The following is a 57671-nucleotide window of genomic DNA, read 5'->3' on the forward strand; positions in this document are numbered from 1 at the left end:
AATTCACCTTCAGTTGGGGTAATGGTGATTTCACTTAACAACAAAGGCAGCAAAGAACTAGTTTCACCTTTAACGCTGATGTTATCTATTCCCATAGGCTCTGAACCGCTTGGTGAACCGCTCCAGCTTAATCGAATGCTAACAGAAGCAGCTGATAATCCATCGAATAGGGAAGAAGTATAAGTATCAAAAGCTCCCGTTATTGGATCAGATTTATCCAAAAAACCTGCAGAATTTGAACTACCATCTATAAATAATTCTAAAGGATCGTTTAAGTCTGGCACAAAACCTCCATCCAATGCACGGTATGTTTTTGAAGTGCTCTCGTTGGTCACCGCTTTAAAAATCTCCTGAAATGCTCCTCCATCAACAGCGGCTTCAATTAAAAAACCATCGCTAGAACTAGCTTCAAAATCACCAATTGCTGCTAAGTCTATTTCTATAGAACTAAGCGTTGCGGCACCCCAACCAGAAAAGGTCCAAGTGGCATTGTTAGGTGGACCTTCTACACCATTCGCATCGTTTAGGGCAAAAAAGCCAGTTGAATTTTTTCCTACAAGACCAAGGATGTCGTCCGGAAAATTATCTTCTGTTCTTGCTCCACTTACATTTGCTTCGGTATCGTCTGCAACATCAAATGGCATTCCATTGCCATCAACTTGGCCATCTACTCGACCAAAAACATCACCTACACTTCCTCCTCCCATTCCGTAGTCGGCTACGTTGGCAGAATTGCTAAGGTTTAATGGGTTGTTATCAAAATCTTCAAACCCTAAGGTCGTTTGAGCATAATTTGCTGTGACACAAAGAAAAAGGGCTAATACATAATAAAAGGGTAATTTTCTTTTCATTTTTAATCTTTTAATTTTAGTTAGTTTATTAGGCTAGAGCAACTTACTGATATTACTGCAAACACTGTGATTACTGTCAAAACTATACTTAATTTATAAAAAATACTCTTAGGTTTTAGAAGGTTAACCTAGTGATAATGTTAAGGTGTTTAGGAGCACTGTTAAAGCAAGATGAGATAACTTTAAAATATATTTTATCCATGATTATCTTTTGAAAAGAAAGTAGCACCAAAAACAGGTGATATTGTATTTGGGGCATCTTACGCAATGCATTTATTGAAAGTAAGAATAATACCAATTTAAACCTATAATGTCGCCATAAATTGTTTTACCGAAATGAATTCGGCACAGGCTTTTTTTGGCTGCTTTTTATCAAAAATAATTACCGTAGCTAATGCTATGCTAATTATTTTAACTTCAATCAATCAAAAAACCTGTACTGAGCTACATCGTAGTGTAATTAAATTTATTCACACGACATTATAAATTTAAATTGGTATTATATAAGCTTTAGTTTGTTTCCATTTTCCTAGTATCAAAGATTCGTCTGCAATTATTGATTCATCATTATTACAGCTTGAAAAAAAACAACTACTAGAATCCTTTTTCTTGCGCCTAAGTTTAAATTTGAAGATAAGAGAGAAATAGCTCAAATTTTTATAAAACTTAAATATTGTGCACGCAAGCATTTTTCTTACTTTTGCCTTTAAAATTTTAGAAAAAAATGAAACTCCTATTTAGTTTTTACCTAGTTTTCATTTGCTTAGTTTTTACTGCAAATGCACAAGATTCAAATGAGGTCTTATTTGAGTTGGATGATGAATCTTATGAAGTTGGCCCTTTTGTAGAATCTTTTCAAAAGAATTCTGAATTAGTGGCTTCCACGAAAGAAGATTTAGAAGATTACCTCCGACTTTACATTAACTTCCGATTAAAAATAAAATCAGCTTACGACCAAGAATTGGACACCTTAAACTCTTACCAAAAAGAGTTTAGCAAGTATTATAAACAAATCGCAGACAGTTATATTTCTAATGGAGAAGTGACTGAAGCGATGGTGAAAGAAGCCTACGGCAGAACTAGGACTGAGGTGAGGGCAAGTCATATTTTACTCAATCTTTCTAAGTATGAGGAAGACACTGCTAAGGTTTACAATAGGGCACTAGTGCTAATGAAAAGGGCAGAGAACGGTGAGGATTTTGGGATGCTTGCAAAGCAAAATTCGGAAGACCCATCAGCTCAACGAAATGAAGGTAATCTTAATTGGTTCAACACCTTTAAAATGGTTTATGAATTTGAGGATGTAGCTTATAAATTGGATGTTGGTGAAATTTCAAAACCAGTACGGTCAGACTTTGGTTACCATATTATAAAGAAAACAGGAGAGCGGGCTTCAAAAGGTAAACTCAAGACCGCTCACATTATGGTGGTTAATAAAGATTCTCTAAGAGACCCTAAAGAGCAAATTGATAAAATATATGTGAAAGTGAAGAGTGGAGATGACTTTCATGACCTTGCAAAGCAATATAGCGACGATACTGATACTGCCAGTAAAGGGGGTTATGTGGCTGCATTTGGGATTGGAGGACTTAACTCTAAAACTTATGAGAATGAAGCCTTTCAATTGGAAAATATCGGTGATTATACAGAGCCCTTCCAAACTAAATTCGGTTGGCATATTGTAAAATTAATCGAAGTTGAGCCTATACAATCCTTCCAAGACATAAAAGAAGACTTGAAGAAAAGGCTTAAAAGTTCATCAAGGTCAAAATTATTGGTCAGTAAGATTAAAGAAGATCTAGAAGCGCGTTATGAAGTAACTATAAATGAAGTTGCCAGCTCTTATTTCTTGAAAGCATTAGATAGTACATTTGACAAAATGAAGTGGAGGTTCTCACCTGGCGAAAATTTACCTGAAACTTATGTGATTAAAGTTGAAGACAAGGAGGTTGATTTCAAAACCTTTGGAGAATACTTAGAAAGACAACAAAGAAAACTGTCTAAATTACCAAAACACAAAATAGTTATTGAGAATGCGCTAAATGATATGGTTTATAATGAGCTTTTAGCCCATCATAAAACTCAATTGGTTGAAATAGATCAGGATTTTGCTAACAGAATAGAGGAATATAAAAATGGAATTCTGATTTTTGATTATATGTCTACCAATGTTTGGGAACCCATCTCAAAAGATACACTCTTACAACGCGACTATTATACATCAAATCAAGATGAATTTGTGGCGGACTCTAAAATAGAAGGTCAACTGTACACGTCTGCTTCCAAATCCTCAATTAAAGATGTAAGATCCAGACTAAAGGAAAAAATGACATTAGATACTATTTCTATACAATTGCCTGATGATGTAATTTTAGAACAGGTCTCTATCCCTAAGTCTTCATCCAAAATACCTAAAGCTTTAAAATTTAAAGAAGGTGTGAGTAAGATTTACAAACACTTGGACCAATATTTGATTATGAATGCTATAGAAGTAAAGCCTTCTTTTGTACCTGAATTTAATAAAGTGAGTGGCAAAATAATAAGTAGTCTTCAAGAAAAACGTGAAGAACAACTCATATCAAATTTGAGGGATCAATATACGATGAAGATCAACAAAGACATTTTAGAAAAACTAAAGCTAAAGTTTGAAAAGTAAACTATTTTTTTATCTGATTATTAGTTTTGTTATAACTAGTTCATGCACTTTCCTTGGCAAGGAAGAAAATACAACTAATGTGGCGAGAGTAAATAATCATTATCTATCTCGAGAAGCACTTTCAGAGCATATATCAAGTAATCTTTCTAAAATAGATAGTAATGTAGCTGCTAGGAATTATATTCAAAATTGGGCTAGGGATAAATTGTTTTTAGATAGAGCCAAATTGAATTTACCCCAAGAGCAACAATTTTATTTTAGGGATTTGTCCAAAAGGTATGAAGAGCAGTTGTTCAAAAAGGCATATAAAGACGCGCTTATTGAAAAACAGTTGAAAATTCAAATTGATTCATCAGAAATTGCTTCATACTATCAGGATAACATATCCAATTTCAAATTAAATGAAGATTTAGTTCATTTAAGATACCTTCAATTGGATAAAAAAATGAAATCTTCGCGTGACATAAAACGTAAATTTGTACGTTTTAATGCTGAAGATATGCTATCATTGCAGGAAAAGTCTTTGGAATTCAAATCTTTATCTTTAAATGATTCCATTTGGGTTCGAGTCTCCGACGTAGTGAAAGAATTTGAAGAAAACAAAGGCATACAGCTGGAAAAGTCTGAAATATCAAAAGTCAATAGTTTTTTGGAATTTGAAAATGAAAGCGATGTGTTTTACTTTTATACCAAAGACTTTTTAAAGCGTAATGACCAAGCCCCTTTAAGCTATGTAAGACCAACTATTGAGCAGATTTTGCTCAACAAGAAAAAAATAAATATTTCAAAAATAATTGACAAAGAGATTACAAAAGATGCCACAAAAAATAATGAATTTGAAGTCTATTAATTTAAAAGCTATTGCATTTTTAGGACTGTTGTTCTTTAGTTTTATCACTATAGCTCAAGTAACTATAGATGATGAAGACAACTTGCTAAAAGAGTCAGATTTTAGCCCTGAAGTATTGAAAGCGACTACAATGACTAAAGACGGTCGTTTAAAAATTGACGGGGTTGCTGCTGTTGTTGGAGATTATTTGGTTTTAGAAAGTGATATTTCTAAAGCGTATATAGATATGAAAAACCAACAAGTTGGTGAAATCACCTATTGTGATGTCGCTGAAACTATTCTTGAGAATAAGCTTTTTGCTCATCATGCTGTCCAAGACAGTTTGCCCTTCAACCCTTCTCGTGTAGAAAGTTTTACAGATCAGCAAATAGATCAATTTGTCCGACAAGTTGGAAGTATGGATAAGTTATTAGAATTCTATAAAATCGATTCTGAAAGTGAGCTAAGAGATCAACTTAACGAAATCAACACCCAAAGAATGCTTGCTGAAGAAATGCAAGGATCGATTGTAGACGAGGTTGAAATAACCCCTGAAGAGACAAGAGATTTTTTCGAGGCTATTCCAAAAGATGAAATTCCATTGATAAATGATGAGGTAGAGCTTGCTCAAATTATTGTAAGACCAGAAGTAGGTGAGAAAGAGCAACAAGCTGTCATCGACAAATTGAATTTTTATAGAGATGATGTAGTTGCCGGCGGAAGTTTTGCGACCAAGGCTGTTTTGTATTCCGAAGATAGAGGATCAAGAAGCCAAGGAGGTAAAATTACACTTACCAGAGAAGACAATTTCGTAAAAGAATTTAAAGATGCTGCATTCAGTTTACAAGAAGGTGAGGTGAGTAGACCTTTTGAAACCGAATTTGGATGGCACATTCTTACTGTAGAAAAAATTAGAGGTCAGCAAGTCGATGTAAGGCACATTTTATTATATCCTGAAATTAGTTCTGAAGCTATTCAAAAAGCTAAAGACGAAATTGAATTGGTTAGAAAAAAAATAGTTAATGGAGAGGTTGACTTTAAAGAGGCTGCAAGAGAAGTATCTGATGAAATGGAGACTAGAGAAAGTGGAGGGCAATTGATTAACAATGCTACTGGGGATAGGCGTTTTGAATTGACTAAGATAGACCCTACACTTTACGACCAAGTTATAAACCTGAAAGAAAATGAAGTGTCCCTAGTTATTAAAGATTCTGAACCTAGAACAGCCAAAATCTTTTTCAAGGTCATTACACTCACAAAAAAGATTCCAGAGCACATAGCTGAATTCAGTAAAGATTACACAAAAATTCGAGAGCTTGCTTTACAGCAAAAAAAGTTGACAGAAATAAAAGAGTGGAAAGCTGAAAAGGTTACAGATACCTACGTTAAAATAAATGGAGATTACAAAGTTTGTAAATTTGCAAAATCTTGGATAAAACAATAATATGTCTGATGTTCAGGAATTAGATGACTTTGTAAAAAAGTATGTGGCGTTAAAGTCTGAAATTGCCAAGGTAATTGTAGGGCAAGATAAAGTTGTAGACACTTTATTAATATCCATTTTTTCTGGAGGACACTCTCTTTTGGTGGGAGTGCCTGGCCTAGCGAAAACACTTATTGTCAATACCATCTCTCAAGCATTGGGCTTAGATTTTAAGAGAGTTCAATTCACACCAGATTTAATGCCAAGTGATATAATTGGTTCTGAAATTCTAGACGAAAATAGAAAGTTCAAATTTTTGAAAGGACCTGTTTTTACAAATATGTTACTTGCAGATGAAATTAACAGGACTCCACCAAAAACCCAAGCCGCCTTACTAGAAGCGATGCAAGAAAAAGCGGTAACCGTGGGTGGAAAGAATTATAAGCTCTCTAAACCTTATTTTGTACTTGCCACCCAAAATCCTATTGAACAGGAAGGGACTTATCCACTTCCAGAAGCCCAATTGGATAGGTTTATGTTCGAGGTTAATCTTACTTATCCTAGTTACCAAGAAGAAGTGGATGTCGTCAAGGCGACAACTCAAAATTACAATGCTCAGGTCGATCCAGTTTTTAGTGCAACAGAAATTATTGAGATTCAACACTTAATTAGAAAAATGCCAATTGCAGATAATGTGATTGAGTATGCAGTAACTTTAGTTGGTAAAACTAGACCCAATACAGAGTTGTCATCAGAGTTTATCAATACGTATGTAGATTGGGGGGCAGGACCAAGAGCTTCTCAAAACCTCGTGCTTGCCGGAAAAACTCATGCGGCGTCCAAAGGTAAGTATTCACCTGATATTGAAGATATACAAGCTGTTGCAACATCAATATTAAGGCATAGGGTCGTAAGGAATTACAAAGCAGAAGCAGAAAATATATCGATTGAAGCTATTATAGATCGATTGCTCTAAATTTTATTTATAATCAACCTAAATTATTGAGGTTTTATTTCTTATTGAGATTTTATTTATTTTAGATCTACATCAAATTATCATTTTATTATTTATTATTTGAAAAAATTGTAAATACTATAATTATGATTACTATAATTGATGTAGATATAAATTATAGTTAGAAATTTTGCTATTATCTTACATATTTTCTAAAGTCAATTGAAATCACTATTTTTGCAATTCTAAATAAAATATATACCATGGCTTTTGATATCGATATGATTAAGAAAGTGTATAACCAAATGCCTGAAAGAGTGGAAAAAGCTCGAAAAGTAGTTGGTAAACCACTTACACTTTCAGAAAAAATTCTTTATTCCCATTTATGGGAAACCACACCAAGTAAAAAACTTAATAGAGGTAAAGATTACGTAAATTTTACTCCAGACCGCATCGCTTGTCAGGATGCAACGGCACAGATGGCCTTGTTACAATTTATGCAAGCTGGAAAAGAAAATGTTGCCGTTCCTACAACGGTACACTGCGATCACTTGATCCAAGCAAAACAAGGCGCTGTAAAAGATTTGAAAAGAGCCAATGATGCTAGTAGCGAGGTTTTTGATTTTTTGGAATCTGTATCAAGTAAATACGGTATTGGATTTTGGAAACCAGGAGCAGGAATTATACACCAAGTTGTTTTAGAAAATTATGCTTTTCCAGGAGGAATGATGATAGGAACCGATTCACACACAGTAAATGCTGGTGGTCTTGGAATGGTAGCCATAGGAGTAGGTGGAGCAGATGCTGTAGACGTTATGGCAGGAATGCCTTGGGAGCTTAAATTTCCTAAGTTAATCGGTGTTAAGTTAACTGGTGCACCAAAAGGGTGGACTGCTGCTAAAGATGTAATATTGAAAGTGGCACAAATATTAACTGTAAAAGGAGGTACAGGTTGTATCGTTGAATACTTCGGCGAAGGGGCCAAAAACCTTTCTTGTACAGGAAAAGGAACTATTTGTAATATGGGAGCAGAAATAGGAGCGACCACATCTACATTTGGTTACGATGATTCTATGGAACGTTTTTTAAGAGCGACAGATAGAAATGAAATTGCAGATGAAGCCAATAAAATAAGAGAACACCTTACAGGAGATGCTGAGGTTTATGACAATCCAGAAGAGTATTTTGATCAAGTTATTGAAATTGATTTAAATACCTTAATGCCACACTTAAATGGTCCTTTTACTCCAGATTTAGCTACTCCCGTTGGAGAGCTAGGGGCAAAAGCTAGAGAAAATGGCTGGCCAATAAAAGTGGATTGGGGATTAATTGGGTCTTGTACTAACTCTTCTTACGAAGATTTAACAAGAGCGGCCTCTATCGCTAAGCAGGCTGTGGATAAAAAACTAATACCGAAATCTGATTTTGGTATTAATCCAGGTTCAGAGCAAATTCGATTTACTGCAGAACGTGACGGACTTCTTAAAGTTTTTGAAGATTTGGGAGCGACTATATTTACTAACGCCTGTGGGCCTTGTATAGGGCAATGGGATAGAAGTGACAGAAAAGGGGATGAGAAGAATACAATTGTTCATTCTTTTAATAGAAACTTTTCGAAACGAGCTGATGGTAATCCAAATACGCACGCTTTTGTAGGGTCTCCAGAAATGGTAGCTGCCATAGCGATTTCTGGTCGTTTGGATTTTGACCCCATGAACGACACCCTTATCAATGAAGATGGTGAAGAAGTGAAATTGGATCCGCCTCAAGGAATAGAATTACCTGAACTGGGTTTTGCTGTTCTTAACAATGGGTATTTGAAGCCAAAAGAGGATGGAAGTTCTATCGATGTAACAGTTGATCCTAACTCCAATAGAATTCAATTATTAGATCCGTTTGATGCTTGGGATGGTAAAAATCTTATAGGAGCTAAATTGCTAATAAAAGCACATGGTAAGTGTACAACAGACCATATTTCTATGGCTGGTCCTTGGTTGAAGTTTAGAGGGCACTTAGATAATATTTCAGACAACTGTTTAATAGGTGCAGTGAATGCTTTCAATATGAAGACTAACTTTGTGAAAAGTCAGTTGGATGGAAAACAGGATGCTGTTCCCAAAACACAAAGAGCTTATAAAGTTGAGGGTATACAAACGGTAGTTGTGGGAGACCATAACTATGGTGAAGGGTCTTCACGTGAACACGCAGCTATGGAGCCAAGACATCTTGGTGTAAGAGTCGTTTTGGTGAAATCTTTTGCAAGAATTCATGAGACGAATCTGAAAAAGCAAGGTATGCTAGGAATTACTTTTGATAACGAAAGTGACTATGACTTGATTCAAGAAGACGATACGTTTAATTTTGTAGATCTTAAAGACTTTGCAGAAAGCAAACCTTTAACTATTGAAATTGTTCATGCTGATGGGTTGAAAGACACTATCAAAGCAAATCACACTTATAATGAAACTCAAATTGGATGGTTTAAAGAGGGTTCTGCTCTTAATATGATTAAGAAGCATAATAACGCTTAAAGCTTATTTCATAATGTTATGTTTAAAGAAGCCATCTCTTGGAGATGGCTTCTTAATTTTAAAATTTGTTAGTCGTAGTAGTTAAATATAGATTATGAAATTTTTTAAAAAACAGTGGAGTAGTCTTCTTTTCGTAGTTGTTGTTGTATTGCTGATACTTCCACCCACCAGACTTCCAATTCAGATTTTTATTAATAAAATTATAGCTTTCAGCCCTTCTGAAATCAGTCAAGATGATAGGGAGTCTATAAATGATTACGAGTGGTACATCAAAAATGCTAATGGTAAAACAGTAAACTTTGAAAATTCTGAAGGTAAAATTATACTTTTGAATTACTGGGCAACTTGGTGCGCACCTTGTATCGCGGAGATGCCAGATTTACAAAAATTATATGGCGATTATAAAGATAAAATGGACTTCTACTTTGTGACCTCAGATTCAGAGGACCTTGTAAGCCCTTTTTTGAAAAAGAGAAATTTAGATATTCCCATATATTACTTGTTATCGGAGCCTCCTAAAGGTTTACAAACTCAAAAATTACCAACAACATTCCTTATAAATCGGGAAGGGGAAATCGTTATAAAAAAAACAGGAGCTGCCAATTGGAATAGCGCCTCTGTAAGAAATACAATTGATAAAATATATTCAAAAAATCTATAAACAAAGGTCTAAGTCAAATAGACTGCAATACATTTAAAATAAAAAATATGAACTCTAGTATACACCAATTTCTAGCCACAGATATAAAAGGCGATACCTTTGAATTTTCAAATCTTAAAGGAAAAAAAGTAATGATTGTAAACACAGCTTCTCAATGTGGACTTACTCCTCAATATGAAAAGTTGCAAGAACTTTATGATACTTATAAAGATTCTAATTTCACTATCATAGGCTTTCCAAGCAATGATTTTATGGGACAAGAGCCCGGAAGTGATTCTGAAATATCAAAATTTTGCCTTGAAAATTATGGTGTGAAATTCAAAATGATGGGAAAGATTAAAATTAAAGGGGATGATAAACATGATGTTTATCAATTTCTAACGGATAAGGAATGGAATAATAGACAAGATAGTTCTGTAGAGTGGAATTTTCAAAAATATCTTTTAAATGGGAACGGTGAGCTTGAAAAAGTAATTTCTCCAAAAACATCTCCAATGGATGAAGAAATTGTGAATTGGATAAAACAAGATTAGAGCTTAAATGGCTTCTTCAATTCCTTTGTAGAAGCCATTTTCATCTGGGGTGAATGCTATTTTACTCTTAATTAGCTATCTTTTGTTGGAAGAGTAAAAATTGGGTTCCTACACCAGCAGCCTATTTAAGTCCTTTAGTATTAAGTAAATCCCCTTGTCTAATACGTCGATTAAACTTCCAAAACGGTAGATTCAAGTCATTTTGAAAACCCGAGTTTATGAGGTGACGCTCTTCATTCTACCTGTGCTGCTATTTGATTCCTACATCAAGTACCAATTTAAACCTATAATATCACAATAAATAGTTTTATCGAAATGAATTTGGCACAGGCTTTTTTAGCCTGCTTTTTATCAAAAATAATTACCGTAACCATAGCTATGCTAATTATTTTTTTAATTCCAATCCATCAAAAAACCTGTGCTAAGCTATGTCTTAGTATAATTCAACTTATTTATACAACATTATAAATTAAATTTGGTATTAGATTTTTTCACGGATAAATTTTAAGCGAACAAACTTATACTCTTAGAAATATTTTCTAAAGGCTATAGGATTCACTTTGCAGATTTGAGCTGAAATCCAATATATAATTTAAGTTTTAGTGCAGATTTATTTTTTTAAGAAGGTTAGGTAACTAAATGAATATTTGTGTTTTTCATCTTTGTCATGAAATTCAGAATTGACCAAATCCCATTTTTTTTCATCAATTTCAGGAAAAAAGGTGTCAGCTTCAAATTCGCCATGAACACGAGTTAATTCAATTTTATCAGTAAACGGAAGGGCTTGCTTATAAATCTCACCTCCACCAATTATAAAAATTTCTTCTTCAGTAGAACTAAATTGGATGGCTTCTTCTAGACTGTGCACAACTTCTATAGTCTCATTTTTATAATTTTCCTGTCTGGTAATTACCACATGTTTTCTATTTGGAAGAGGCTTAGGGAAGGATTCAAAGGTTTTTCTTCCCATAATTATGTGGTGATAAGACGTAAGAGCTTTAAACCTCTTAAAGTCATCTGGGAGACGCCAAATTAAATCGTTATCTTTTCCGAGAGCATTATTTTCTGCAGCCGCAGCAACTAGTGTAATCTTCATGATTGTTAAGAATTTTTGTTATCTTGAGTTAGTTCATCAATAGGATGCTTTTTATCTACTTTTTTTTGGAGTCCTCGAAGTCGTTCTAGCTGTTTTTCCACAAGTTTGTTCATTTGTTTTTCTTCCCATTCTTTACCCATTAGGTTGTTGACTATAAATACGTTGATAGCATGTATGATTAAAAAAAACAGCCAAATTAATATGGCGGTAACAAACCAATAATTATTAAAAGGCTTGAAATCGGACATATAGCCTAATCCGATATTTACAAATATAAAAATGACAGACCCAGCTACAAATACAACAAGATGAGTTACCAATCGTTTCTTTTGTTTTAAACGCTGATGAGCATTTTCATAGAGCTCTCTTGCTTCAGAGTCAATTTTCTTATTTGAATCCATTTTTAGTATATTTGAGTTCCAAAATTACTAATAGTTTCACAGACTTGAACATGATAGATTTAAAAAAAGAATTTCCCGTTACCTCTGCCTATACTTACTTAAACACACCTTTTACAGGAGTGCTTTCTTCTGAAGTTTCCAAAAAGATACAAGATATGGAGGAAGATTATAGGCTAAGAGGAAGTGCATTTACCAATGAAAACGAGCACCAAATTATTGAAGATACCAAATCTTTAATCGCTGAGATTTATAATGCTAAAGTTGAGAATATTGGTCTTCTCAATAATTTTTCAACGGGATTTAACCTGATTTTGAATGATTTGCCAGATTCATCCAAAGTTGTTTTGCTAACACAAGATTACCCTTCAGTTAATTTACCAGTTAAATCAAGGCATTTTCAAATCCACGAAGTTGATATCAATCAAAGCTTAAATGAGAATTTGAGAAAAGTATTCTTAGAAGAGAAGCCAGATTTTTTCATGTTTAGTATGACTCAATTCATAAGTGGTCTGACATTTAGTATGAAAGATCTAGAACAATTAAAGCGAGAGTTTCCAGAGGTAAGCTTTATGGTAGATGCGACTCAATATTGCGGTACTGAGCCTTTTGATTTTGAGAATTCACCCTTTGATGTTTTTGGCACAAGTGGTTATAAGTGGCTTAACGCAAGTTTAGGTAATGCTTTTTTTCTTTTTAAATCAAGCTTTTTAAATCGATTTAATTTCAGAACCGTAGGGAGCAATTCTCTTACTTCAAAACCAGATAGTAAACTGAGGTTAACTGGATTTCTTGAACCAGGGCATCACGATCTCCTCGCAGTCGCAAGATTGAAATTTGCTTTGGAATTTCATTACAAAAGAGTGGGAATCGAATTTATTGAATCAACCATCAAAACACTTTCAAAACAAGCAAAAGCTCAATTTTTTGAGATGAATTTATTGGATAAGGAAGTCGTCGATGCAGATTCTTATCAGAATATATTCAGTTTAAAAGGAGATGAAAAATTGATGGAGAAATTGCAGCATAAAGGAATTTTAAGTGCACATCGAGGAGGTAGAATTCGAGTTGGATTTCAGTATTTTAACACAGCAAAGGATTTAGAAATTCTACTAAATGAATTGCGTGAGAATTCTTAATAAACAACTCTACTTTACAATGTCCATTCCATTCCAAAACACTATGATGTTTTTAATAGCATTGGTTTCAGATTTTATTTTGAAATAATACCATACAGCGGTTTCATTTTTTCCGCCATTTGCAAATAAAGTTTAATGCCAAATTGGTATAATACCAAATTAGACCTATAATGACGCAATAAATCGTTTTACCGATACGAATTCGGCACAGGCTTTTTTCACTTGCTTTTCATCAAAAATAATTACCGTAGCTAAGGCTATGCTAGTTATTTTTGATTTCAATCAAAAAATCAATCAATCAATCAATCAATCAAAAAATAATTCAATTTATTCATACGGCATTATAAATATAATTTGGTATGACAAGGGTTTGTCTTATTTAGGGCTAAAAGTTATGGTAGTTACTGTCTACAAAATAAGGGTGTTCAAAACTTAACACTGAGAACTAATGATTCCCTTTGCGATTATAGTTTCATTATTTTCAACTAATTTTTGTCCATTCCAAAGTGCTCTTATCTCATTTCTTTTTAAAGGTATAATTTTTATAATAACCATTTTCACTTTTAAAAACTCTTTCGATATTTAAACTAGCTTCACTAGATAGCCATTCTACAGTTTCGTCATCATATTTTTGAGAGATTTCTGTATGTATAGTTTCCCAAGCTTTAAATTCAACTGTAAGTTCTAGTTTTGGAATTTTGATTTTTTGTGCTTTACTGCTTACCAAAAAACTCTTGGCAGTTCCCGTTTCTGGGTCGTAGGTTTCCCAATGGAAAAACGAATCTAAATCAAAGTTTGCATCAAACTCTTCATTTATTCTTGCGAATAGGTTTTTATTAAAAGCTTCGGTGTATCCTTTGGGGTCATTATAGGCATCAAGAACGGTTTGCGGATGTTTTTTTTGGTCAAAGCCCATGAATAACAAATCTTCTGAAGACATATTTTCTTCAATTTTCGATAAGAAATCGATGGCGTCTTCGTGCATTAAGTTTCCTATGTTGGATCCTAACACTAAAATCACTTTTTGCCTTTTGTTATAACTAGAAAGCTGATTCAATACCTCAAAATAACTACCTTGAAGTAACTCGTAGCTTACTTTTGGTAACTCATTATTTAAAGCATTTCCAAGTTCATCCAACACATTCTGACTAATATCTACTGGTAAATAATTAAAATTGGCTCCTATGTCGGTGAGGTGACTCAGTAAAAGTTTGGTTTTTTTTCCGTCACCAGCTCCCAATTCAATTAAGTCAAACCCTTCTTTAAGTTTAAATTTTTCAGCAATACTAGAAGATTGATGCTTTAAAATAGTGTATTCACTATTAGTCAAATAATATTCTGGCATGGCCATAATATCTTGAAAGAGTTTATCCCCCTTTTTATCATAAATAAATTTGGAAGACAAATGTTTAGGATAATCTGTGAGTCCTTTGATAACATCTTCTTCGAAAGCTGTATGCGTCGTCGTTTGAGTTGTACTATTCATTGTGTAATTGTCGATTTATTTTGTAAGTCTTACACCGCTTTGCTGCCATCTCATATGAGGGTGGAAAAAATTTCTGTATGTTTTTGAGGTGTGATTACTTGAGGTCAAAGCAGAACCACCGCGTAATACTTTTTGGTTGACCATAAATTTGCTATTGTATTCTCCTAGAGCGCCAGCAGCTTTTTTGTAATTTGGATATGGAGTGTAAGCGCTTTCTGTCCATTCCCAGCGTTTTCCCCAGGTGAATTTATCTTGGGCGATCTCCCATTCAAATTCGGTGGGCAATCTATACCCTTTCCATTGAGCAAATGCAGCAGCTTCATAGTAGGAGACATGGCTTAGGACATGATCTAAATTTAATGGTTTTAAACCACTTAAGGCAAACTCAGACCAACCTTCCTCCATTTTTCGCCAATACAGTGGGCAATTTATGTTTTCAGCATAGATCCAGTCCCAAGCTTCGGCATGCCATAGCAGTGGATCTTTATAACCACCATCCTCTATAAACTCTATAAATTCTCCATTAGTGACCAGCCCATCTCGAATCTTAAACTCTTGAAGGAATACTTGATGAGCTTCAGTTTCATTGTCGTAGCAAAATCCTTTACCGTGATGGCCTATTTTATAAAGCCCTTCCTTTATGGAGTGCCAGTCTTGGTTTTTTTCTTGGGAAGATTGCTCATCAAAACTCCCTTCATAGATTGGAAATAGGGGGTTATGACCAAAGCAGTATTTAAGATCCATCAATATCAATTCTTGATGTTGTTTTTCATGATGGATACCAATTTCTACTATAGATAAAAGTTCATGGTGATTAGGATTGAACTCTAACAGATTTGATAATGCATTAGTGACATAAGATCTATAATTGAAAATTTCTTGTAAAGAGGGTCTCGATAAATTTCCACGATCAGTTTTCATCATCCGATTTCCTTTTGTTTCATAATAACTGTTGAACAGGTACGGATAATCTGCCTTATATAACTCATACTCTTTATTGAATTTGGTAAGTATGAACACCTCGAAAAACCAAGACGTATGGGCTAAATGCCATTTGGTAGGTGAAACAAATTCAACAGGTTGTACAACAAAGTCTTCTAGTTGAAGAGGCTTGCAGAGATCTTCCGTAAAGGTTCTCGTCTTTAAAAATTCTTGAATCATAATTGAACAAAATGGAATTTACTAAAATATGACTCCTAGCAAGACCTATTCTAAAAGAATTAACCAAATTTTAAATGGCTACTTTCCCTTTGATATGCGGATGTGGATCGTAATTTTCTAAAGTAAAATCTTCAAATTTAAAATCGAAGATAGAATTTACTTCCGGGTTCAGCTTCATAGTAGGGAGAGGTATTTCAGTTCTAGAAAGCTGAAGATCAACTTGTTCCAAATGGTTATTGTAAATATGTGCATCTCCAAATGTATGAATAAAATCACCTAATTTTAAACCACAGACTTGTGCAACCATCATTGTAAACAAAGCATAAGAAGCAATATTGAAGGGCACTCCTAAAAAAACGTCTGCACTACGTTGATACAGTTGGCAGGATAATTTTCCTTCAGCGACATAAAATTGGAAGAAGGCATGACAGGGTGGTAAGGCTGCTTTTCCATTGGCTATATTGTCATCAAAAGAGGCTGAAGTATCTGGCATGACACTTGGGTTCCATGCAGAAACCATCATTCTTCGGCTATTGGGATTTGTTTTTAAGGTATGAATCAATTCCTTAATCTGGTCTATATCTTCAGAATTCCAATTTCTCCATTGGTGGCCATATACTGGACCAAGATCTCCATCTTCATTTGCCCATTCATTCCAGATTTTAACGCCATTCTCCTTCAGATAAGAAATATTGGTGTCTCCTTTTAAAAACCATAATAATTCATAAATGATAGATTTGAGATGAATTTTCTTGGAGGTTACCAGCGGAAACCCCTCGTTAAGGTCAAATCGCATTTGGTAGCCAAACACGCTTTTGGTTCCTGTTCCTGTTCTATCGCCTTTCTGGATTCCATTGTTAAGAATGTGAGAAATTAAGTCATGGTACTGTTTCATAAACATCGTATTTAGGACCTCCAAAAATAGAAATTTTAATATTTAGAGACCGATAATCAAGTATATTTTATCTCAATTAAATGGATTTATTATGCAAGTTCATTTATATAGAAACTTGGTTTCTGAGTAGTCACATCAATAAATTATAGATAGTAAAATTTTATAAAGCCTATATCATGGATACTTTTCTAGATGGACTACTTTGTACTAACCTATAATCATCCCTGCAATAGTAGCAGACATAAGAGAGGCTAGGGTTCCGCCAATAAGTGCGCGAATACCAAATTCTGATAAAACTTTACGTTGTCCTGGGGCTAGCGAGCCTATACCTCCAATTTGGATGCCAATAGAGGCAAAGTTGGCAAAGCCACATAACATATAGGTGGCCATGATGACAGATTTTTCAAAGTTTAAACTCAGAGCATTTGCAGTGTTTTTAAGTTCTGCCAATTGGATATATCCAACAAATTCACTCGCTACTAGTTTAATCCCTAAAAGCTGTCCCATGAGCATTACATCTTCCTTGGCTACTCCTATCAACCACATGAGTGGAGCAAAGATAATCCCGAGAACCGCTTCTAATGAAAACTTATCGTAAGGCGTGTTTTGGGCAACTAATACATTAAGATTGGTGAGGTCTCCAATCTTCTCAAATCCATAATTAATAAAAGCGATTAAGGCTACAAACACTAGGAGCATGGCTGCAACATTAGCCGCAAGTTTTAAGCCTTCGGTAGTACCGTTGGCAATAGCATCTAGGATGTTAGAGCCTATTTTTTCTGAAGAAACTTCTACGTTGGTATTTATTTTTTCTTGTTGAGGATAGAGTATTTTTGAAATAACGATAGCTCCAGGAGCCGCCATAACAGAGGCTGCAAGCAAATGCTTCGCAAACGCTAATCTCATAACTGGATCATCTCCACCAAGAAAACCTATGTAGGCAGCAAGGACACCTCCTGCCACCGTCGCCATACCACCAATCATCACCAAAAGGATTTCAGAACGAGTCATGCGTTCTAAGTAAGCCTTAATCATCAATGGGGCTTCGGTTTGGCCAAGAAATATATTCCCTGCAACACTTAAGCTTTCTGCTCCAGAAATACCCAATAATTTAGAAAGTACCCAAGCTAATCCACTTACTACCTTTTGAATAATTCCTAGGTAAAACAAGATAGAAGTCAATGCTGAAAAGAAAATAATAGTGGGCAAGATTTGAAAAATAAAAATATAGCCGTAAGTACTTGTGTCCATTAGACCTCCAAGCAAAAACTCACTTCCAGTCGCTGTGAAATCCAAGATTTTCACAAAGATATTTCCTACGAACTCGAAACCAGACTGTACAAAAGGAATTTTTAATACCCCAACGGCCAAGATAAGTTGTGCTAATAGTCCAAACCCAACGGTTTTCCAATTAATAGCTTTTTTATTACTGCTTAAAAGGTAAGCAATAAGAAGCAAACTGAACATGCCTAAAACACCTCTCCATAGGCTATTAAAACTAAAATTTTGATTGGGAGTAATAACCTTAGAGGCTGCTATTTCCGAAATGGATTCAGTAGTATTAACTTTATTGAGTTTAAGCTTTAAATTTTCAGAGGTTAAGTTTAAAACAGAATCAGCAGAAAATTGAAAATCAAAAACAATATTGTTTAAAGAATTTAATTTAGGTTGGCTCTAGTTTAATACAGCTATTATATGTATATTTAGATTATGAACATAGATAATCTAAAAGAGGAAATACTATCACTATCCACTCTAGATCGTGATAATCTGTTAAAGGATATTACAGATTCACTTGAGCATAATCAATTGGTTGAGCGGGCTTCCCGTCGCCATATTTTAGATAATAAAATGGGCGGATGCCCACATTGTTTACATGAAAAATATGTTCGTTTTGGAGTTGACAAAGGCTCGCAGCGCTATAAGTGCAAGTCTTGCAATAGAAGCTTTACTGAATATACTGGCACTTGGATGGCGGGACTTCAAAGAAAGGATATGATTTCATCTTATTTAAGTCTTATGGTTCAAGAAAAAAGTTTAGATAAAATAAGTTCAGAATTAGGCATCAATAAAAAGACAGCCTTTGATTGGCGTCATAAGATATTAGCTTCATTCGATACTAAAAATGACGATGACCAAGACAACTTTACAGGTATTACAGAGAGTGACGAAACCTTTTTCCTAAGATCAGAAAAAGGTATGGAGGTAAAAGATAGGGAATCAAGAAAAAGAGGCGGTAAGTCTAAAAAGAGAGGTATAAGTAAAGATCAAGTTGCGGTAATTGTAACACAGGATAGAAAATCAACATTAGACCTTAGCGTGGCTAAACTCGGTCGAATAGGAAAAGTAGATATAGAAAATGCTATCGGTAAACGTGTTATAAAGGATATAACCATATTGTGTAGCGATGCCCATCACAGTTATAAAGGGTTTGCCAAAGATAGCGAAACAGAGTTCCACATCGTAAATGCATCAAAAGGAGAAAGAGTAAAAGGAAAGTATCACATACAACACGTTAATTCTACTCACAATAGAGTTAAAAAATGGATTGAAAATACCTTTTGGGGAGTATCAACAAAATATCTACAACAATATATGAATTGGTATCGAATAAAGGAAAATATAAAGTCTAGAAGCGATAGAGCCAACGCCTTTGTGGAAGAAACAATTGCTCTAGGTACATTGAAACGGTATAATCAAATCGAATCTAGATATGAAAACTTAATATCAACGCAGACCTAAACTAGAGCCTTTAGGTTTTAATACTAGCTCACTACCATCTGTGGAAAAGTTCCCTTGATGTGCGAGATCATTTGTAGAATGTTGGAGTGTGAAAACGGAATCTAAAAACTCTATAGTCTGCTCGTCTTCAAAATAGGAAACCGAGTCTTGCTGTTCTTTGATATCAATTTCCCAAGTCCCTTGGATGTTTTGGGCTATTAATAAAGTAGGCAAACATAGTAGGAGTACCCAAGTCAAATGTTTCATTTCTTAGCTTCGTTTAGAAATTTCATCACGAATTTTCGCAGCACGCTCATAGTCTTCGTCAGTAACTGCTTTGTCGAGAAGTTCGTTTAGTTTTTTAGTCGTCATTTGGCTAAACTCACTTTTAAATGTAGTTGTTTCTTCAGTTGATTCTTTTTGTTCGGTAGCCTCTATATTTCTAGAATCGTAGATGTCGGTACTTTCACCTTTATCTTTTAAGTAAATTCCAGCTTTGTCAAGGATATTCTTATAAGTAAAAATAGGAGCATCAAACCGAAGTGCAAGAGCTATGGCATCGCTCGTTCGAGCATCTATAGTTTCTTCAATTCCATCTCTTTCACAAACCAAACTCGAATAAAAAATTCCATCTACCAGTTTATGGATAATAACCTGCTTAACGGTAATTTTAAATCTATCTGAAAACGTTTTAAATAAATCGTGTGTGAGAGGTCGTGGAGGTTTTATTTCTTTTTCTAAGGCAATAGCTATAGATTGAGCCTCGAAAGCTCCAATAACTATTGGCAATTGTCTATTGCTATCCATATCGCTCAATAATAGTGCGTAAGCACCATTTTGTGTTTGACTATAGGATATTCCTTTTATGCTAAGTCTAGCTAAGCTCATACTACATGATGTTAAATAAAAAGGCGATCTAATTTTAAGGACATCTTAAAAATTAGACCGCCCATTATTAAGGGCACAATTTATAAAAATTATGAGTTATTTGCTTTAAATTCCTTTAGTTTTTCAATCAATTGTGGGACAACTTCAAAAGCATCACCTACAATACCGTAATCTGCAGCTTTAAAGAATGGGGCTTCTGGGTCGGTATTAATTACAACTTTATTCTTGGAAGCACTTATACCAGCGAGATGCTGTATAGCTCCAGAAATTCCTATTGCAATATATAAGTTGGTAGCTACAGGTTTTCCAGTTTGCCCAACGTGTTCACCGTGAGGTCTCCAACCCATGTCACTTACGGGTTTTGAGCAGGCTGTTGCAGCATTAAGAACTCCAGCAAGCTCTTCTATCATCCCCCAATTTTCAGGGCCTTTCATTCCTCTTCCAGCTGAAATGACAACTTCCGCATCTGCAATGCTCACTTTATCTTTATTTTTATCTACAGATTCTACGGTAATTCCGAAATTTTCATCGGTAAGTTCTGGAAAAAATTCTTCTTGCGTTAGAGAAGATTCATTTTCTTTAAGACCATAAGAATTATTTGATAATCCTAAAACTTTTATATCTGTAGAAATAGACGTCATACTAAAAGCCTTATTCGTAAAAGCTGTGCGTTCTACATTAAATCCCTCATCTAAAGTTGGAAGCTTCACAGCATTTGATACATATCCAGCTTCTAGATCTACTGCTAGCAGTGGTGCCATATATTTCGCATTAGCACTTTGGCTAATGACTACAACTTTGGAATCTTCTTTTTTAGCGGCTTGCGTGATCACTTCAGCATAGGCATCAGCATTAAATTTTGAAAGTTTATCGCTGGATACTTTCAAAACCTTATCTACACCATATTGACTTAATTCCTCAACATTTTCTGCATTAACGGTAACAGCAGTTACGCTAGTTCCCATTAGATCTGCAATTCCCTTAGCATAAGAAGCTACTTCGTAAGCAGCTTTCTTTAGTTTGCCATTCTCCGATTCTGTATATACTAAAATTGACATATTTATTTTTTTTAAAGTTATATAGCTTTTGCTTCGTTATGAAGCAAGTCTATTAATTCATCTAAATTATCTGCGTCTATTAAAGTGACTTCACCTTTGGGCTCAGGTTTTCTAAAGCTTTTGGCTTCAGTATGAGTTTTTGATGATAAAGGCTCTATAATATTTAAAGGTTTTTTTCTAGCCATCATAATTCCTCTCATATTAGGAATTTTTAAATCACTTTCTTCTACTAGACCTTTTTGACCACCAATTACTAAGGGTAAAGATGTTTTAATTGTTTCTTTACCTCCATCCATCTCTCTAACCGCTGTTGCTGTTTCTCCTTCAATGTCTAGACTCACACATGTATTGATGAAGTTAGCTCCGATAAGTTTAGCCAACATTCCAGGTACCATACCTCCATTATAGTCTATGGACTCTCTTCCTGCAATCACTAAATCGTATTCGCCATCTTTCGCAACTTTGGCCAATTCCTTCGCTACTTGAAAACCATCTAGAGGCTCAGTATCTACTCTATAGGCAGTATCTGCACCTATCGCTAAACATTTGCGAATGGTTGGCTCTGTATCTTTACCTCCTACAGTCACTATATCTACTGTGGCCCCTTGTTTTTCTTTAAACCACATCGCTCTCGTTAAACCAAACTCATCGTTTGGATTGATAACAAATTGAACTCCATTGGTATCAAATTTGGTGTCGTTGTCCACAAAATTAATTTTGGAAGTGGTATCAGGTACGTGACTAATACATACTAATATTTTCATTACATCGATTTTTAAAGTATTATAAGACAAATATAATATTTTTGGACCTAAGATACTATGCATGCATAATAAAATTTTTATAAGATTCTTATAGTATTTAGAATTATGAATTGCTACTTTTGTACTTTATTTTTAATAAAAGAAAATACATTTAAATGAGGACAATCCAATTTAGAGAGGCTATTGTAGAGGCCATGAGTGAAGAAATGAGAGCTGATGAAACTATCTATTTGATGGGCGAGGAAGTTGCTGAATACAATGGTGCTTACAAAGCATCCAAAGGTATGCTAGATGAGTTTGGAGAAAAGAGAGTTATAGATACACCCATATCCGAATTAGGTTTTACAGGAATAGGCATAGGATCTGCCATGAATGGAAACAGACCTATTATTGAATTTATGACCTTCAATTTTTCTTTAGTAGGAATTGATCAAATTATAAATAATGCTGCCAAGATGAGACAGATGTCTGGAGGGCAATTTAATATCCCGATAGTATTTAGAGGTCCAACGGGGTCCGCAGGTCAGTTAGGAGCAACTCACTCTCAGGCTTTTGAAAGTTGGTTTGCCAATACACCAGGGCTTAAGGTCGTGATTCCTTCCAATCCTTATGATGCTAAGGGACTATTAAAATCAGCAATCAGAGATAATGATCCTGTTATTTTCATGGAAAGTGAACAAATGTACGGTGATAAAGGAGAGGTTCCTGAAGAAGAATATACAATACCATTAGGTGTTGCAGATATAAAAAGGGAAGGAACAGATGTGACTATTGTTTCTTTCGGAAAAATTATAAAAGAAGCTTATAAAGCAGCTGAAGAACTTGAAAAGGAAAATATTTCTTGTGAGATTATCGATATAAGAACCGTTAGACCTTTAGATTATGAAGCTATTTTAAAATCTGTAAAGAAAACCAATAGACTGATAATTCTTGAAGAAGCTTGGCCTTTTGGTAATGTAGCTACAGATATTACTTATAAAATTCAAAACGAAGCTTTCGATTATTTGGATGCTCCTATTATAAAGTTAAATACAGCAGATACACCTGCACCGTATTCTCCTGTACTTTTAGCAGAATGGTTGCCTAATAGTAAAGATGTTATAAAAGCGGTAAAAAAAGTTTTATATATTTAACACCACCTAACCTCAAAAATGAGCTTCATTTGCATAAAATTGCACTTGAAGCTTTTTCAGTTCAATGAAACATAGTCTATTACTTCTATTTGCCTTAATTACTAGTTCTGCTTTAGCCCAAACGAAGGTTAGTGGCTACATCTATGATACCTCCGGTGAGCCAATCCCCTACGTGAATGTTATATTTTTTGATTCTTCAGAAGGAATAATTTCTGATGAAAATGGAAAATTTTACCTTCAATCGGATCAAAATTACTCATTCCTTGAGTTTTCTTTTATGGGTTTTGAAACTTTGAAGTTTCCTCTAAATAAAAAGGCCACTTATAATATCGAAATTAATCTTGAAGAAAATTCAGCAGAACTAAGCGAAGTCATCGTATATTCTGGAAAAACTTCAAAGAAAAATAATCCTGCTATTGATATTTTAAAAAAAATATGGAAAAATAGGAGAGAAAACGGAACCAAAAAGTTTGATCAATATCAATATAAAAAATATGAAAAACTTGAATTTGATCTCAATACCATAGATAGTTCGCTTATAAATAGTAGAATTTTCAATGGTATGGAGTTTATTTTTGATGATTTAGATACGAATGCTGTTACTGGAAAAACTTACCTGCCTATTTTTCTCAATGAAGCAGCTTCCAAAGTTTATGGGAGCAATGTCTTAAATAAAGAGAAGGAAATTTTATCTGGGAATAAAAATTCAGGATTTAGCAATAACCAAAGTCTTATCGCTTTTATTAAAGATCTATACGCAGAATATGATATCTATAATAATTATATCAAATTTTTTGATAAAAGTTTTGTAAGTCCTTTGTCAACGACTGGTGTAGATAATTACAATTACGTGCTTACTGATAGCACCTATATAGATAAAAAGTGGTGCTATAATATTGTGTATTATCCTAGACGAAAAGGCGAGCTCAATTTTAAAGGAGATTTTTGGGTGAATGATACCACCTGGGCTATCAAAAAAATAAATTTGGCTATGTCCAAAGGCGCTAATATCAACTGGATAAAAGACGTCTATATCGAACAAGAGTTTGATGTGCTTAACGATTCTGTTTTTTTGATTACTAAGGATTTATTTATGACCGATTTCTCCTTAACTAAAAAAGAGGAATCTCGTGGAGTCTATGGAAAACGTACCACCCTTTATGATAATTATGTATTCGATAAGCCTAAGGGGAGTTCTTTTTACAATTATCAGCCAGAGGTTTACAACGAAGCTATATATAATAGAGATGACCAATTTTGGACTCAAAATCGACAAGAGGAATTAAACAAAGATGAAAATCAGGTTTATAAAACTCTAGATACCCTTAAAACTGTAGATGCGTTTAAGCGAATATATAATGTAGGAACTATTTTAGCTACAGGATATTGGGAGCAAAAGGGCTGGGACTTTGGTCCGGTATTTTCAACCTTTGGCTTTAATGAAGTAGAAGGCGTAAGATTAAGAGTTGGGGGAAGAACTTATTTTTCTCAAAACGACCTTTGGAGAGTTCAGGGCTTCATGGCTTATGGATTTGGAGATGATAAGTTTAAGTATGGTATATCAGGAAAATGGCTGTTAGATCCAAAAACGAGATTGACTATCGCTGGGGGGAATAGAAGAGATGTGGAGCAACTTGGTGCTAGTCTTACCAGTTCTACCGATGTATTAGGGAGAAACTTGGCTTCTTCTTCGGTACTTACAGTTGGGGCCAATACGAGCCTTACTAGCATTAACTTGTCGAGTTTTTCAATTGCCTTTGAACCTTTAAAGAATTTTAATTTAAGGTTTGAGGGTAACTTTAAAAGGTTGGAATCCGCATCAGATCAATTTAGCTTAGATTACTTTACAAATACAGAGCGCACGGAAACTAAGGCCGTAACAGAGCAAGTGGAAATCTCTTCTATTATACGATTTTCTCCTGGTCGTGAAACGACAGGCTATGGGGTGGAACGACTCACGGTAAACACCGATAAATATCCAGAACTCTTTTTTAATTATACAAAAGGACTGAACAATATTACCACGAACGATTTCGACTACGAGAAGCTCCAGTTTTATTATAGACAACCTATTCAAATTGGTGGCTTTGGTAGTTTTATTTCTACTGTAGAATTAGGGAAAACCTTTGGGGCTGTTCCTTTAAGCTTATTGAGCATTGTACCTGGTAACCAAACCTTGTTTTCTATACAAGGCACATTTCCTTTATTAGATTTTTATGATTTTGCAACAGATACTTACGCGAGTGTTAACTTTGAACATAACTTCAATGGTCGATTCTTTTCCAGAATACCATGGCTTCGGGAGTTAGATTTAAGAGAAATTGTCTCGGTGAGAGCAGTTGCAGGGAGTATTTCAGAAGAAAATCAGTTGCTTAATGCTTCATTTTCCAATCCGATATTAAGGGCGCCAAGCCGAGAGCCCTATTGGTCTTACAGCTTTGGGATTGGTAATATATTTAGGATCTTAAGAATAGATTTTCACTTTAGGGGTAACTATAATGATTTACCTAGTGCCAGAAAATTTGGGGTGACAGGTGGCTTTGGATTTAAATTCTAAAATAAATAAATTTTAAAGTAGGGTAAGCAGATTTTGTGTTGTTCTATAATTGAACACATAAAATAAACACATAATGAAACTCTTAAAATTAACAGCAGGACTACTAGGATTAGTTTTAATGTCTTCCTGCTCTTCAGACGATTCTGTCTCAGATCCAAATCTAGGCACTACTCCTAAATCTAATCTAGAAATCAAAGCCATTGTTAACGCAACTTCTTTTGCTAGTGTAGAAGTTGCTGAATTTTTTATCAATATTAAAACTATTGAATTCGATTTTGCAGACGGATTTGGTGATGGAAATTCATCTGGTTCTGATGATGAGTATGATTTGACTTTTGAAGATTTACCTAGTGAGATCGTAGCTTATCTAGAGGACAATTATCCAAACGATCCCTTTTGTAAAGGAGAACTAGAAGATGATGACGATGATCCTTATGTCTATGAAATCGAATTGCAAAGTGGAACTGAAATCTATTTCAGAGCCAACTTTAGTGTTTACGCAATAGAGTTTGATGACGATGGTTGCGATTTTGACGATGATGGTGATTACAACGATGGAAATTACGGAAGTGATGATGATTTTGAATTAAATGGTCCTTTCGAGCTGAATCTAAATTCAGATGTGATCACAATTATTAACGTTGAAATTCCTATTGGAGAATATGAAGAAGTAGAGTTTGAGATGGATAGAAGCACTAACCCAAGTAGTGACTTATATCAAAAATCTATCCTGATGAGAGGAACAATTTCTGGAACAGAATTTGAATTTTTCCACACTTTCAATGAAGAGTTCGAGGTAGATTATGAAGATACTGGTCAAAATCTTGTGATCACCGAGGATAATAATAACAGAGTTATTTTTGAATTTGATTTAACTTCAGTATTTAGTTTTGTCGATTTAAGTGATGCTACAGATGGAAATGAAAATGGAGTCATTGAAATAAGCCCAGAAGATAATGATGGTAACAGACAACTTGCCCATAGAATTAAAAATGCAATTAAAGATTATGTAGACTTACTAGACGACTAGAAGGTATTTAAGACTTTATTTTAACTCCCTATTTGGATTGCCAAATAGGGTTTTTTTATGCTATACTTTTTATTGATCTATCAGTTTAATTCATTTTGATAATTACTTAATCCCACGATTAATACCAAATTAAATTTATCATGCCGTTTAAATAAATTGAATTATACTTCGACGTAGCTCAGCATTGGTTTTTTGATTGATTGAAGTTAAAACTAATTAGCATAGCCTTAGTTATGGTAATTAGTTTTGATAAAAAAACAGGCGAAAAAAGCCTGTGCCGAATTCATTTCGGTAAAACGATTTATGGCAACATTATAGGTTTAATTTGCTATTGTAGTGTATCAAGAGACTATTTTGGGATAAGAAATACTGCATAAAACTATTTATAAAGGATGGTGTTTTAGGCTTTCTCTATTTCATTTTTAATCCTAGTTTTAATCTGACTTAAAATCAAAAGTGCTCCAACCAAAGGGATAGAAACAATGAACAGTGTTTGAGTGCTCTGGGAAGTAAAAAGTCTGACAAGGATAACTACAATGAGAATTAACCATGCTAATAGTGCTAGATAAAAAATAGCGTTTAAAATTTTTAATTTGGATTTTAAATCCTCTGTAGTCGGTTGATTAGAATTCATTAAGGAGCAATTTATTAGTTAGAGTTTTTCAAATATTAAAAAACTCAATTCATCGGTATCTTCATCAGAAAGTTCAATAGTATTTGGGGTCGAAAACCTATCGACCACCCAATCTTCATCAAATTCTTCCAGTAGTTCATTGCTTTCAAAATCCAGCTCGAAAATCAGTTCGTCCTCATCAATTTCTGCAGTCCATTCACCAGTAAAAGAGTTTCCGCTTGTGGTATTAACTACCGAAATAGTGTTGTTTGTATTAAAAGTAAAAACAAAATCATCGTAATCATCTGTTTCATCTTGTTCTTCATCAATAAAGGAAGTGACTTTAAATTCTCCACTGGTGATAAAAGCAATAAATTGTTGAAGTTGTGTGCTGTTATTTATAAATAAAGAGGGGTTAAAACAATTCTCGGCAAGGTTTCGTATGGCGATTTCTAACTCTAAATTTGATACTATAATTTGAACAGTAGTGTCTACTCTAATTTCTATAGGGTAAGCGATCTCATAAAAATCATCAGTCGGCTGTAAATTGTCTAAAAAGTTGAAAAATTGAGCCTCATTTTGAACGGACCTCTCGTTTATAAAACTAGTGTCGCTGTCAAACACATTAAGCTGAATAGGGAAAGTGTATTCTAGACAATTAATTTCTGTACTACCTTCCAGTGTGTTTAAGAGAGAGAAAAAGGCAATTTCATTTTCAATGTTGAGGAGTTCGTAATTAGGAAGGGATACCTGTACTGGAAAAGTGATATCAACACTGTAGTCGTTGGGAAAAGAAATCAGTTCGTTTATAACCGCTTGGTAGTCATCAAATTCATTTAGGGTGAATGCGTTATTTGAATTGATCGTAATCTCGTATGGAAATTCAAGGCTTAGGCTATTAGAATTATCAATGAAATCGTCAAAAGCGGTTGGGTTTTGATTAAGTCTGGAGATGAGGCCAGTCAATTCACTTAGACTTGTAAGACTAGAAGTTTCATCCACTTGTTCAAAAAATTCCTCAGTTTGACAAGAGAGTAAAATAAAAAAGAAACCAAATACGTAAAAATGTTTCATAATCTGTAAATTTATAAAAACCTATCTTAAGATATAACAACTTTTTCCATATAAACCCTAGCTTTCAATTAGGGTTCATATATTGTCATTTGTTTATATAAAACTAGTTAAGGAGATCCTATGGAGAAACAACTCGTCGATAATGTTTGTGAAGAACAGGTTTTTGAAGGGATATATAGCAAAAATTCAGAAGTGATAAATAATTACTTCTTCTATAAGTTTGGTCATAAAATCATGGCAGAGGACTCTGTTCAGGAAGCTTTTTTAAAGCTCTGGGAGAATTGTAAAAAAGTTCCTTTTGCAAAGGCAAAATCTTATTTATACACAGTAGCCAATAATATTTCTTTAAATAAATACAAACACCAAAAGGTAGTTTTGAAGTATGCAAAGACTGAGCCTCAGCGGACTGAAGATTTCCAAAGCCCAGAGTATAAGATGGAGGAAAAAGAGTTTAAGGTAAAGCTAGAAAAAGCTATACAAGACTTGTCAGAAAAGCAAAGAACCGCCTTTCTGCTCCATCGGATTGATAATAGATCTTATAAAGAAATAGCAGAAATTTTGAACATAAGTGTAAAGGCTGTTGAGAAGCGCATGCAAAAGGCATTAGAGGGGATGAGAAAACAAATTGATGAATTTAAGTAGGGTAAACCCTTTTTTGATTGTTCTTTAAATAGAGAGTGTAAAAATGAAACAAAAATACAACTTAGCAGATTGGCTCGACGGTAAAGTAGATGATGAGGCTGTCAAAAACACGAAGGGATTTGATACATTAAAGAAGATCAAAATGTATTCAGCGCATTTTCAAAAGCCAGAGTTTAAAAAAGATGAGGTCTATAAGGCTATTAAGAAGAAAAAAGCCAGCCGTAGAAAAACTAAATTTAACTGGTCCATAGCTGCGTCTACCCTTTTAATTATTGGAGTATCAACACTTATTTATACTTTATCCAATAAAGATTTTACAGCCAAAATCAACTCCCAAGAAACGGTTTTGCTTCCGGATGACTCTAAAGTTATTCTAGCTCAAAATAGCAAATTTCAATTTAATAATTGGTTTTGGAGTTTCGATAGGACTACCACACTTTTTGGTAAGGCTTATTTTGATGTGGCTAAAGGAAAAACATTTACGGTTAAAACTGATTTGGGAACCGTTCAAGTATTGGGAACTCGTTTTGATGTTGAGTCCAGAGATTCTATTTTTAGAGTAGTCTGCTATGAAGGATCAGTAAAGGTGACCTCGTTAAAAAATGAAATCATTTTAGAAAAAGACGAGTTTGTTGCTTTTCAGAATGGGCGCAAAGTAGAGCAAAGTAATGTTTATATAGATGAGCCAGACTGGATATCCACTGCGAATGTATTTAAAGACACTCCTTTGTCTGAAGTAATCCTTCAGTTAGAAAAAGACTATACTATAGACATAGATATATCTAAGCTCAACCAAAACAAGCGTTTTACAGGAAGTTTACCTTCAGATAGTTTATCCTTGGCTTTAGATATTTTAGTTAAAACGTATCAAATCAATTTCAAAATTATCAATAGAAATAAGTTTATTTTTGTTGAGGATGAGACCAGATAAACCCTTTACAAGATTTCTTTTTTTAGTACTACTTATCCTATCAGTCAATTCCCTTTTTGGCCAATCCTTTAAAAAGTTAAGTCTTGTTGATTTACTTATTACTCTAGAAGAAAAATATGAGGTGTCATTTAATTATTTGTCTGAAGATTTATCTGATGTGAGAGTCCTTGCTCCTCAAAACGTTGAGCTTAAATTAGATCTAAAGTTCTTAGAACAACAACTCCCTCTTGAGTTTACTTTTATTACTGAAAAAAATATAAGTATTTCTTATAAAAGGAATCTAAAATGCTACACGTTTTTGAATGCAAATGCCTTGTCTCCCGTTTTTGGAGTGGAAATATACCAGAATACTAAGCTGTTGGGAGAATCTAACGGCATGGGGAAAGTCTTTGTAGATTCTACGCTTGAACTATCAGAGTTAAAATTCTATCATCCTAAGTATTTCAATACCAAAGGGGCGCAAACCCTATCAAATGCAGAAAACTGTAGTATTATTTACCTTTTTCAAGAAATTGAACTTGATGAAATTATTTTGCAGGACTATCTAACCAAAGGGATATCCTTAAACACAGACAATAGTATACGTATAGTGCCTCAAGAGTTTGGAATACTTCCCGGTCTCATAAACGCAGATGTTCTCCATAGCTTGCAATATGTTCCAGGCATTGTGAATACTGATGAAACTATCGCCCAAATTAATGTTAGAGGAGGGACACACGATCAAAATTTGGTGCTTTGGAATGGCGTACGGCTTTACCAAACTGGTCATTTCTTTGGGATGATTTCTGCCGTTAATCCTTTGGTCAACAACACTATTGATGTTTATAAAAATGGGAGCTCTGCGTTTTTCGATGAGGGGGTGTCTTCGGTTATAAATATTACATCTAGGGAACATACATTGGATTACACTACTCAATTTCAGCTTAATTTTTTGAGTGCTAACGCAAGTTCATTTTTAGAATTAGGCGATAAGTCAACCTTTCAGCTTACAGCAAGGCGTTCGCTTACAGATGTTTGGCAATCTCCGACTTATGGTAGATTTACCGATAAAGTATTTCAAAATACGGAAGTAGAAGACTTAGGTTTGGGCAATACTAATACTATAACTACAGAACAGAGTCTCCAATTTTATGATGCTTCTTTACAATATCAATATAGTTTTGCTAATAATAGCATATTACATGTAGACGTCTTAGGTATTCAAAATAATTTGGTGTTTAACGAAATATTAGAAACTAATTCGCAACAAAAGTTAAACGATTTTAAGCAAGAAAACTTTCTGTTGAATCTAGATTATAGTTTTCCTTGGAACTCAACAAATTCAACTCACATTAGTTTTACATCTTCATTCTATAAACGGGAGGCTACCAATCGGTCTGTTTCTTCCGCCCAAGTTTTAAATCAACTAAACCAAGTAACAGATCTTGGATTGAACTTGAAGAATGACCATCAACTATCAGAACAATTCATACTCAATACTGGCTATCAATACAAAGAAGTAGGGGTGAGAAATGATAATGAGGTAATCTCGCCAGATGTTATCCAAAGAGAAAAGAGAGTACTCACCACTCATTCTGCTATTGCTGAGTTGAATTATACCTCTAAAAATGAAAAAGTAATGACCCGCTTTGGTCTTCGTGGAAAATATTACTCTGAGTTTGACGAGATAAGGATAGAACCAAGGTTTAGTTTTAGTTATCAGATCAATCCCCACTGGCGATGGAATGTTTTAGCAGAACAAAAAAATCAAGCCCTCACTCAAGTAATCGATCAACAGCAAGACTTTTTTGGATTGGAAAAGCGCCGTTGGATTCTAGCAGATGAAAATAACTTTCCTGTGATCAATAATCTTCAGTATGAGCTTGGATTAAATTTCAACAAAAAAGGATGGTTGTTTCAGGGAAGCTTATACCATAAACAAGTAGAAAGTATTTCTTCTGGCAGTCAAGGTTTTCAAAACCAATTGGAGTTTTTGCGGTTAAGTGGAAATTATGAGGTTTTTGGCGCTGAGATTCTTGCTCAAAAAAGAGTTAATCAGTTCATTTTTTGGGTCAACTTTTCTATAATGGATAATAGTTATGATTTCGAAAATTTTGATCCTCAGCAGTTCGCTAATAATTTTGAAATCAGACAGAGTTCAGCATTTGGAATAAGCTACGATTCAGATGAGCTTAAATTATCTTTTGGTGGCCGCTATTTCTCAGGTAAGCCGACCACAGATATAGATCTTGATAATCCAATTTTATCTCCACAAACCAATCCAAGTTTAAATTTCCTCAGCCCAAACGAAGCCAATTTGCGAGATTATTTTCAGCTTAATTTTACAGGCAGTTATACGTTCAACTTTGATTCTTCAGTCTTAGAAACTGGCTTGAGTATTTTGAACCTCTTCAATAGTGACACTTTAACCAATCAGTTTTTCAGACTAGATGAGTCAGGATCCGCTGTAGAAAATATTCGCGTCAGAAATTTAGAGTTGACTCCTAATCTTTTCTTGACCTATCGGTTTTAGTATAAATACTTTTCTTCTTCTGACTATTTTACGGTTCATCTGAATCATTCAACTGCTCGTCAATTAATTAAGAATACAATGAAGCTTTCATTCTATTTTTGACATGAATTTAAAACCCAAATATCATGTATACTATTGTAAAATTAATGACCCTTGCTTTACTATTTTCTCTTCAAAGTCTTGTTGCTCAAGACACGGGAGACTTAACTGTTAGATTTGAGAATGTAAAAGAAACCAAAGGAGAACTCTATGTTGGAATCTTTGAAAAGGATAATTTCCTAAGACAACCTACTATTGGAAAAATGGTTAAAGTAGATACAAATGGCTCAGAAGTAACCTTCGAAGGGGTGGCCTATGGCTCTTATGCGATTTCAGTATTTCATGACCTTAATGGGAATAAAACAATGGATCGTGAGTCAGATGGAATGCCGTCAGAACCTTGGGCGATGTCTGGATCTGTGGATCCTAATCAATATCCAACTTGGGATGGTGCTAAATTTGAATTAAACTCAAAAAAACAGGAATTTCTTCTCGAGTTTTAATAAAGTAAGAGGCCTGACTCAGAATTTACTTTTGAGTCAGGTTATTTATTTACGTATTTTTTAACTATAAGTCAAAGATTTTGCTATTTTTGCGATCCTTAAAATTTACATAAACAAGCGATTATGACATTTGATGTTTTGATAGAGATCCCAAGAGGAAGTAGAAATAAATACGAGTACGATTTTAATTTAAAGCAAATTAGGTTCGATAGGATGTTGCATACCTCAATGATGTATCCTGCAGACTACGGTTTTGTTCCAGAAACTTTAGCTTTAGATAACGACCCTATAGATGTATTAGTGTTATTTACCAATCCTGTTGTTCCAGGTTGTGTCGCCAGGGTTAGACCTGTAGGTGTCCTGAATATGTCTGATGAAAAAGGCCCTGACGAAAAAATTATTTGTGTTCCAGTAACAGATCCCATGGGAGATGATGTTCATAAATTTTCAGATTTAAATCCTCATACAATCAAAGAAATCGAGCACTTTTTTAGAACTTATAAAGATTTAGAAAATAAAGAAGTGATCATAGGAAACTGGGGCGATGAGCAAGAAGCTAAAGATTTAGTTGATAAAGCTATAGCGCGCTATAAAGAAAGCGATACAGTGACCAATAACTTCAGTTTATAAGAGGTTATATTATCTACACTAATTTTAAGCCACTTTATTTGAAGTGGCTTTTTTAGTTAATAAAAATCTTCTTTAATAGATTTCAAATTCCTATTTTTGCACAAATACAGATGAAATTATGTTCGATAGTTTAAGTGATAAATTAGACAAGGCATTTCATGTTTTAAAAGGACATGGACAGATTACAGAGGTTAATGTAGCAGAGACACTTAAAGAAGTAAGAAGAGCATTGGTAGATGCCGATGTCAACTTCAAAATAGCAAAAGATTTTACAAACCTCGTCAAGGAAAAAGCTCTAGGTCAGGATGTTTTAAAGACTTTAAAGCCTAATCAATTGATGGTCAAAATCGTTAAAGACGAGTTGACAAAATTGATGGGAGGTGATGCAGAAGAAGTTGATTTATCGGGTAATCCTAGCGTTATTTTAATGTCTGGACTTCAAGGGTCTGGTAAAACAACCTTCTCTGGTAAGTTGGCCAACTACTTAAAGTCCAAAAAGTCTAAACAACCCTTGCTGGTTGCTTGTGACGTATACAGACCTGCAGCTATAGATCAATTGCATGTCGTTGGAGACCAAATAGGCGTTGAGGTATTCTCTAACAAAGAAGAAAAAAACCCAGTTTTAATAGCAGAAGCTGCAATAGCTCATGCTAAACAAAATGGACATAATGTTGTGATTTTGGATACGGCTGGGCGACTTGCTGTTGACCAAGTTATGATGAATGAAATCTCCGATATCTACAAGGCTGTAAAGCCTCAGGAAACTTTATTCGTCGTCGATGCTATGACAGGACAAGATGCGGTCAACACGGCCAAGACTTTTAATGATGTCTTAGATTTCGATGGTGTTATTCTTACAAAATTAGACGGTGATACTAGAGGTGGAGCAGCAATCTCTATTAAGTCTGTGGTCAATAAACCAATTAAATTCATTGGTACTGGCGAGAAGATGGATGCTATAGACGTCTTCTATCCTTCTAGGATGGCAGATCGTATATTGGGAATGGGAGATGTTGTTTCCTTAGTGGAAAGAGCCCAAGAACAATATGACGAGGATGAAGCTAGAAAAATCCAAAAGAAAATTGCCAAAGATAAATTTGGCTTTGATGACTTCTTAAAGCAGATCCAACAGGTGAAGAAGATGGGAAGTATGAAGGATTTAATGGGAATGATTCCTGGTGCTGGAAAGATGATGAAAAATATGGATATCGATGATGATGCTTTTAAGCATATAGAAGCAATGATCCATTCCATGACTCCACATGAGAGGGAAAATCCAACAAGCATAAATGCTAGCCGAAAGAAAAGAATAGGAAAAGGTTCTGGAACTTCCGTTCAAGAGGTAAATCAACTCCTAAAGCAGTTTACCCAAATGAGCAAAATGATGAAGATGATGCAAGGCGGTGGCGGTAATAAAATGATGGAGATGATGAAAAAGATGCAATAACTAAAATCTAAACACATGACAATTCTTGACGGTAAGAAATGCAGCAACGACATCAAAAATGAGATCAAAGATGAAGTTGATAAGATGAAAGCTAAAGGTGAGAAAGTACCACACCTCGCCGCAGTTTTAGTTGGTAATGATGGAGCTAGTCTTACTTATGTAGGAAGTAAAGTTAGAGCTTGTGAACGAGTTGGATTTAAATCTACCTTGGTTAAACTATCTAGTAATATTTCAGAATTAGAATTGTTAGAAAAGATTGAGGAGCTTAATCAAGATGATGACATCGATGGGTTTATTGTTCAGCTTCCTTTGCCTCCTCAAATTGATACCCAAAAGGTCTTGATGCAAGTGGATCCTCAAAAAGATGTGGATGGTTTTCATCCGACAAATTTTGGAAAAATGGCATTGGACATGACCACTTTTATTCCAGCGACACCCTTTGGGATTTTAGAACTATTGGAAAGGTATAATGTAGACACCAAAGGAAAGCATACGGTTGTGATTGGGAGAAGTCACATTGTAGGAAGACCTATGAGTATTTTGATGGGTCGCAAGGGCTGGCCAGGTAACTCAACAGTTACTCTAACCCATAGTCATACTAAAAACATTACACAAATTATAAGTCAGGCGGATATTGTGATTTCAGCTCTAGGTATTCCTAACTTTTTAAAGGCAGAAATGATTCGCGACGATGCTGTTGTTATAGATGTTGGAATTACAAGAGTGCCAGATGAAAATTCTAAGAAAGGCTATATTATTACAGGTGATGTAGATTATGAAAATGTAAGTAAAAAAGCTTCTTTCATTACACCTGTACCAGGAGGAGTAGGACCAATGACCATAGCTATGTTATTAAAAAACACACTCTTAGCTAGAGAAATGCATAGATTGAGAGAGTAATAGCTATAGTGTCCTAGTGATCTCTTCGGATCCGGCTGCTCTCCACTTTTCATAATCCATCAAGTCATCATTAATAATCTTTAGGATAAAACTGAAAACGGTGATGTCATCCAGATATCCTAGAAAAGGGATAAAGTCAGGAACCAAATCTAAAGGGTTAATAATATAGAGAATGGTAAAAATCATAGCTGCTATAGTCTTCCAAGGTGTTTCAAGATATTTCTTTTGCTTTACATCTTTTAGCATTTGAAACATCAGAATGATTTTGTCTTTATATTTTTTCCAATTGGGATGGTTGATTTTTGCAAACAATTGATCCTTTTTATTAAAGACAGTTTCAAAATCTATATCTGAAACAGTTTCTATTCCTTTTTCAATAAAATTTTTGTCAACTTTCTTCTTTTTCTTCTTTGATGTTTTCATTTAATTTAATTTCTTTTTCAGATTCGAATTCACCATATTCTTTTTTGTAAATCACGACTACCAACAAGAATAAAGAGAGTAATAAAGGTCCGAAAATCAATCCTATAAAACCAAATAAGGGAACTCCAATAATAACTCCTATTAAAGTTATGAGTGGATGTTCGTTTGCCATTTTCTTAAGGACAAGCAGCCTAACGATATTATCTGAAGATCCTACAATCACAAAGCCATAAAGCAAAACTCCAATAGCGGAGGCTGTTTCTCCTTGGTAGTACAACAACAAAGTTACCGGTATAAAACCAATTGCTGTCCCAACAAATGGGATCATTGAACCAATAGTGGTTATGACGAACCAAAACATAGCTTCTGGAACTCCAAAAATCCAATATCCTATCAAAGAAATGATGCCTTGAAAAAGAGCAACAAGAGGGATTCCAATGGCGTTTGCTTTCACCTTTTTTGCAGACTCTTTAGCGATGAGTTTTAGATTTTCTACATCGATAGGGATATAGGTTTCCATAGATATCGTTAGCTTTTTTTGATTGAGTAGCATATAATACAATAAGAAATACATGATACTAATCGCGATAAAAACTTCAAAAGTTCCTCCAGCCAATCCTTGTAAATTATTAGATAACCAATCGGTTACGGCAGTACTGTCAATTTTTTCTCCGAGATTAATTCCAGACATGGTTTCAATCTGAACCAACTGAGCTTTTGCGGCTTCAATAACTTTTTCTGAATTCTGGATAGCGCTACTTACTTTGGAAGAAAGCATAAGAATAATTCCTAAGACAGGAACAAGAATTAAAATAAAAGAGGCGACCATCAATACGGTGACACTAAAGGTTGGGTTCCAGCCTTTATGGAGCATCCATCTCATAAGACCTCTCAATAAAACATAAAAGGTAATTGCGCCTAATATTCCCGATATATAGGGGAGGAGTTCCCCAAAAATAAGACCTCCTAGAGAAAGAATAATCAATAGGATGAAGAGCTGTCTAACAAGTCTTGGAGAGAGTTTATCCATTTTTATTTAGCAAAGATTTGATCTGTATTTTTGAAGCTTTTAAATTCTAATGCATTTCCACTTGGATCTTTAAAAAACATTGTGGCCTGCTCGCCAGGCTTTCCTTGAAATCTTATGTAGGGTTTAATAACGAAGTCGATATTCAAATTCTCTAACCTTTTTGCGAACTCATGGAAATCATTCCATGCCAAAACAACACCGAAATGGGGTATTGGAACTTCATGACCATCCACTATACTGAAGGCATTTGGATTAGGTTGATGGGTTTTGTCTTCGTGAATAACAAATTGATGACCAAAAAAGTCATAATCAACCCAATGCGAATCGCTTCTACCTTCTTTAAAGCTCAAGGTGTTACTGTAAAATGATCTTGCTTGGCTTAGATTATTTACAGGGACAGCAAGGTGGAAGGGGGCTAAAGACGTCATGGCAGTATTTTTTTGTTTTAATCATTATGATTTGTTAGTGTACAAATCTTTTATTTCTTCTTCAGTAAGGTTTCTATAGTTTCCTTTCTCCACATCTAAAGTAATGTTTTTTATTCTTGTGCGCTTCAGGGTTCTTACTCTATAGTCTAAGGCTTCACACATTCTTCTTATTTGACGGTTAAGCCCTTGTGTCAAGACGATTTTAAAACTCCTATCCCCCAATTTTTCTACTTCACATCTTCTAGACATGGTGTCTAAAATTGGAACACCCTTTCTCATTTTTTCAATAAAATCATCGGTTATGGTCTTGTTAACAGTAACTAGATATTCCTTGTCATGAAAATGTCTTGCTCTAAGGATATGATTTACGATTTCACCATCATTTGTCATTAGAATTAGGCCTTCACTCATTTTGTCTAGTCGTCCTATGGGGAAAATTCGAGTAGGATAATCTACAAAATCGACAATATTGTTTTTTTCGACTTTAGAATTCGTAGTGCAAACGACACCTTTAGGTTTGTATACCGCTAGATATACTTTTTCTTCAGTCTCTTTTTCCACAAGTTTTCCATCTACATAAACTTTATCACCGGAATTAACTTTAGTTCCCATTTCTATGTATTCACCGTTAATGGTGACTCTACCTTGTTCCATCAATTTATCTGCTTCTCTTCTTGAGCAGAAGCCAGCTTGACTTAAATATTTATTAATCCGAATAGACTCTTTATTCATAGGTGTTGGTTAAGAATTTTAAAATATCATCTCGAATTTCACCTTTATTAAGGGAATGGCCAGCACCTTCTGTAATCTTAAGGATGGAGTCCTTTAGATTTTTATGAATTGATTTTGCGGCTTCAACTGGAGCTACTTTATCGAACTGATCGTGGATAATTAATGTGTCTTTTTGTACTCCTTTGGCAAATTCTGCAATAGAAAATTCACTAAAGGTATAATCAAATTTTTCTTTAAAGAAAGCTTCTAAAGAAGACATGAATTTAACGTTGAGGTTTAATATGCGTTTATAATCTCTCATGATTTCACTCATCTCAGATGGAGCGCCAAGCAAAACTAGTTTTTCTACATGGATGCTGTGCTTTAAATATTGATTAAAAACCACAGTCATAGCACCCACGCTATGTCCAATAACAATTTCTGGTCGGTAAAGACTCAGTAATTGATCCAGACATTTTGAATATATAAGGACATTGAGTAATTTTCCATCAGAATAGCCATGTGCTGGAGCGTCAAAAGCAACTATATTAAAATCTTCTTTCTGAAGATCCTCAATAAGATCTTTCCATCTATGGGTATTGCTATCCCAGCCATGAATAAGAATGACGGTTTTGCCATTGCCTTTCCAGTGATAGGTTTGTATTGTTTTTGAATCATGCTCAATCGCAGTCGATTTGGCTTTATTCAAAAACACTTCCTGTTCTGGTCTTACTTTTCCTTTTCTTGGGGAAGAAAATAGTTCGTAGGCCTTCAGTAGGGCTTTGTCTGGATTAACAAGATAGAGTGAACTCAACCGAAGACCTATGATTTTTGGGAGATATTTATTAACTATTTTCTTGGATGCTTTCATAAGGTTGGTCGGGATAGTTGAGGGAAAACTTTAAAAATAAGATTTTATGCTTTAGTCTAGATTTTTAAATTTTAACCAAAAGTACTTAATAGGAGCTTCGTCTGGAATTTGATTGGCTTCAATCTTAATTTCAGAATCGAATCTCAATTCACTAGGGAGATGTTTTTTATCAATCACGATATAGGCTCCAATTTCATTGATGTTTAAAATAACACTATTGATGCTATTCTGGATATTATCAATTTTATAATTTTTATAGATGGCTTTAAAATTGCTATCAATACCTAAACCTTCTTCTGTTTTATATCTGGAGTCTAAAATTTGAATTTCATCGATAGTGAGTAATGTGTCATTTTTGAATTTAGGTTCTACAATTAAAGATACCTTCCCTTTGCTATCAAATATTTCGATTTCTTCTGTCTTTCCAAATCTAGTTTCAATATCAAAATCAGCAATAGAGTCGGTTTCTAAAATAGTTTTTAAGTCTTTAATTTCTGTTTTTGGGGTGAGTTGGCCTAATTGATTTTTGCTGATAAGTGTTTTAGAGGTAGAACCATCACAACTCACAAGCAAAACTAAAAGTAAGCTTCCAAATAGGGATAAAAGTTTCATTTAAATTTTTCTTCAAAAATAAATAAAGTCTCGTACTTAATAAGATTTAGTATCATTTATTATGAGAAGACTTTTGTTATGTTTTATTTCGAAAAAAGCTTTCAGTATCTTTGCAGCATGCAAAATGAAAAAATTGAAGATCTCGTTCAAAAAGGTGTAATGCTACCCCTTATGGAAGAGTTTTATACTATCCAGGGTGAAGGCTATCATACTGGGACAGCAGCTTACTTTATCCGAATAGGAGGATGCGATGTGGGTTGCCATTGGTGTGATGTGAAAGAGAGCTGGGATCCAGAACGGCATCCTCCCACTCGAATAGGTTCTATTATTGAAAATGCTAAAAAATATAGTAACACGATCGTGATTACAGGTGGTGAACCTCTTACTTGGGATATGTCTATGCTCACCCAAGGCTTGAAAGATAACCAACTTAGCATCCATATAGAAACATCTGGAGCTTACGATTTGACAGGGGTTTGGGATTGGATCTGTTTATCTCCCAAAAAAAATAAGTTACCTAAACCAGAAATTTATCCAAAAGTAGATGAGTTAAAAGTCATTATCTTTAATAAGCATGATTTTAAATTTGCTGAAGAGCATGCTTCACAAGTAGGTGAAGACTGTGAACTTTTTCTACAACCTGAGTGGAGTGTAAGAGAAAAAATGACTCCACAAATTGTAGAATACGTCATGAAACATCCTAAATGGAGAATTTCTTTGCAAACGCATAAGTATCTTAATATTCCTTAAACACTTTCCATAATTAAACATACATCAAATTCATTTAGTCATCGAAGTGTTTAAAATTATTTTTTTTTCACCAAGTGTTAATGACAATATTACTGCAATTGGTCAACCTAAGGCTGCTAACCTAAATGATAGTACTGAATTTGGTGTCGCACATGTACTAGACGTTTATGGATATGTAAATGTTCATTTAGGCGCTATCCAAACAGAAAGTACTGTTTATCAACGTAATATAGAGGACAACCTTGAGTAGTCTTCAGTCATAAATAATAAACTAAAAGCGGCCAATTGGCCGCTTTTTTTATGGGTTTAAATAGTGTCCTTCCCACTGATTAGACTTATCAAACCTAGCTCTTACATGGTTTGGTCTGCTTAATTGAAGGTATTCTAAGGTTTCTGGAATTAATTTTAAAACGCAAAAGTGATGTTCATCGTCTTTATAGTCGACGTGGTCTGGATTGTCTATGGGTGTTCCTGGGGCCTGTTTGGTGATAAAATCTTTTTGTGCCTTTCCTTGTACTCGACTCCAGAAGTCTTCATAAGCCTTACCAGATCTCACTAACTCCACTTGTCCCTCAACTTTAATCTGCAAAAGTTTTTTAGGATGGTAGAACAGTAAGCTCGCTTTAGAGTTTTTTTCTAATTGTTGCACTTTATCACTTCTATTGTCTGAGTATATGATAAGGTCAAAATCATCTGTAGCATCTCTTAAAACTACCGTACGCTGGGTAGGGGCACCATTTTCAATACTCGCTAAACTTACATACCTAAAGGGGTGTTTTTTTTTGAGATATCCAAATCTAACTTCACTTTTTAAATCCTTTAAAATTTGGTCTAACATTTTTTGCTTAAATGTAAAAAAATAGCAGCTAAACGGAAGCCAGTTTTGTCTCAAATTTATACTTTTGCCTATGCAAAAAAATGTTCTTATTCTCGATTTTGGATCTCAATATACACAGCTCATCGCCAGGCGAGTTCGTGAGTTAAACATCTATTGTGAAATCCATCCCTTCAATAAATTGCCTGAAGACTTATCTGCTTTTAAAGCTGTGGTACTTTCAGGAAGCCCTTTTTCCTGTAGAAACCCTGAAGCGCCTCAACCAGATTTGAGTCAGATTAAGGGGAAAATTCCACTTCTGGGAGTTTGCTTTGGTGCTCAATTTATGGCACACAACTTTGGAGGTGAAGTTGTAGGTTCTAATACCAGAGAATTTGGAAGAGCCAACCTGTCCTTTATAAAAGATAAAGAACCGCTTTTTAAAGGAATCCTTGAGCAATCCCAAGTATGGATGTCACATAGCGATAGCATCGAGTCCCTGCCAGATCATTTTATAAGAATGGCGAGTACAAGCGACGTCCTTAATGCAGCCTACAGAATTGAAGGAGAAGACACTTATGGAATTCAGTTTCATCCAGAGGTCTATCACTCTAAAGACGGTGCACAACTCTTAGAAAACTTTTTAGTTCATATTGCTCAAGTTCCACAAACTTGGACTCCATCTGCATTTGTAGATATGACGGTAGCTGACTTGAAAGAAAAAATTGGAGATGATAAAGTGATTCTAGGATTAAGTGGTGGAGTAGATTCTACAGTCGCTGCAACTTTGCTTCACAAAGCTATCGGTAAGAATCTACATTGCATCTTTGTGAATAACGGACTACTGAGGAAAAACGAATTCGACTCTGTTCTTGACCAGTATAAACACATGGGGTTAAACGTAAAAGGGGTGGATGCCACAGATTTATTTTTGGATGCTTTGCATGGTGTTTCTGACCCTGAGCAAAAAAGAAAGAAAATAGGAAATTCATTTATCGAGGTTTTTGATGATGAAGCCTCTAATGTAAAGGACGCAACCTTTTTAGCTCAAGGGACTATCTATCCTGATGTCATAGAGTCTATTTCTGTCAATGGGCCTTCTGCAACCATAAAATCACATCACAACGTAGGAGGTTTGCCAGATTTCATGAAATTGAAAATTGTTGAACCTTTAAGAATGTTGTTTAAAGATGAAGTAAGACGGGTAGGAGCAGAGATGGGTATCGATTCAAAACTTCTGGGAAGACATCCTTTTCCTGGACCTGGTTTGGCTATTAGAATTTTAGGAGAAATTACCAAAGAAAAAGTAAGCATATTACAAGAAGTTGATGCCATTTTTATTGATGCGTTAAGAGAATGGAACCTGTATGACAAAGTTTGGCAGGCAGGAGCAATTTTACTTCCTGTAAATTCCGTTGGCGTAATGGGAGATGAAAGAACTTACGAAAAAGTAGTCGCCTTAAGAGCCGTAGAATCCACAGATGGGATGACGGCAGATTGGGTAGATTTACCTTACAATTTTCTCCAAAAAGTATCTAATCAGATAATTAATCGTGTTAAAGGCGTTAATAGAGTCGTGTACGACATTAGTTCTAAACCACCAGCAACCATAGAATGGGAATAATGAAAAGATTTATTTTAAGTAGTATTTTAGTGTTAGCCTTTGTGAACCTGAGCGCGCAAGACCTCAGAAGTTATGCGGCGGAACAAGGCGAAAAGCTTCAAGAAATAGCTTCAAAATTCCAGGTAGATTTATTAACCTTAAGAAAGTTGAATCCTTCTATAAGCGACCTTAGAGATATATCGGGACAACTTTTTGTAGTTCCCGTTCAGCCTAATTTTAGTTTAAATTCAACTGTTAAATTAATTTCCTACGATGTAAGTCCCAAAGAGACGCTTTATAGTATTTCAAAGACTTATAATTTAAAAGTCAAAGATTTAAAAACGTATAATCCATTTCTTTTTGAAAGGGGATTAGACTATAATGATATACTTAGAATCCCTGTATATGAACTTAAAGACAAAGATTTAGATATTAATCAGAGTATTAAAAACTCTGAATTCAGTACTTTAATGCACCTTGTTTTACCTCAAGAAACGAAGTATGGAATTTCAAAAAAATATGGGCTTAGTGTAGAACAATTAGAAGCGCTTAATCCCGGCATTGATGAAAAAGAAATCCAACCTGGGCAATTTGTGAAAATCAAGCGTCCTGTTGAAATTAAGAGTTTTCCAAGACCTAGAGATGAAAACTATGTTTACTTAGAGGTAGATCGTGAAAATTCTATTCAATCTATTTCTGAAAATTACGATGTTACAGAATATGACTTATTAGCTTCCAATCCTTCTTTGAAATTTGAAGGTATGAGTGAAGGTCTTATTTTAAAAATACCTCAAATAGATGAGGCTGAATTTTTTAAATATCAAAAATTCACTTTTGATGATAAGCTTAAGTATTTTGATACAAAATCTATTGCGGTGATGCTTCCTTTAAATTTAGAGCGGACTAAAATTGATAGTGTTGATTTTGGTTCCCTATTGAAAAATAGTAATCTGTTAAGAATTTCGCTGGATTTTTATGAAGGGATACAAATGGCTATCGATTCTGCATCTGCAAGAGGAATCTCAGTAAATATGGACGTTTATGATACTCGGAATGATCCCTCTCACGTCAGCCAACTTTTAACTGAGGATTTTAAAGAGTATCAGGCTGTAGTTGGTCCATTATTGGACCCAAGTCTTAAGAAAGTCACCAAGTACCTTTCGAGAGACAGCGTGCCTGTTATTTCTCCACTGGTGAATCCAAAATTTGAATTTAACAATCTTTTCAGCACGCTTCCGAAAGACGAAGCAATGCAAGAGTTGTTAATTACTTATATTCAAAAGTCGTGGAGTGATGAAAATATGGTCATATTAACCGATAGTATTTCAAAGCCTATCCAGAGAAAATACACCTATACATTTCCAGATCTTAAAGTTGTGAATCAAGAAGATTCACAATACTTGCAAAAGATGGACATACAACCCCATTTAGATTCGTTAAAAACTAATTGGTTTATTTTGGAAACAGAAAATATAGGCATCGCTGAGGCGACAGTTTCTTTTTTGAAATCCTATTCTAGAAAAGGATACGACATTAGGCTTTTTACATCAAAACGGAATTCATTTTATGATGATGAAATTTCAAACTACTATCTCAGTGATCTCCAATTTACATTTCCATCTATTTCAAAATCTCACTTAGCATCGGCAGATAGCCAAACTTCCAATGCTTATTACATCAAGCATGGAGCGTCTCCAAATCGCTATGTGATGAGAGGTTATGATGTGATGATGGACTTGCTCTTAAGGTTGACTTATGCTAAAACTCTTCAATCTTCCACGGAAATACAAGGCTATACTGAGCATCTTGAGAATAAATTTAATTACACTAAAAATGAATTTAGTTTAGGTTATGAAAATGATGCAATTTATCTTTTCCAGTATGGTAAAGATTTAAACATTGAAGCTATTGATTTGTCAAAGTTTTTAAGAGCAGGTGAATAAGTTAATAGAGTTTGAAAGGTTAAAATTCAATTTGGCTGGCTTTAAGTTTCGCAGTCTCAAATTCAGCAATAAGATTTTCAACAATCATTTTAGCGGGTATAACATTATCTATCAATCCAGAGATTTGCCCAATTTCTAATTCACCTTCTTGTAGATCACCTTCAAACATTCCCTGTTTTGCCCTAGCTCTTCCTAGTAATTGTTTAAGGTCTTCCTTCGAAGGAGAAGTTGTGTATAAGCTTTCGATATCATTGTAAAACTTATTTTTTAAAAGCCTTACAGGAGCTAATTCTTTTAAAGTAAGCTTAGTATCGCCTTCTTGAGCTTTGAGGACTTCATTTTTGAAATTGATATGAGAGGAAGCTTCGTCACTAGCCACAAATCGAGTTCCTACTTGCACAGCATCAGCACCAAGAATCATCGCGGCTAACATGCCAGCTCCTGTAGCAATTCCTCCAGCAGCGATAAGCGGGATGTCCAAATCCTTCTTGACCATGGGAAGTAACGTAAAGGTGGTGGTTTCTTCTCGTCCATTATGACCTCCTGCTTCAAATCCTTCTGCAACGACAGCGTCAACTCCAGCGTCCTGAGATTTCAACGCAAACTTTACACTGCTTACTACATGAACTACTTTTATACCGTGAGATTTTAAATGAGCGGTCCATGTTTTTGGATTTCCTGCAGAAGTAAATACGATAGGAACCTCCTCTTCTATAATGATTCCCATGATTTTATCCAAATCTGGATACAACATAGGAACATTGACTGCAAAAGGCAGTGAGGTTGCTTTTTTACATTTTTGAATATGTTCTCTTAAAATATCTGGATACATAGAGCCAGCACCAATGATGCCTAGGCCACCAGCCTTACTGACTTCACTTGCCAGTTTCCAACCACTTGCCCAGATCATCCCAGCTTGAATGAGAGGGTACTTAATACCGAATAATGAAGTTATTCTATTTTGAGACATGAAAAAATATTATGCGATTACACCTGAACCTAACAATTCGTCTTCGTGGTACCAGGCCACAAATTGCCCTTCAGAAATGGCAGTCTGTTCATCTTCAAAAATAACATAAAGTTCGTCTTTCATCTTGTAAAGCTTAGCTTTTTCCAAAGGCTGTCTATACCGGATTCTTGCCATTACCTCCATGGTATCGCCCTCTTTTAATTCCAGATCTTGTCTTATCCAATGCACTTCATCATTTGTGACCCAGAGGCCTTTTTTATGAAGTCCAGGATGAGTTTTGCCTTGGCCGGTGTATAAGATATTATTTTCAACATCAGTATCTATGACAAAAAGTGGTTCTTTGGTACCTCCAATAGCTAAGCCTTTCCGCTGTCCTTTTGTGAAAAAATGAGCTCCAACATGAGTGCCCAGAACTTTACCAAACTCAGGTTTCAAACTCAATTTTTTGCTATCCTTTTTAAGTTGAGTTATTAATTCTGAATCCGTTTTCGCTGACTTTTCTGCTTTAAATATATCGTGAGAAGAATCAATTTCGATCACTTGGCCTTCCTTGGATTTAAGCTTTTGCTGAAGGAAATCTGGTAACTTCACTTTACCAATAAAGCATAAACCTTGAGAGTCTTTTTTATCTGCGGTGATTAAATTCTGAGATTTAGCGATTTGTCTCACTTCAGATTTTTGAAGTTCTCCAACGGGGAAAAGTGTTTTAGCCAATTGCTTTTGAGACACCTGACATAAAAAATAAGATTGATCTTTATTATCATCTTTTCCTGCTAACAATCTATAAATGGTTTCACTGTTTTTTTCAATGCTGTCTTTTCTGCAGTAATGCCCTGTGGCGACATAGTCTGCGCCAAGAGAGGTCGCGATATCCATAAATACATCAAACTTTATTTCCCTGTTGCAAAGTACATCTGGGTTTGGAGTTCGACCTTTTTCGTACTCGGCGAACATATAGTCCACAATACGCTCTTTATACTGCTTGCTGAGGTCTACGGTCTGAAAAGGGATTCCTAATTTTTCGGCAACTAACATAGCGTCATTGCTATCCTCAAGCCAAGGGCATTCATCACTAATTGTCACAGAATCATCGTGCCAGTTTTTCATAAATAAGCCTATAACTTCATACCCCTTTTCTTTGCACAAATAAGCAGCTACACTGGAATCAACACCACCACTTAAACCAACAACAACTCTTTTCATGACTCTTAAATTAAAGTGCAAAATTACGAAAGTTTATATTGACTCAGTTAAAATAGCTTTGTTAACTTCTTCATATAAGATTCATCTCGTCTAAAGTTATTTAACTTAAATTGAATAAAATAATACTGATATGTTTCTAAATTGTAAAAAAAAATAATACATATGAAAAAGAAAATATTTTTATCTAAATTAATTTTAATAACACTAGTCACCAGCTTCCTGTTCGCCTGTAGTGGCGATGATGCTGCGGTTCCTATAGCTAACAATCCGACTACTTTTGAAATTATCTCTGAAAGTCCAGATCATACTATATTAGAAGATTTACTTTTGAGCTCTGGTTTGGATCAGGCCTTAAATTCAGGGATCTATACTGTATTCGCCCCTACCGATGCTGCATTTGGAAATATAGACACGTCTAATTTAAGTGATAGCCAGGTAAAAAATATTCTGATGAATCATGTTGTTCAGGGTGCAGCTGAATCTTCAAATCTTATCACTGCTTACCTTAATACATTAGCTGTAGAAAGTTTATCTGGTGTAGAAAATAACTTAAGTTTATACGTCAATGTAGGAACCGACATTACCCTAAATGGTAAATCTGTTGTCACTGGTCCAGATAATTTAGCATCTAATGGCGTGGTTCATAGTGTGAACGAAGTCATCACCATTCCAGATGTAACTACTTTTGCTATAGCAGATCCAACATTTGGAACCTTGGTCGACGCTTTAACCTTGGATGGACAGCCAGATTTTGTAGCTACCTTGAGTTCTTTTCAGGCTCCAGCACCGTTTACTGTATTTGCTCCTACCAACGATGCATTTGTAACAGCATTTACTGAATTAGGTGTTGAGAGTTTGACGGATATTGACCCAACAATTCTAACGTCTATATTGAATACACATGTTATTGCTAATGCCAATATTACATCAGCCGAACTTGAAAGTGGAACCATCGAGACTTTAGGTGAAACCTTCGAACTTGATGCTCCAAATGCTACACTAACAGACCAAAATGGAAGGTCAATTGCAATTGTTGTGACAGATGTGCAAGCAGGCAATGGAGTTGTTCATGTGGTAAGCAGTGTAATTCTTCCAGACTTAAATTTAGACCCTCCACCATCTGCCAATAGTGTAGAAATGACAGTTGGTAATAATGGGGCTTCATCTTACTTTGTGAGTGAAATCATTGGTGATGAAAATGTAACTCCCTTAAATGTGGCTAATAGCTCTTGGATTTTAACTGAAGGGACCCGCTATAAATTGACCATCTTAGGAGCAAGTTCTCATCCCTTTGAACTAAGAAATTCAAATGGTGATGCTCTTTTAAGTCAAAGTAATGAGGGGTCATTTGAAGCAGATACTGCAGTTGACTTCCAAACTGATGGACAACAATTTGACTTTACAGTCACCTCTGAATTAGCTGCTGAACTAAACAAATACTTTTGTACGATTCATTCAGGTATGAATGGTATGGTGAGTGTTCAGTAATTTTTATAAGCTTTATCAAACTAAAAAGGAGACCAATTTTGGTCTCCTTTTTTTATGCGAAATAAATTTATTTTATTTTTTATCTTCTTGTTTCTTCTTTTGTTGTTCAGCAGCTTGTTCCATAATTTGTTGAAACCTTTGGCCAATCTTCCCTTTCTTCTTTTTGGGTTTTTTCTTCTTTTCTTCAATCTTGGCGAGAATCTTTTTATCATCTATAATAACATGTTTTATAACCAGCATAATCCCAATGGTAATTAAGTTAGAGATAAAATAATAAAGAGATAAACCACTCGCATAGTTATTAAAGAAAATAAGCATAATGAAAGGCGCAAAATACATGATCACCTTCATATTAGGCATCCCTGGCTGTGAACTTTGTTGCATGTTTTGTCCAGCAGTCATTTGGGTATAAAAGAAAATGGCTATAGACGCTAAAATAGGAAACAAACTCACGTGGTTTCCATACGCAAAAGACACCAATGGAATGTAGGCATCCCATTCGAAAATAACATCGTAACTCGATAGGTCATCCGCCCATAAAAATCCTTTTTGCCTTAGATCAAAAGCACTGGGGAAAAATTGAAAGAGCGCATAAAAGACCGGTATTTGCAACAAGGCAGGAATACAACCTGCTAATGGGCTTACTCCGGTTTTACTATACAGCTTCATGGTTTCCTGCTGCTTTTTCATGGCATTGTCCTTGAACTTTTCATTGATCTCATTGATCTCTGGTTTCAAAACTTTCATTTTGGCTTGAGATACGTAAGATTTGTAAGTAATAGGGGATAAGACAATTCTTACAACGATAGTCATGACGATAATAGCAAGACCATAACTAGGTAAGCTACTACTCAAAAAGCCGAAAAATGGAATAAAAATATATCTGTTTATCCAGCCGAATAATCCCCAGCCTAAAGGAACAATTTCATCTAATTTGCGTTCATAAGAACTTAAGACATCAAAATCTGAAGGGCCATGATACCAATTCATGGTTTCCGAGAATTCTCCGTTATTTAATTTTAAGGGAACTTCAGCAAGGAAATTTTTCGTAAAAACCGTATCAATCTGTTCATCTTGAACTAGGTTTAGCGAAGTCATTTTTCCTTTTTCAAATGGAGTATCTGTCAATAAAACTGATGTAAAAAAGTGCTGTTTAAAAGCTATCCAATCAATAGATTCATCTTCTTCTACAGCCTCGTCGCCTTGTCCTGTATAATCGTCCTTTTCATCTTCATAGAGGTATACAATCTCTGTATATCTGTTTTCATAAGAAATACTCTTAGCTTTCCTTAGAACTTTAACTTTCCAAGATAAGTTAGCTTGATCGGAAGAAATCACACTGTTTAAACCTTGAGAACGTATCCTAAAATTCATCATGTAATCCTCCGACTCAAGTCCATAATAAAATTCTAGAAATTCAAGATCGGAGACTTTAGCACGCATAGTCAAGACTTGATTTCCATTTTCAGTGGTAAGATTGGGCTCAAAGTAAAGATCACTTGTATTTATGACACGGCCATCGTTGGTTTCAAATTCAATATTAAAATTGGCGTTTCCATCTTTTATGAGATAAACAGGATTGCCTTTATAGGTATCATATTGTTTCATTTTAGCTTCAACAATCTGCCCACCTTTGTTGCTAATTTCCAATTTTATAACCTCATTTTCGATGGTGGTCACTGCATCATCTTTAGCAAAATCTTGTAAAGCAGAATAAGCAAAAGCGCCATAGTCTCTTCTGGCAAGCTCGCTATTTACTGAATCTTGGAGGTTGCTAGCAATTCCATTTTCCTGTGATCTTTTGGGAGTTTGCTTTGAAGTAGAAACAGGATCTGTTGAGGTATTGGTTTCAACTTGGTCTGTATTATCTTGTTCAGGAACTATATCCTCATTAGGATTCATGTACATTACCCCAATCAGAATTAGCCCTATAAGTGCAAATCCAATAATGGAGTTTTTATCAAATGTCTTTTTTTCTTCCATTGACTATATATTGTATATTTTGATTTTACAAAATCTTTGCAAAAATCAGCATTTTGTTTCAATTAAGAAAGATTAATCTAGGATTATTTGCTAAGGTGATCCCATTATGATTGATGACTGTGTTTTTTTGCAGCTTTTATAAAACTTAAAAACAAAGGATGCGGAGTCGCTACTGTGCTTTTATACTCTGGATGAAATTGTACTCCAACAAACCAAGGGTGATCTTCGAGCTCAATGGTTTCAACAAGTCCCGTTTGTAGATTTTTGCCTGAACAGATTAAGCCATGGCTTTCTAGATCACTTACGTATTTGTTATTAATTTCATGCCTATGTCTGTGGCGTTCTGAAATTTGAGTAGTTCCATAGATTTCAGCTAACTTAGAGCCAGGTTGAAGTTCACAATCCCAGGCTCCTAGTCGCATTGTACCTCCCATTTGTTGAATGTCCTTTTGATTCTCCATAAGACCGATAACTGGGTGTGGAGTTTTTGGATTCATTTCTGTTGAATTTGCCCCTTCCAGTCCCAAGACATTTCTAGAAAATTCTATGACAGCCATTTGCAAACCAAGGCAAATGCCTAAAAATGGAATTTTATGTGTCCTAGCATAATTAACAGCATTTATTTTACCTTCAATGCCTCGCTCACCAAAACCAGGCGCTACCAAAAGTCCATCGAGTTGATGGAAAATAGTTTCATTGTGCTTTTTCTTTTCCGAGTTGATCCAGACTACCTTTACCTTTACATCATTGTAGGCTCCTGCATGAATAAAAGATTCTAAAATAGATTTGTAAGAATCTTGAAGATCGACATATTTACCTACAAGTCCAATAGATAACTCTTCTGTGGCATTTTTAAGTTTATCGACAAAGAAGTTCCACTTATCAAGGTTGGGGACTATATTATCTTCAAGATTAAGCTTTTTAAGGGTAATTGTATCCAATCCTTGTTCAGCCATTAGGGTTGGAACATAGTAAATAGACTCGGCGTCAATAGATTGGATGACGGCCTCTTTTTTGACATTACAAAACAAAGCTAATTTGTTTCGGATGTCATCGTTGATTTGGTGTTCGGTTCTACACACCAAAATTTCAGGAGAGATTCCACTTTCCATCAGTGTTTTTACGCTGTGCTGAGTAGGTTTTGTCTTCAATTCCTTGGCAGCAGAAAGATAAGGGATAAGAGTAAGATGAATCACTAAGGAATTGTGATCTCCAAGTTCCCATTTTAGCTGTCTCACAGCTTCTATATAAGGTAAAGACTCTATATCTCCAACAGTACCTCCAATTTCAGTGATAACGATATCATAGGAGTTATCTTGACCTAAGATCTGTATACGTTCTTTAATTTCATTGGTAATATGAGGAATCACCTGAACTGTTTTTCCTAAGAAATCTCCTCTTCGCTCTTTATCGATCACACTTTGGTAGATTCTACCGGTGGTGACATTATTGGCTTGTGAGGTATTTACGTTCAAAAAACGCTCATAATGGCCAAGGTCTAAATCGGTTTCAGCTCCATCCTCAGTGACAAAACACTCACCATGCTCATAAGGATTCAGAGTCCCTGGATCTATATTGATATAAGGATCTAGTTTTTGGATGGTAACTTTGTAGCCTCTTGCTTGAAGAAGTTTAGCTAAAGATGCTGCGATTATTCCTTTCCCTAAAGACGAAGAAACACCGCCTGTTACAAAAATATACTTTGTATCGGCCATTTGTGTCAGAAGTTTGTGACTATATGGGATGCAAAAATATCATTTAATTTTTGCATAAGAAGATAAAAACCTTAAAATAATTTCAATTTGTATTTCTGATTTTTCTCAAAATAAACTCAAGTCCATTCACTTTCATCTCTAATACTTCTCGCATTTGTTGCCCTAGCTTATTTTCAGGGAAACCTTTTCGTTTATACCAAATAAGATAGTATTCTGGAATGTCTGCCAGATAGTAACCTTTGTATTTACCAAAAGGCATTTTAGCATGAGCAAGTTCGTTAAGGTATTTTTTCTGAAAATCTGGAGTCATAAGTCAAACATTAAAGATTACAATAGTAAGAATCTTGCTCAAAGCTAAGTTGCTAATAAACCTTTTTAAATTATTGCAGCCAACTATTAAATTATTACTTTTGTGCTCCAAATTTATATCATAAAACCTGATTATGAATCTACATGAATATCAAGGCAAAGAAATATTAAGCAGTTTTGGTGTCGGCATCCAAAAAGGAATCCTTTCCAAAACTCCTAAAGAAGCTGTTGAAGCTGCAAAAAAACTCACTGAAGAAACCGGAACCGGGTGGCATGTTATAAAAGCTCAAGTTCATGCAGGTGGACGTGGAAAAGGGGGTGGAGTTAGGCTCGCCAAAAACCTTAAAGAGGTGGAGCAGATAGCAGAAGAGATTTTAGGAATGCATTTGGTAACCCCACAAACCAGTAAAGAAGGTAAGGAGGTGCATCAAGTTCTTATTACAGAAGACGTTTATTATCCAGGGGATAATGAACCAGAAGAATATTATATGTCTGTTTTGTTAAACAGGGCCACTGGAAGAAATATGATTATGTATTCTCCAGAAGGTGGAGTCGATATAGAAAGTGTAGCAGAAAATACACCAGAAAAAATCTTTACTGAAGAAATAGATCCTGCTACAGGTATTCTACCATTTCAAGCTCGTAAAATTGCTTTCAACTTTGGATTAGAAGGAAAAGCCTTTAAAGAAATGACCAAATTTGTTACTTCTTTGTACAAAGCTTACGAAGGTTGTGATTCTTCTTTATTCGAAATCAATCCTGTTTTGAAAACCAGTGATGACAGAATTATAGCTGTAGATGCTAAAGTAACTTTAGACGATTCAGCGTTATTTAGACATAAAGATTATCAAAACATGCGCGATACGCGTGAAGAAGATCCTACAGAAGTTGAAGCTAGAGAAGCTGGTTTAAGCTATGTCAACCTAGATGGTAATGTTGGTTGCATGGTCAACGGTGCTGGACTTGCTATGGCCACTATGGATTTAATTAAATTTGCTGGAGCAGAACCGGCTAACTTCCTAGACGTTGGAGGTACTGCCGATGCAAAACGTGTTGAACAAGCTTTTAAACTAATTCTGAAGGACAAAAAAGTAGAAGCTATCTTAATCAATATTTTTGGAGGTATTGTAAGATGTGACCGAGTCGCTAAAGGTATTATTGAAGCTTATAAAAACATGGGTGACCAAATAAATGTTCCTATTATTGTAAGGCTTCAAGGCACCAATGCTGAAGAAGCTGTGAAATTGATCAACGAAGCTGGAATTAATGTGGAAACTGCAGTTCAATTTAAAGAAGCTGCAGATAAAGTACAAAAAGTTTTAGCTTAAGCCATAAACTCATACACTCTAAAAGCCCCTTATATTTGATATTCGGGGCTTTTTTTATGCTTAAACTTTTATCTTTTCCTTTTTAGAGTCTACTTCCAGAATATAATCTCCAAGATAGTCAGCATCCTTTTTGGTGCCTCCTAAAGTGGCAGAAGCTCTAGTATGTAACCAAGGCAAACCAATAAAATATAAACCATCGATATTGCTTACTCCTCTATGATGTATAGGGTAGCCGTTTTTGTCTAATTCCAAACCTTCTATCCAATCAAATTTTGGTCGATATCCTGTAGCCCAAATTATATTTCTGACATCGGTTAATTTTGCTTCTTCTGTTACGATTTTGTGAGAATTGGCATTGAGGGCTTTTCCGACTGGAATTACATTTTCTTTATTTAGAATGCTTTTTACATCCACTCCTATAATAGGTTGTTTAGATTCGCTTATCTTTTTTCCTAACCAAGACGTTTTGCTAAAGCTTAAATACCTCGTCTTAGTGAACCACCACCATAAGGTTTTACCTAAAAATTCCCGTGGTAAAGTTCTAACTTCTGTATCTCCAGAAAAATAGACGTCTCTATCCGTATTGGAAATTTCGTCCAAGATCTGATACCCAGAATCTCCAGCTCCAACCACCATCGCTTTTCCGTCTTGCAACTGACTTGGATTTTTGTAATAATCGCTGTGAATTTGAAAAACAGAAGCCTCTATCTTTTGGTAAAATGGGGGTATGTAAGGAATATGAAACGGTCCTGTAGCTATGATGACTTGCTCTGCTTCATAAAATCCATCTTCGCATTTTACAACAAAATAATCAGATTTATCTTGAATTTCTGTGACTAGAGTATTGAATTCAATAGAAATATTGAAGGTATCCACATAGGACTTAAAATACTCTGCAACTTCATATTTATCTGGATAATGTCCTTTTGGTTTTGGAAATTCAAGACCTTTTAAATTGTTAAACTCAGAAGGCGTAAATAAAGTTAGAGAGTCCCACCTCTTTAACCAAGAAGCTCCTACTTGGCTTTCTTTATCTAAGATCACATAATTTTTTTTTAACTGTTTAAGCTCATAAGCCATAGACAAGCCAGCTTGCGCAGCGCCAATAATTATAAAATCCAACATTATTTTTCATTTTTTTATAAGGTACACTGAAACGGACTTATATCCAAATAGTTAAGGTTTTATTCTTTGATTGAGTTTAAAGTATTGATTATAAATATAGAGTATCAACACGCCAAAACTTACGGCGACAACTATCAAGATGGTATTTATAATATTATCTGCAGAAAATGAAAGTTTGATAAGAATAGTTGAAATAACAAAACCTGAATTACGGATAACTCTGCTAAATTCTTCAGTTTGAAGAAATGAAAATAATAGTAATAGTACATCTATGAGGATTAAAACAGTAAAGAAGTCATCAAAGAAAATGGTATTGACTGTTTTAATAGAGGTAGATGAGTAATCGGTACTATTTAAGGTTTCATAAAGCCAACTTCCAAAAGAAAAAATGGCGAGAATGACAATAACTGGAACTAAAATAGTTGCAAAAACATTCTTTACTTTAATGTGGGTCTTAGTCTTATTGGTCAATTCCTCTTTTTCAATCTTATTCTTAGAATTCAGTCTATAAAATTGAAAAATCAAGAAAAATAAGATCAAGGTTGCTATTAAATCTATGGTAAATTGGATATCACCTTCTATGGAAAACCAATCGGATGAAAATTCGAGATTCGATAAATCGTAAAATATTTTCCGAATCAATATCAGAGTAATAATTTCATATTGCTTACCAATGTAGTTGGTAATGGACTTAGGAAGGTAAAACACCAAAAGGTAAACCTCGTAAATTAAGATAATTGAGAAAGGGGTATAGATAGCAGATATGGGGCTAATAATTAAATTCCCATCATATTTGCCTATATCCAAGATATCGAAATCTATAAGTCCAATAATCACTAAGTGGATTCCAAAACTTACGATAGCTACAATAACAATTACTTTCTCTAATTGTTCTTTTAATTTCTCTGAGAGGAAATAAGAATTTAAAAATTTAAAAGACTCTTTGAAGTTGAAATTTGACATATTTAAAGGTAATCAAATTGTTAAATAAAACTTAATAAAAAATTGTTATTTAAGAATTAATATTTTCCATAATCATTTTGGCGTGAATTCTAGAGTTTTCTATAAACCATTTATGGGTCTCCATACCACCACAAATAACACCTGCAAGATAAACGCCTTTTAGATTGGTTTCCATGGTTTGCTGGTTATAGGCAGGTATTGAAAGGCCATCGTCGCTTAAGGCCACTCCAATCATTTTGAGAAACTCAAAGTTTGGGCGATACCCAGTAAGAACAAGTACAAAGTCATTTTCTATTTCTTGAACATGGCCCTGTTCATCTTTAAATTTTACGTAATCCTGTCCGACTTCTGTTAATTCAGAATTGAAATAAGCCTTGATACTGCCTTCCTTAATTCTATTGAGAACATCTGGTCTTACCCAATACTTTACGCGTTCCCCAACTTGTTCACCTCTTACTATCATAGTAACATCTGCACCTTTTCGATAAGTTTCTAGAGCTGCATCTACAGAGGAATTACTCGCTCCCACAACGACAAGTTTTTGGGTAGCATAATAATGAGGATCTTTATAATAGTGAGAGACTTTATCCAACTCTTCTCCGGGAATATTAAGGTGATTTGGAATATCGTAGAACCCTGTTGATATCACTATATTCTTGGCTTGATAATCTGCTTTACTAGTAGATATTCTAAAAAAGCTTTTGTTCTTAGTTACTTTCTCAACTTTTTCAAATAGGTTAATGTGAATTTGCTTGTAGTCTACGATCCTTCTGTAATATTCCAACGCTTCCTGTTTTGTGGGTTTGTTGTTATTACTTACAAATGGGATTTCATCTAGTTCTAATTTTTCAGACGTAGAGAAAAAAGTCATTTTGTCTGGATAATTATATAAGGAGTTGACTAAGGCTCCTTTTTCTATAATAATATAAGAAAGATTCTTTTTTTTAGCTTCTATTGCGCTAGCTATCCCTATGGGTCCACCACCAACAATCAACACATCGTACGTCATAGTCTATTTATTTATAGAATTTTTAAGGTTCAAAATAGTTTCTTCTGGATCATCACTTTTAAAGACATAGCTTCCTGCTACCAAGACATCTGCTCCACAGGCAATAAGTTCTTCAGCATTCTTATCGGTGACTCCTCCGTCAATTTCGATCTTAGTATCAGCCCCTTCCTCAAGAATCAATGCCTTGAGTTGTTTTATTTTCTTGTAAGTACGTTCAATAAAGTGTTGTCCACCAAAACCAGGATTCACACTCATAAGGCATACCATATCTATGTCATTGATACAATCCCTCAATAACTCTACATTGGTATGAGGATTTAAAGCAACACCAGCCTGC

The 57671-nt window shown here is 34.8% G+C and carries 53 protein-coding genes (2 of these 53 only partly in view); 24 read left to right on the plus strand and 29 right to left on the minus strand.

Features of this window, described 5'->3' with window-relative positions; genetic code table 11:
• Positions 1-851, minus strand: the beginning of a protein-coding gene (locus P700755_RS13885; protein ID WP_015025271.1) for an ExeM/NucH family extracellular endonuclease. The gene continues 2797 nt to the left of window position 1, outside the view; only the first 851 of its 3648 coding nucleotides appear in the window; its start codon is at positions 849-851; its stop codon lies beyond the left edge, outside the window.
• A 724-nt stretch (positions 852-1575) separates the two neighbouring features.
• Between P700755_RS13885 and P700755_RS13890 the strand changes: the two genes are divergently transcribed.
• From P700755_RS13890 to P700755_RS13920, 7 genes are all read left to right on the plus strand, one after another.
• Complete coding sequence (locus P700755_RS13890) at positions 1576-3507, plus strand: peptidylprolyl isomerase (protein WP_015025272.1); 1932 nt, start codon at positions 1576-1578, stop codon at positions 3505-3507.
• A gap of 79 nt (positions 3508-3586) precedes the next feature.
• Positions 3587-4357 (plus strand): hypothetical protein, encoded by a 771-nt coding sequence (locus P700755_RS13895; RefSeq protein ID WP_245535947.1) that lies wholly within the window; start codon positions 3587-3589, stop codon positions 4355-4357.
• The gene (locus P700755_RS13900; protein WP_051008009.1) at positions 4338-5780 is read left to right on the plus strand and encodes a peptidylprolyl isomerase; all 1443 of its coding nucleotides are present in this window, start codon (positions 4338-4340) and stop codon (positions 5778-5780) included. Before P700755_RS13895 ends, P700755_RS13900 begins: the two co-directional genes overlap by 20 nt.
• A 1-nt stretch (position 5781) precedes the next feature.
• Complete coding sequence (locus P700755_RS13905) at positions 5782-6735, plus strand: AAA family ATPase (RefSeq protein ID WP_015025275.1); 954 nt, start codon at positions 5782-5784, stop codon at positions 6733-6735.
• Positions 6736-6977: 242 nt separating this feature from the next.
• Positions 6978-9245, plus strand: a complete 2268-nt coding sequence (locus P700755_RS13910; protein WP_015025276.1) for an aconitate hydratase — start codon at positions 6978-6980, stop codon at positions 9243-9245.
• A gap of 94 nt (positions 9246-9339) precedes the next feature.
• Entirely contained in the window at positions 9340-9906 is a 567-nt protein-coding gene (locus P700755_RS13915) for a TlpA family protein disulfide reductase (RefSeq protein WP_015025277.1), read from the plus strand.
• A gap of 47 nt (positions 9907-9953) precedes the next feature.
• A complete protein-coding gene (locus P700755_RS13920; RefSeq protein ID WP_015025278.1) occupies positions 9954-10439 on the plus strand; it encodes a glutathione peroxidase in 486 nt (161 codons plus the stop codon).
• A 610-nt stretch (positions 10440-11049) separates the two neighbouring features.
• Here P700755_RS13920 and P700755_RS13925 read toward each other — a convergent pair.
• A complete protein-coding gene (locus tag P700755_RS13925; RefSeq protein ID WP_015025279.1) occupies positions 11050-11535 on the minus strand; it encodes a dihydrofolate reductase in 486 nt (161 codons plus the stop codon).
• A gap of 5 nt (positions 11536-11540) precedes the next feature.
• Positions 11541-11936, minus strand: a complete 396-nt coding sequence (locus P700755_RS13930; protein ID WP_015025280.1) for a 2TM domain-containing protein — start codon at positions 11934-11936, stop codon at positions 11541-11543.
• Between the two features lie 50 nt (positions 11937-11986).
• Here P700755_RS13930 and P700755_RS13935 point away from each other — a divergent pair, with 50 nt between their 5' ends.
• Entirely contained in the window at positions 11987-13072 is a 1086-nt protein-coding gene (locus P700755_RS13935) for an aminotransferase class V-fold PLP-dependent enzyme (RefSeq protein ID WP_015025281.1), read from the plus strand.
• A gap of 517 nt (positions 13073-13589) precedes the next feature.
• Here P700755_RS13935 and P700755_RS13940 read toward each other — a convergent pair.
• The 4 genes from P700755_RS13940 to P700755_RS13955 all read right to left on the minus strand — a co-directional run bounded on the left by P700755_RS13940 (position 13590) and on the right by P700755_RS13955 (position 18258).
• On the minus strand, positions 13590-14558 hold the full coding sequence (locus P700755_RS13940; protein ID WP_015025284.1) for an L-histidine N(alpha)-methyltransferase: 969 nt from the start codon (positions 14556-14558) through the stop codon (positions 13590-13592).
• Positions 14559-14573: 15 nt separating this feature from the next.
• Positions 14574-15719 (minus strand): ergothioneine biosynthesis protein EgtB, encoded by a 1146-nt coding sequence (gene egtB / locus P700755_RS13945; RefSeq protein WP_015025285.1) that lies wholly within the window; start codon positions 15717-15719, stop codon positions 14574-14576.
• A gap of 70 nt (positions 15720-15789) precedes the next feature.
• Positions 15790-16614: a thymidylate synthase gene (locus P700755_RS13950; RefSeq protein ID WP_041758393.1), complete on the minus strand. Its 825-nt coding sequence runs from the start codon at positions 16612-16614 to the stop codon at positions 15790-15792.
• Between the two features lie 207 nt (positions 16615-16821).
• Positions 16822-18258, minus strand: coding sequence for a NupC/NupG family nucleoside CNT transporter (locus P700755_RS13955; RefSeq protein ID WP_083858521.1), 1437 nt, complete (start codon positions 18256-18258; stop codon positions 16822-16824).
• A 66-nt stretch (positions 18259-18324) separates the two neighbouring features.
• Here P700755_RS13955 and P700755_RS13960 point away from each other — a divergent pair, with 66 nt between their 5' ends.
• Entirely contained in the window at positions 18325-19356 is a 1032-nt protein-coding gene (locus tag P700755_RS13960; RefSeq protein ID WP_015022784.1) for an IS1595-like element ISPto1 family transposase, read from the plus strand.
• On the opposite strand, the gene P700755_RS13965 is transcribed toward P700755_RS13960, so the two are convergent.
• The 4 genes from P700755_RS13965 to P700755_RS13980 all read right to left on the minus strand — a co-directional run bounded on the left by P700755_RS13965 (position 19342) and on the right by P700755_RS13980 (position 22045).
• Entirely contained in the window at positions 19342-19602 is a 261-nt protein-coding gene (locus tag P700755_RS13965) for a hypothetical protein (protein ID WP_015025289.1), read from the minus strand. The two genes, P700755_RS13960 and P700755_RS13965, sit on opposite strands and share 15 nt — an antisense overlap.
• A 3-nt stretch (positions 19603-19605) precedes the next feature.
• Positions 19606-20223 carry a bifunctional nuclease family protein gene (locus P700755_RS13970; protein WP_015025290.1) on the minus strand — a complete coding sequence of 206 codons (618 nt, stop codon included), beginning with the start codon at positions 20221-20223 and terminating at the stop codon, positions 19606-19608.
• 89 nt (positions 20224-20312) lie between these two features.
• Complete coding sequence (locus tag P700755_RS13975) at positions 20313-21281, minus strand: electron transfer flavoprotein subunit alpha/FixB family protein (protein WP_015025291.1); 969 nt, start codon at positions 21279-21281, stop codon at positions 20313-20315.
• Positions 21282-21298: 17 nt separating this feature from the next.
• Complete coding sequence (locus tag P700755_RS13980) at positions 21299-22045, minus strand: electron transfer flavoprotein subunit beta/FixA family protein (RefSeq protein WP_015025292.1); 747 nt, start codon at positions 22043-22045, stop codon at positions 21299-21301.
• A 155-nt stretch (positions 22046-22200) separates the two neighbouring features.
• Here P700755_RS13980 and P700755_RS13985 point away from each other — a divergent pair, with 155 nt between their 5' ends.
• The 3 genes from P700755_RS13985 (at position 22201) to P700755_RS13995 (ending at position 26765) form a co-directional block, all read left to right on the plus strand.
• Positions 22201-23178 (plus strand): pyruvate dehydrogenase complex E1 component subunit beta, encoded by a 978-nt coding sequence (locus P700755_RS13985; RefSeq protein WP_015025293.1) that lies wholly within the window; start codon positions 22201-22203, stop codon positions 23176-23178.
• Between the two features lie 64 nt (positions 23179-23242).
• Entirely contained in the window at positions 23243-25735 is a 2493-nt protein-coding gene (locus tag P700755_RS13990) for a DUF5686 and carboxypeptidase-like regulatory domain-containing protein (RefSeq protein WP_015025294.1), read from the plus strand.
• A gap of 73 nt (positions 25736-25808) precedes the next feature.
• Positions 25809-26765, plus strand: a complete 957-nt coding sequence (locus P700755_RS13995) for a hypothetical protein (protein ID WP_015025295.1) — start codon at positions 25809-25811, stop codon at positions 26763-26765.
• Positions 26766-27165: 400 nt separating this feature from the next.
• Here the strand turns inward: P700755_RS13995 and P700755_RS14000 are convergent, their stop codons facing one another.
• Positions 27166-27399 carry a hypothetical protein gene (locus tag P700755_RS14000; RefSeq protein WP_015025296.1) on the minus strand — a complete coding sequence of 78 codons (234 nt, stop codon included), beginning with the start codon at positions 27397-27399 and terminating at the stop codon, positions 27166-27168.
• A gap of 18 nt (positions 27400-27417) precedes the next feature.
• Complete coding sequence (locus tag P700755_RS14005; protein ID WP_015025297.1) at positions 27418-28452, minus strand: hypothetical protein; 1035 nt, start codon at positions 28450-28452, stop codon at positions 27418-27420.
• A gap of 120 nt (positions 28453-28572) precedes the next feature.
• On the opposite strand from P700755_RS14005, the gene P700755_RS14010 reads away from it, so the two are divergent.
• From P700755_RS14010 to P700755_RS14040, 7 genes are all read left to right on the plus strand, one after another.
• Positions 28573-29094 carry an RNA polymerase sigma factor gene (locus P700755_RS14010; protein ID WP_015025298.1) on the plus strand — a complete coding sequence of 174 codons (522 nt, stop codon included), beginning with the start codon at positions 28573-28575 and terminating at the stop codon, positions 29092-29094.
• 43 nt (positions 29095-29137) lie between these two features.
• The gene (locus P700755_RS14015; protein ID WP_015025299.1) at positions 29138-30025 is read left to right on the plus strand and encodes a FecR family protein; all 888 of its coding nucleotides are present in this window, start codon (positions 29138-29140) and stop codon (positions 30023-30025) included.
• Complete coding sequence (locus tag P700755_RS14020) at positions 30012-32537, plus strand: TonB-dependent receptor plug domain-containing protein (RefSeq protein WP_015025300.1); 2526 nt, start codon at positions 30012-30014, stop codon at positions 32535-32537. The genes P700755_RS14015 and P700755_RS14020 overlap by 14 nt, the downstream gene beginning before the upstream one ends.
• Before the next feature lie 125 nt (positions 32538-32662).
• Positions 32663-33079 (plus strand): DUF2141 domain-containing protein, encoded by a 417-nt coding sequence (locus P700755_RS14025; RefSeq protein WP_015025301.1) that lies wholly within the window; start codon positions 32663-32665, stop codon positions 33077-33079.
• A gap of 123 nt (positions 33080-33202) precedes the next feature.
• The gene (locus P700755_RS14030) at positions 33203-33709 is read left to right on the plus strand and encodes an inorganic diphosphatase (RefSeq protein WP_015025302.1); all 507 of its coding nucleotides are present in this window, start codon (positions 33203-33205) and stop codon (positions 33707-33709) included.
• Between the two features lie 118 nt (positions 33710-33827).
• Positions 33828-35156, plus strand: a complete 1329-nt coding sequence (gene ffh / locus P700755_RS14035) for a signal recognition particle protein (protein ID WP_015025303.1) — start codon at positions 33828-33830, stop codon at positions 35154-35156.
• A 15-nt stretch (positions 35157-35171) separates the two neighbouring features.
• Positions 35172-36056, plus strand: coding sequence for a bifunctional 5,10-methylenetetrahydrofolate dehydrogenase/5,10-methenyltetrahydrofolate cyclohydrolase (locus P700755_RS14040; RefSeq protein ID WP_015025304.1), 885 nt, complete (start codon positions 35172-35174; stop codon positions 36054-36056).
• 3 nt (positions 36057-36059) lie between these two features.
• On the opposite strand, the gene P700755_RS14045 is transcribed toward P700755_RS14040, so the two are convergent.
• Genes P700755_RS14045 through P700755_RS14070 form a run of 6 tightly spaced genes read right to left on the minus strand, consistent with a single transcriptional unit; the run spans position 36060 to position 40131 of the window.
• Entirely contained in the window at positions 36060-36479 is a 420-nt protein-coding gene (locus P700755_RS14045) for a YkvA family protein (RefSeq protein ID WP_015025305.1), read from the minus strand.
• Positions 36445-37509, minus strand: a complete 1065-nt coding sequence (locus P700755_RS14050) for an AI-2E family transporter (RefSeq protein WP_015025306.1) — start codon at positions 37507-37509, stop codon at positions 36445-36447. The genes P700755_RS14045 and P700755_RS14050 overlap by 35 nt, the downstream gene beginning before the upstream one ends.
• Before the next feature lie 2 nt (positions 37510-37511).
• On the minus strand, positions 37512-37937 hold the full coding sequence (locus P700755_RS14055; RefSeq protein ID WP_015025307.1) for a VOC family protein: 426 nt from the start codon (positions 37935-37937) through the stop codon (positions 37512-37514).
• A 24-nt stretch (positions 37938-37961) separates the two neighbouring features.
• Positions 37962-38669 (minus strand): pseudouridine synthase, encoded by a 708-nt coding sequence (locus P700755_RS14060; protein ID WP_015025308.1) that lies wholly within the window; start codon positions 38667-38669, stop codon positions 37962-37964.
• Positions 38662-39519 carry an alpha/beta fold hydrolase gene (locus P700755_RS14065; protein ID WP_015025309.1) on the minus strand — a complete coding sequence of 286 codons (858 nt, stop codon included), beginning with the start codon at positions 39517-39519 and terminating at the stop codon, positions 38662-38664. The genes P700755_RS14060 and P700755_RS14065 overlap by 8 nt, the downstream gene beginning before the upstream one ends.
• Positions 39520-39570: 51 nt before the next feature.
• Positions 39571-40131, minus strand: coding sequence for a hypothetical protein (locus tag P700755_RS14070; protein WP_015025310.1), 561 nt, complete (start codon positions 40129-40131; stop codon positions 39571-39573).
• 117 nt (positions 40132-40248) lie between these two features.
• Here P700755_RS14070 and P700755_RS14075 point away from each other — a divergent pair, with 117 nt between their 5' ends.
• Entirely contained in the window at positions 40249-40881 is a 633-nt protein-coding gene (locus tag P700755_RS14075) for a 7-carboxy-7-deazaguanine synthase QueE (RefSeq protein ID WP_041758397.1), read from the plus strand.
• Between the two features lie 298 nt (positions 40882-41179).
• Here P700755_RS14075 and P700755_RS14085 read toward each other — a convergent pair whose 3' ends face one another.
• Positions 41180-41719: a pyridoxamine 5'-phosphate oxidase family protein gene (locus tag P700755_RS14085; RefSeq protein WP_015025313.1), complete on the minus strand. Its 540-nt coding sequence runs from the start codon at positions 41717-41719 to the stop codon at positions 41180-41182.
• Between the two features lie 70 nt (positions 41720-41789).
• Here P700755_RS14085 and guaA point away from each other — a divergent pair, with 70 nt between their 5' ends.
• Positions 41790-43319, plus strand: a complete 1530-nt coding sequence (guaA, locus tag P700755_RS14090) for a glutamine-hydrolyzing GMP synthase (RefSeq protein WP_015025314.1) — start codon at positions 41790-41792, stop codon at positions 43317-43319.
• Complete coding sequence (locus P700755_RS14095) at positions 43319-45241, plus strand: amino acid ABC transporter substrate-binding protein (RefSeq protein WP_245535948.1); 1923 nt, start codon at positions 43319-43321, stop codon at positions 45239-45241. Before guaA ends, P700755_RS14095 begins: the two co-directional genes overlap by 1 nt.
• A gap of 19 nt (positions 45242-45260) precedes the next feature.
• On the opposite strand, the gene P700755_RS14100 is transcribed toward P700755_RS14095, so the two are convergent.
• Complete coding sequence (locus tag P700755_RS14100) at positions 45261-46211, minus strand: NAD(P)H-dependent flavin oxidoreductase (RefSeq protein WP_015025316.1); 951 nt, start codon at positions 46209-46211, stop codon at positions 45261-45263.
• A gap of 9 nt (positions 46212-46220) precedes the next feature.
• Positions 46221-47414 (minus strand): tRNA 2-thiouridine(34) synthase MnmA, encoded by a 1194-nt coding sequence (gene mnmA, locus P700755_RS14105; RefSeq protein ID WP_041758399.1) that lies wholly within the window; start codon positions 47412-47414, stop codon positions 46221-46223.
• Between the two features lie 162 nt (positions 47415-47576).
• Between mnmA and P700755_RS14110 the strand changes: the two genes are divergently transcribed.
• Positions 47577-48902, plus strand: a complete 1326-nt coding sequence (locus P700755_RS14110; protein WP_015025318.1) for a fasciclin domain-containing protein — start codon at positions 47577-47579, stop codon at positions 48900-48902.
• A 72-nt stretch (positions 48903-48974) separates the two neighbouring features.
• Here the strand turns inward: P700755_RS14110 and yidC are convergent, their stop codons facing one another.
• The 3 genes from yidC to P700755_RS14125 form a co-directional block, all read right to left on the minus strand.
• Complete coding sequence (gene yidC / locus P700755_RS14115) at positions 48975-50885, minus strand: membrane protein insertase YidC (protein WP_015025319.1); 1911 nt, start codon at positions 50883-50885, stop codon at positions 48975-48977.
• A gap of 104 nt (positions 50886-50989) precedes the next feature.
• Entirely contained in the window at positions 50990-52600 is a 1611-nt protein-coding gene (locus P700755_RS14120; RefSeq protein ID WP_015025320.1) for a CTP synthase, read from the minus strand.
• Positions 52601-52682: 82 nt separating this feature from the next.
• Positions 52683-52910 carry a DUF3820 family protein gene (locus P700755_RS14125; RefSeq protein WP_015025321.1) on the minus strand — a complete coding sequence of 76 codons (228 nt, stop codon included), beginning with the start codon at positions 52908-52910 and terminating at the stop codon, positions 52683-52685.
• 133 nt (positions 52911-53043) lie between these two features.
• Between P700755_RS14125 and sucC the strand changes: the two genes are divergently transcribed.
• Positions 53044-54237: an ADP-forming succinate--CoA ligase subunit beta gene (gene sucC, locus P700755_RS14130; protein ID WP_015025322.1), complete on the plus strand. Its 1194-nt coding sequence runs from the start codon at positions 53044-53046 to the stop codon at positions 54235-54237.
• A 60-nt stretch (positions 54238-54297) separates the two neighbouring features.
• Here the strand turns inward: sucC and P700755_RS14135 are convergent, their stop codons facing one another.
• The 4 genes in view from P700755_RS14135 to rpe are tightly spaced (at most 51 nt apart) and all read right to left on the minus strand, a layout consistent with a single transcriptional unit that may run on beyond the window.
• Positions 54298-55362, minus strand: a complete 1065-nt coding sequence (locus P700755_RS14135) for a flavin-containing monooxygenase (RefSeq protein ID WP_015025323.1) — start codon at positions 55360-55362, stop codon at positions 54298-54300.
• 51 nt (positions 55363-55413) lie between these two features.
• The gene (locus tag P700755_RS14140; protein ID WP_015025324.1) at positions 55414-56325 is read right to left on the minus strand and encodes a hypothetical protein; all 912 of its coding nucleotides are present in this window, start codon (positions 56323-56325) and stop codon (positions 55414-55416) included.
• Positions 56326-56374: 49 nt separating this feature from the next.
• Positions 56375-57334 (minus strand): YpdA family putative bacillithiol disulfide reductase, encoded by a 960-nt coding sequence (locus tag P700755_RS14145; RefSeq protein WP_015025325.1) that lies wholly within the window; start codon positions 57332-57334, stop codon positions 56375-56377.
• 3 nt (positions 57335-57337) lie between these two features.
• Positions 57338-57671: the 3' portion of a ribulose-phosphate 3-epimerase gene (gene rpe, locus P700755_RS14150; RefSeq protein WP_015025326.1), read on the minus strand. Its footprint extends 329 nt past the window's final position; the window shows 334 of its 663 coding nt (coding positions 330-663); its start codon lies beyond the right edge, outside the window — the gene reads right to left on this strand; the stop codon is at positions 57338-57340.

It is taken from the genome of Psychroflexus torquis ATCC 700755 (genome assembly GCF_000153485.2).
In the GTDB taxonomy this organism is placed as follows: Bacteria; Bacteroidota; Bacteroidia; order Flavobacteriales; family Flavobacteriaceae; genus Psychroflexus; species Psychroflexus torquis.

What these genes read in the sequence shown, in the direction of transcription:
- P700755_RS13890 (WP_015025272.1), top strand. Translation starts at nt 1,576, where the DNA reads ATGAAACTCCTATTTAGTTTTTACCTAGTTTTCATTTGCTTAGTTTTT.
- P700755_RS13900 (WP_051008009.1), top strand. Translation starts at nt 4,338, where the DNA reads ATGAATTTGAAGTCTATTAATTTAAAAGCTATTGCATTTTTAGGACTG.
- P700755_RS13905 (WP_015025275.1), top strand. Translation starts at nt 5,782, where the DNA reads ATGTCTGATGTTCAGGAATTAGATGACTTTGTAAAAAAGTATGTGGCG.
- P700755_RS13910 (WP_015025276.1), top strand. Translation starts at nt 6,978, where the DNA reads ATGGCTTTTGATATCGATATGATTAAGAAAGTGTATAACCAAATGCCT.
- P700755_RS13915 (WP_015025277.1), top strand. Translation starts at nt 9,340, where the DNA reads ATGAAATTTTTTAAAAAACAGTGGAGTAGTCTTCTTTTCGTAGTTGTT.
- P700755_RS13920 (WP_015025278.1), top strand. Translation starts at nt 9,954, where the DNA reads ATGAACTCTAGTATACACCAATTTCTAGCCACAGATATAAAAGGCGAT.
- P700755_RS13925 (WP_015025279.1), bottom strand. Translation starts at nt 11,535, where the DNA reads ATGAAGATTACACTAGTTGCTGCGGCTGCAGAAAATAATGCTCTCGGA.
- P700755_RS13930 (WP_015025280.1), bottom strand. Translation starts at nt 11,936, where the DNA reads ATGGATTCAAATAAGAAAATTGACTCTGAAGCAAGAGAGCTCTATGAA.
- P700755_RS13935 (WP_015025281.1), top strand. Translation starts at nt 11,987, where the DNA reads ATGATAGATTTAAAAAAAGAATTTCCCGTTACCTCTGCCTATACTTAC.
- P700755_RS13940 (WP_015025284.1), bottom strand. Translation starts at nt 14,558, where the DNA reads ATGAATAGTACAACTCAAACGACGACGCATACAGCTTTCGAAGAAGAT.
- egtB (WP_015025285.1), bottom strand. Translation starts at nt 15,719, where the DNA reads ATGATTCAAGAATTTTTAAAGACGAGAACCTTTACGGAAGATCTCTGC.
- P700755_RS13950 (WP_041758393.1), bottom strand. Translation starts at nt 16,614, where the DNA reads ATGAAACAGTACCATGACTTAATTTCTCACATTCTTAACAATGGAATC.
- P700755_RS13960 (WP_015022784.1), top strand. Translation starts at nt 18,325, where the DNA reads ATGAACATAGATAATCTAAAAGAGGAAATACTATCACTATCCACTCTA.
- P700755_RS13965 (WP_015025289.1), bottom strand. Translation starts at nt 19,602, where the DNA reads ATGAAACATTTGACTTGGGTACTCCTACTATGTTTGCCTACTTTATTA.
- P700755_RS13970 (WP_015025290.1), bottom strand. Translation starts at nt 20,223, where the DNA reads ATGAGCTTAGCTAGACTTAGCATAAAAGGAATATCCTATAGTCAAACA.
- P700755_RS13975 (WP_015025291.1), bottom strand. Translation starts at nt 21,281, where the DNA reads ATGTCAATTTTAGTATATACAGAATCGGAGAATGGCAAACTAAAGAAA.
- P700755_RS13980 (WP_015025292.1), bottom strand. Translation starts at nt 22,045, where the DNA reads ATGAAAATATTAGTATGTATTAGTCACGTACCTGATACCACTTCCAAA.
- P700755_RS13985 (WP_015025293.1), top strand. Translation starts at nt 22,201, where the DNA reads ATGAGGACAATCCAATTTAGAGAGGCTATTGTAGAGGCCATGAGTGAA.
- P700755_RS13990 (WP_015025294.1), top strand. Translation starts at nt 23,243, where the DNA reads ATGAAACATAGTCTATTACTTCTATTTGCCTTAATTACTAGTTCTGCT.
- P700755_RS13995 (WP_015025295.1), top strand. Translation starts at nt 25,809, where the DNA reads ATGAAACTCTTAAAATTAACAGCAGGACTACTAGGATTAGTTTTAATG.
- P700755_RS14000 (WP_015025296.1), bottom strand. Translation starts at nt 27,399, where the DNA reads ATGAATTCTAATCAACCGACTACAGAGGATTTAAAATCCAAATTAAAA.
- P700755_RS14005 (WP_015025297.1), bottom strand. Translation starts at nt 28,452, where the DNA reads ATGAAACATTTTTACGTATTTGGTTTCTTTTTTATTTTACTCTCTTGT.
- P700755_RS14010 (WP_015025298.1), top strand. Translation starts at nt 28,573, where the DNA reads ATGGAGAAACAACTCGTCGATAATGTTTGTGAAGAACAGGTTTTTGAA.
- P700755_RS14015 (WP_015025299.1), top strand. Translation starts at nt 29,138, where the DNA reads ATGAAACAAAAATACAACTTAGCAGATTGGCTCGACGGTAAAGTAGAT.
- P700755_RS14020 (WP_015025300.1), top strand. Translation starts at nt 30,012, where the DNA reads ATGAGACCAGATAAACCCTTTACAAGATTTCTTTTTTTAGTACTACTT.
- P700755_RS14025 (WP_015025301.1), top strand. Translation starts at nt 32,663, where the DNA reads ATGTATACTATTGTAAAATTAATGACCCTTGCTTTACTATTTTCTCTT.
- P700755_RS14030 (WP_015025302.1), top strand. Translation starts at nt 33,203, where the DNA reads ATGACATTTGATGTTTTGATAGAGATCCCAAGAGGAAGTAGAAATAAA.
- ffh (WP_015025303.1), top strand. Translation starts at nt 33,828, where the DNA reads ATGTTCGATAGTTTAAGTGATAAATTAGACAAGGCATTTCATGTTTTA.
- P700755_RS14040 (WP_015025304.1), top strand. Translation starts at nt 35,172, where the DNA reads ATGACAATTCTTGACGGTAAGAAATGCAGCAACGACATCAAAAATGAG.
- P700755_RS14045 (WP_015025305.1), bottom strand. Translation starts at nt 36,479, where the DNA reads ATGAAAACATCAAAGAAGAAAAAGAAGAAAGTTGACAAAAATTTTATT.
- P700755_RS14050 (WP_015025306.1), bottom strand. Translation starts at nt 37,509, where the DNA reads ATGGATAAACTCTCTCCAAGACTTGTTAGACAGCTCTTCATCCTATTG.
- P700755_RS14055 (WP_015025307.1), bottom strand. Translation starts at nt 37,937, where the DNA reads ATGACGTCTTTAGCCCCCTTCCACCTTGCTGTCCCTGTAAATAATCTA.
- P700755_RS14060 (WP_015025308.1), bottom strand. Translation starts at nt 38,669, where the DNA reads ATGAATAAAGAGTCTATTCGGATTAATAAATATTTAAGTCAAGCTGGC.
- P700755_RS14065 (WP_015025309.1), bottom strand. Translation starts at nt 39,519, where the DNA reads ATGAAAGCATCCAAGAAAATAGTTAATAAATATCTCCCAAAAATCATA.
- P700755_RS14070 (WP_015025310.1), bottom strand. Translation starts at nt 40,131, where the DNA reads ATGAAACTTTTATCCCTATTTGGAAGCTTACTTTTAGTTTTGCTTGTG.
- P700755_RS14075 (WP_041758397.1), top strand. Translation starts at nt 40,249, where the DNA reads ATGCAAAATGAAAAAATTGAAGATCTCGTTCAAAAAGGTGTAATGCTA.
- P700755_RS14085 (WP_015025313.1), bottom strand. Translation starts at nt 41,719, where the DNA reads ATGTTAGACCAAATTTTAAAGGATTTAAAAAGTGAAGTTAGATTTGGA.
- guaA (WP_015025314.1), top strand. Translation starts at nt 41,790, where the DNA reads ATGCAAAAAAATGTTCTTATTCTCGATTTTGGATCTCAATATACACAG.
- P700755_RS14095 (WP_245535948.1), top strand. Translation starts at nt 43,319, where the DNA reads ATGAAAAGATTTATTTTAAGTAGTATTTTAGTGTTAGCCTTTGTGAAC.
- P700755_RS14100 (WP_015025316.1), bottom strand. Translation starts at nt 46,211, where the DNA reads ATGTCTCAAAATAGAATAACTTCATTATTCGGTATTAAGTACCCTCTC.
- mnmA (WP_041758399.1), bottom strand. Translation starts at nt 47,414, where the DNA reads ATGAAAAGAGTTGTTGTTGGTTTAAGTGGTGGTGTTGATTCCAGTGTA.
- P700755_RS14110 (WP_015025318.1), top strand. Translation starts at nt 47,577, where the DNA reads ATGAAAAAGAAAATATTTTTATCTAAATTAATTTTAATAACACTAGTC.
- yidC (WP_015025319.1), bottom strand. Translation starts at nt 50,885, where the DNA reads ATGGAAGAAAAAAAGACATTTGATAAAAACTCCATTATTGGATTTGCA.
- P700755_RS14120 (WP_015025320.1), bottom strand. Translation starts at nt 52,600, where the DNA reads ATGGCCGATACAAAGTATATTTTTGTAACAGGCGGTGTTTCTTCGTCT.
- P700755_RS14125 (WP_015025321.1), bottom strand. Translation starts at nt 52,910, where the DNA reads ATGACTCCAGATTTTCAGAAAAAATACCTTAACGAACTTGCTCATGCT.
- sucC (WP_015025322.1), top strand. Translation starts at nt 53,044, where the DNA reads ATGAATCTACATGAATATCAAGGCAAAGAAATATTAAGCAGTTTTGGT.
- P700755_RS14135 (WP_015025323.1), bottom strand. Translation starts at nt 55,362, where the DNA reads ATGTTGGATTTTATAATTATTGGCGCTGCGCAAGCTGGCTTGTCTATG.
- P700755_RS14140 (WP_015025324.1), bottom strand. Translation starts at nt 56,325, where the DNA reads ATGTCAAATTTCAACTTCAAAGAGTCTTTTAAATTTTTAAATTCTTAT.
- P700755_RS14145 (WP_015025325.1), bottom strand. Translation starts at nt 57,334, where the DNA reads ATGACGTACGATGTGTTGATTGTTGGTGGTGGACCCATAGGGATAGCT.